Genomic DNA, 57,671 nt, shown 5'->3' with positions numbered 1-57,671 from the left:
CTTACTTTTGCGCTGGACGTCGATCCGGAGCAGGTGCGCGATGTTCTTCTGCAAGCTTACCTGGATCACCCATCGGTTCTCGATCGTCCCGCGCCATCGGTGATCTTTAGCCAGTTGACGCCTGACGGTATGACCTTGACTGTTACCGGCTATGTCGGTAGCCCGAGAATCGCCGGGGATACCAGAAGCGATCTGCTATTTGCAATCCTGAAGCGACTACGTGCTGCAGAAATACCGCTGTCGATCTCTCGAACCGTTGTGGTCCGAAGTACGAGCGATATCATCTCGAACCAGGAACCCACCGATCGCAATTCCGGTCCGGCAGAGCTCCGTGTCCTGTCTGCAATCAGCGAGAATAGATAGTCGTCGAAGTGATTTCTCGCGCTCATGGGACTGGTAAAAGCCGTTATCGGTGGCGCGCTGGCCCTCGTTACACCGGTGCTCGCAGCTCTACGCTATCGCCCACGCGGAACCGCTTTCCGCCGGGCGAATTCAGCGAAACGCGTTTCTTGGTGTAGGTTCCGTTCGCTTGCAGGCATTCCGAGTAACTGATAACTGTCATCCAGTCATAGACTTTTCCGTCCTGGGTCAGTGCAGCGATGCGCTCTGCCATGCCACGCGGCGCACGAGCAGTCTGCTGCAGTACACCGTAATAACGGCACTTGCTGTCCGCTGACCGTAGCGCGACGAAGCCGCCGACCTGATTCGTACCTGCGACGTTTTCAACCGTTGCGTTCATCGAGGAATCGCCGGCTGCATGCGAACTCGCTGCGAATGAAATCAGCAGCGCGGCAAACCACTTTTGCATTAAAGACTCCTATGGGTTAAAGGAAGAATAGCGGCTGCTTTTGCGCCGACGGCATCGGTGGCGCGACCGGGAGCGTGAGTGTCGATTGCTGCCGGACCTATACCAATCAGTGCATCAGTGTAAATAACGGAGCCGGTATCCACCGCAAAACCGAGCACATGCTGTGTCAGATGTGGGTTGCAGTATAACGACAGCGCGTCGTTATTCGACGCGCGCAATTGTGAGTTGCCATTTCATGAACATGGAGGTTGGGTGGCTCGCGAATCGTTGACCTGCCCTGTCGTTTCGCGACCGCTGCGCGCGGATAGATGCCTCTCGACGTTGCAAGCACGGAAACAATGTATTGAAGAGAGCTATTTCTAATTAAACGATAAGAAGATGACGGACCTCAACGGAACGGGCACATGGGCTTCAGGGACCTTGCCTGGTCGTTGTTTCGCTAACCCGGCGCCTGTTGTTCCTGGCGCCCGAGACTGGAAGCTTCATCATGGCTAAAGCGTTCATGCCCGTTCTCACTGTCGTGTCAGTCATCGCTCTCCCCACGGGCACCTCTGCTCAGGGCAACGGTCCTCTGACGCGTGAGCTAGTGCACGAAGAAGTCATCCGACTGCAGCTAGCGGGCTCTGACCATCCCAACGGTGACGCACACTATCCGGCGAACATCCACGCGGCTCTGGCGAGCGTGGCGGCTCAACAGCAGGCGTTCAGTGGGCACGGTGGCGTGAAATTGGGCTCCGCAGTTTCGGGGGTACCGGCAATGGCTCAGTTGGCCTCGTATCGTTCTATCTACAACGAAAGTTGATTGGACATCACGGCGGGGCAAGCCGCAGCCTTGTCTGGCTTTCCATGGCGACGTCGGCGTACCCCCTCCGGACGCGAGGTTCAGCGCAAGGCGTAGATCTCGGGAATCTGCATTCGGGGTCGGCCGGCCCCGGAATCACCAGGTTCGGCCACGCGGGATTCACTTCAACCAGCACGAACGAGATCCCTTTTTTGTCGCGCAGCGGAATTCGCCAGGTTGAACCCGTTCGGTTTTTTGCGCCATGGCCTTACCGTTTTGCGCCGGGTCGCGGCAGGCCCGCTTCATCGAATAGGAGAAAGTTTGTGAGATCCAGGATAGTTTTGCTTGCGCTGATCGCGACTACGGCCGTATGCCTGAATAGCACCGCGCAAGCGCATGTGAGAGTCGGTGTCCTTGTGGGCATCCCGCCCCCCATAATCATGGCGCCCCCCGCCGTCGTCTACGCTGCGCCCGCCCCACTCGTCGTCCAGTCGGTCCAGCCAACCCCGACCACCGTCTACGTCGAAAAAACGCAGACGAGTCCGCCGTCGGGTACCTGGTGGTATTGCCCGGTGACAAAAAAGTATTACCCGTACGTGAAGGGGTGTTCGAGCGGCTGGGTGGAAGTGCCGGTGAGGCCAACCGGGCCGAAATGACATGAGCAAAATGAATTCTCTTTCTCTGGCAATGCGAACGAAACGGGGCGTATCCGCGCTAGTCACCGCCGCGGTCAGCCTGAGCTGCATCATCGCGCTCGACGGCTGTGCAAGCATGCCGATGGGTCCCACAGTGATGGCCCTGCCCGGCACCGGCAAGTCCTTCGATCAATTCCGCGCCGACGACGCGACATGCCAGCAATTTGCTTCCCAGCAGACCGGCGGCGTGAGCACCCAACAGGCCACAGCGACGGGCGCCCTGGGCGGTATGGCCGTCGGTACCGCGCTCGGCGCGGCGGCCGGTGCGGCGTTCAACGGCCGCCGCGGCGCAGCGGTCGGCGCAGGCGCAGGTCTGCTCGGCGGCAGCATGATCGGCGCCGGCATGGCGCAAAGCTCCTCCATCAGCCTTCAACATCGCTACGATCAGGCGTACGTTCAGTGCATGTATGGCAATGGCCACCGGGTGCCTGTGCCGCGCAGCGCCGCCGATGCGTACCGGACGCACGACGAAGCGACGCCTCCACCGCCGGCCTACGATACGGCGCCTCCGCCAGGTTACTGAACCAGGCACGCCGACCACGCTCGCGTTGTCGACGGGGAGCGAGCGCTTGAGCGCTTACTCCCGTCAGCTGGCCTGTGGAAAAGCCGACAGTTGTTCTCTCATCCTGTACGACGACTCTTGCAGTACGAGCTTTCCGCTCAACCAGAGTCGGTCTGACACGGCAGAAGGGCAGGGGCGTCGTTCACGCCGCGGTCGCCTGTTGTGGTTTGAGACCGCTACCGCCATTTTGCATGGCGGGATCGCGTGAGACGAACCGGGTTGCAACGGTTCGCATAATCCTGCACTTTTCCTACCGGCCGTGGTGGCCGGTAAGGAGAAGATCATGGCGGGCTTCAGTAAAGAGGCGAGCGAGCCGTCTCGTTCTTCGCGTCGGCTCGAATCTGCATGGCCGCTCTGGCGCCGAGCTTTGAGCAGGGCGCTACATGCCTTGCCGTCAGACGGATTCCGCGGTCGTCCCCGATTGCGGTTCCGCGATGCGCGGCCGTCACTTGCCCCGCCTGCACCGCCCACGTAATGACAGTTCAATCGCGCCAATACCGACGCCAACCGTATTGGACGTTCAATGCGGTTGATACACTCTGAAAATTCCTCCACCGGGCTGCTCGCATCGCCAGGCGCTTGCATGCCCGCGCCGCAACGCTCTGGCGCGGGCAGGACCGGGAACACTGGTTGCGGCTTGATTACGATGGCCGCGGTTAGCCACGGTCACCCGCAATCTCACGTAGGAGAGCGTCATGACTTCGGACAAGAATTCGAATCGTCAGCCGTCGAATCCGGCGCAGCCCGGCCGCGACAGCGGACAGCAGCAACAGAACCAGACTCCTCCGACGCATCAGGGCGGCCAGCGGCAGCCCTGAGCGCGCTGAGTGACGGCGTGACCAGGCGTCGTCGCTCGAAAAACCGGACCCCCCGACGTAATAGCGCCGCTAACGGCGGATCGTGACTACGAAGGCGAAGTGGAAAAACTACACATCTATCTGTTCGGCGCGCACGATGCGGTTCGGCACGAGCAGGCGCTGATCCGGCTCGACAAGGCCGGCTACATGGTCACGCTCGCGCGGGTCGTGGTCGAAGATCTGCCGACCTATGCGCAGGCGCGCGACCGCCCCGAGCTGCAGAGTCTGATCCGACGAATCGCGCCGCGCGACACGCTCGTCGTGCTTGAGCTGGCCGCGCTCGGCTGCAACGCGCGCGACATCCTCGCCACCGTGATGCAGTGCCGGAAGGCCGGCGTGGCGCTGCGTTGCGTCGAAGTCGGCCATACCGATCTGGCCGGGCGCCCCGAGCCCTCGGCGGTGAAGGCATTGCGCGCGCTGGTGCGGCTCGACGCCGCGTGCCGCAGCCTGCGCAGCCGCGACAGTCTCGCGGCCGTTCGCGCGAGCGGCAAGCACACGGGCAGGCCACCGTCGCTTTCCGAGCAGCAGCGTCAACGCGTGCTGCAATCGCTCGGCAGAGGACAGTCGGTCAGCGAGGTCGCGCGGCGCTTCGGCACGTCGCGTCAGACCGTGATGCGCATTCGCGCGGACACGCCAGCCGTGTAGAAATTGCGTGCCGGAGCCGTTTGCGTCACCTTCTTACCGGATCTCTGATCGTGCAGCCCGCGCGGCGCGTTTCGCACGACTAATCGCGTGAAACGCGCCACTCCGCACTGACATGTGCGCAGATGCCCCTGTCCGTAAAATTGTTACGGTCAGGGGCATCTGCTTTGCTTTGAAAGTTCATACGTCTAACCTCAACGTACAACAACCATATCAATGCCTGAGATCCGAACCCGAGGCGCGGCGCGCTGCCGTGTGAAAGCCATGAACGTAAAACGTCTGACTGTTTTTGCAAGCACGGGATCACTACGAGTCGTCGAGGTCTGGAAAAGCCTGATCGAACATCGTGCGCAAGTGTGCGGCTGGTCCGCCCACGTGAACAACGAGGGCGGACGCGAGTCGCTGAGCGTCGATCTGGTCGATTGCCCTGCGGATCGCCTCGCGATTATCTCGGCCGCGTTGAGCTCGGGACCGATGACCGTGCTGGCGACCGACACTGAGTCGACCATCCGTTCCTCCTGAATGCGCAAGACCGCTGCGCCAGAGCTTTACCCTATGCCATAGCGCCTCGCCCTTCGCGGCACGGCTTTTGAGCGGCCTCCGTGGCACTGCTCTCTAAGCGGCCCTTGTGGCCGCTTCTTTTTTTGGTGCGCCAGGCATGGCGCGTAGCGCCGTGACTGGCGCTGTCCGACCCGCTGTGGTGGCGAGCCGGATGACTTGGGGGTGAAAGTCCTCTGCACACCCGGCAAGGGGAAGTGCTAGCTGAACGGCAAGGGTGTCCGTCGTAAGGCGGAATCTGAAGGAAGCCGCAGGCAAAATGCTGGCCTGACGAACAGGAAGCGGATATCAGGCGGTGTGGCGGGGTGAGCAGTCCAAGATCTGTAAAGCCCAATACTTGCACGGAACGCCACGACGTAGATCCGACAGGCATAAGCAGGAAGGTCGCGCGCATTACCCTGGGAGCCCCGTCAGTCTGCCTTGTGCTACTGGCATCGCAAGGTGCCGGGATGGGCTGGCGGGAGTCAGCAGAGGCCATAGTAGCGGCTCGGAACCGGAGCAGTGAAGGGCCGAACCTGACGAGAGTGGATAGTCACGCGTGCTCTCTGAGCGTTTGGGCACAAGTCTCGGCACAGCCGGGAGCCTGCGATCAAACTTGACGGCCGGAAGCCTGAGAGAGGTTGGGGTGTCCATTGAACGGCAGGCGACACGACGAACGAAACGAAGCTCGCTGGAGCAATCCAGTCGTCAGGAAACGCCGGATACGTGATCCGTACGTCCGGTGTTGTGGGAGGACGGCGGGGGCAACCCCGCCTCCTACCCGATCGCGTCACGAGATTTGCAAGGCCGCCCGCTTTCAACGGTATGGGGCGCGCCACGCCTGCTTACGCAAGCGTCGGAAACGAAATGCGTTGAAGGGTAGATGCCTTGCTCGGTCGTCGGCACCTCGATGAAGGAGAAGCCGATGTCCAAGGGGCCGCCGTGATCGCGTGAAGAACGGCGCCGCGACGTCGGCAGCGCTGCGCCGCTGGCTCAATGACGGCGAGCGGACGTGACTCCGGCGCCGTCCATGCCCGCAGACGGCGGCGTGTGCTGACTCGCCTCGATGCGCGCGCGGAAATAACGCGCGGTGCGCGGCAGCCCTTCGTCAAGCGACGTGCCCGGCTGCCAGCCGAGCAGTTTTGTCGCCAACGAGATGTCCGGCTGTCGATGCCACGGATCGTCGGCCGGCAGCGGCCGTGATTCGAGCGGCGACGCGGAGCCGGTCACCGCGACGATGCGCTGCGCGATCTCGCGCATCGACACTTCGTGCGGATTGCCCAGGTTGACCGGGCCGCCTGGATCGTCGGCGCTGTTCATCAGCAGGATGAAGGCGTCGATCATGTCGTCGACATAGCAGAACGAACGCGTCTGCGAGCCGTCGCCATAGACGGTCAGCGGCTCGCCGCGCAACGCCTGCATCATGAAGTTCGACACCACCCGGCCGTCGGCCGGATGCACGCGCGGGCCGTAGGTGTTGAAGATGCGCGCGATGCGGATCGACAGACCATGCTGACGGCGATAGTCCATGAACAGCGTTTCCGCGCAGCGCTTGCCTTCGTCGTAGCACGAGCGCGGACCGATGGGATTCACGTGGCCCCAGTAGTCTTCTTTCTGCGGATGGACGAGCGCGTCGCCATACACCTCGCTCGTCGACGCCTGGAAAATCCGCGCTTTCACGCGTTTGGCGAGCCCGAGCATATTGATCGCGCCGTGCACGCTGGTCTTCGTAGTCTGCACCGGATCGTGCTGGTAGTGGATCGGTGACGCGGGGCACGCGAGGTTATAAATTTCATCGACTTCCACATACAACGGGAACGTCACGTCGTGACGCATCAGTTCGAAGTTCGCGCAGTCGAGTAGATGCGCGATGTTGTCCTTCGTACCGGTATAGAAGTTGTCGACGCATAGCACGTCGTGTCCCTGCGCGACGAGCCGTTCGCACAGGTGCGAGCCGAGAAAGCCGGCGCCGCCGGTGACCAGAATGCGCTTGCGGGTGAGTTCTTTCATGGTGCGTGATCCTGTGGTTGGACCGCATGAACGTTGAAAATCAGCGTGGCATCACGCCGTGACGTGCAGCAGCGCGTCGTGCCAGTCCTGCGCGAAACGGTCGATATGAAAGCGTTCGAGCGCCGTGCGCCGCGCGCCGTCGCCGAGCCGCCGCGCTTCGCCGGGATCGCGCAGCAGCCCGAGCATGGCGTCGACGAGCGCGTCGACGTCGGTATGCACGAAGCCGTTTTCGCCGTTGCGGATCACGGTGGCGAGCTCGGCCGTCGCGAGACCGACGATCGGCATGCCGATCGTCATCGCCTCGACGATCGCGAGGCCGAGGCTGGTCCAGCGGATCGGATTGAAAAAGAAGCGGTAGCGCGCGCTGAACGCGGCCAGATCGAGGTTGCCGATTTCACCGATGCCGTCTAGCCGCTGTGCGTCCATCCCGACGAGATCGAGCGGCACGCGCGTGCGCGTTTCGCTGAAGACATCCGCGCCGAGCCGCCGGCCGCGCTGCGCGAGATGATTGACGACCACGATGCCGCGCTGCAGTTCGCCGCTGTAGCGCACGCCGTCGGGCACCACGACGCCATGTTCGATCACGCGCGTCGGCGTGACACCGCTGTCCCACATCAGCCGGTTGAAGTGCGTGACGTGGACCAGCAGCGTGCCGGGATCGTCGACCCAATGCCATTGCTCGAACGGGTTTTCCTGCGGCGGGTCGTGCTCGACATAGACGCGTGGCAGACGTTGCTGCGCGGCGCTCAGCACGTGCTCGCGGTCATGGTCCCAGTGGGTGCGATGCTGGTACAGCACCACGTCGAACTCGTGGTTGGGCACGTCCTCGATTGCGATCTCGTGCACGTTGTCGCCCCACGGCAATACGCCGACCTTGCCGGCATAGCCGGGCGGATGACCGGGTTTCGTCACCAGATAGAAATCGTGTGGCGTCTGGCTCAGGTAATACATGTAGTTGCCGTGCACGTGCCAGGTCAGCACGCGCAGCCGGCGGCAATTACGCAACATGGTGCAGATCCTCGAAAGACAGCGAAACGGTTCCCTCATGCAGGCTGCCCGGCGCGCCTGGTTGCGCGCCGGGCGCGCGCGCAAGCTGCTCGCGGGCGGTCTCGACCACCTGTTCGACCTGCACGTTCAGCGCGCACGGATGACCATACGGGCAGTCGCGGAACATGCACGGCCGGCACGGCGGATAGTCGGCCAGCACGCGATGCCGCGCATGATCGAGCGGCGCCCAGCGCCGCGTGTCGCTGCCGCATGCGATCACGACCGACGCGCTCGCCATCGCCGCGGCGATGTGCGAGATGCCGGTGTCGTTGCAGACCACGAGCCGCGCATGCGCGACCAGCGCGGCGAGTCCGCCGAGCGACGTCGCACCCGCCAGATGCAGCGCGGGCGCGCTCATCGCGCCGAGCACCGCGCAGGTCAGCGGCGCTTCGGCGGCCGCGCCGGTGATCGCGATCTGCCAGCCGTCGGCGGCGAGGTGGTCGGCGACGGCCGCGAAGCGCTCGGCGGCCCAGCGGCGCGACGGCAATTGCGAACCGGGGTGAACCAGCACGAGCCGCTCGTCTTCGATGCCGTGATACGTGCGCAGCGCGGTGTACTCGTCGAGGTCGAGCTCGGTGAGCGGGAACGTCAGACGCCGGTCGTGCGCCGGCGCGCCGAGCGCGCTCATCAGCGCGAGATAGCGCTCGGGCTCCGGCAGCGCATCGGGCCAATCGATGAAGCAACCCTCGCGCGGTACCTCGTCGGGCTGCACGAAGCCTGCGTCGGCACATGCGCCGAGTTGATGCAGCAGATCGTTGGCGATGCCGCCGCTGCCGTGCAGCTGGATCGCCAGATCGAAACGCCGCTCGCGCATCCGCGCAAAGAACGCGGGCAAGCCATCGTTCGTTTCGGGCTGCTCGGGAAAACCGACCGCGCCCGGAAACACGATCAGCTCGTCGACGAGCGCCGCGTAGCGCTCGACGAACGCGCGTGCCCACGGCAGTCCGATCAGCGCGATATGCGCATCCGGCGCGGCCGCGCGCAGTGCGCGCAAGGCGGGCACCGCGCACAGCATGTCGCCGAGCTGCAGCGCGCGAAATACGGCGATACGGCGCGGCGCGAGCGCCGCCAGCAGCGAGGGTGGGGTCATGGAAAGAACACCTTGAAACGGATGGCGCCATAGAGCCGCCAGTAGATCGATAGAAATGGAATGGGGATCGACGTCCAGAGCATTTCGGCGACGTGGCGCCAGCCGTGGTTGCGCCCGCGCAGCCGCCGCGCGCAGAAATAGCCGGTCAACCCGCACCACGCGATCAAACCCGCGCCCGCGAGCATCGGCTGATCCGCGAACGAACCGCCGATCGCCAGCAACGCGGCACAGAGAATCGCGTAGTACAGCAGCGGCGGCCGCGAGCGGATGCGGGTTCGAAACAGTTCGGGATGCTTGCGATAAAGCAGCGCATCGAACTGGCTCTTTTTCTGCTGCGCGATGCTGACGCCCCAGCGCGCGGGCCGCACCGGATGCACGACCACCGCGTCGCGGGCGCGCACGATCTGGCCGCCCGCGGTAAGCAGCGTGAACTGCAAGTCCGAATCCTCGCGCCACGCCGACGTGAACCGTTCGTCGAAGCCGCCGGTCGCGACGAGCGCCGCACGCGTGACGAACGCGTTCGCGGTCGCGAATTCGGCGCGCGCGAGGCCGCTCGCGTCGGCTTCGTAATCGGTCGGCAGATCGGGCGGCGAGGGCAGCGGCACGACGATCGTGCCGGCGGCCGCCGTCGCGCCTTGCGCGAGCGCCGCGACGCCAGCCGTCAGCCAGTGCGGATCGGGCAGCGTGTCGTCGTCGGTGAAGGCGATCAGCGAAGCGCGCGCATACTGCCAGCCCGCGTTGCGCGCGCCGGCCGGCCCCTGGGTGCGCGTGACCGGCAGGTAGTGCAGTTCCAGCCCGAGCGGCGCCATCTCGCGCGCGAATCGTTCGACGCAGGCGCGCGTGGCGTCGTCGGGACCGTCGTCGCAGACCACGATCTCGTAGCGGTGCGGCGCGAACTGCTGCGCGCATAGCGCGGCAAGGCAGTTCGCGAGCATCGCGGGACGGCGGTAGGTGGGCACCACCACCGACACGTCGGGCCACGACTGCGTGCGCAACGTGCGGCCGGTTTCGTCGGCATCTTCGCTGCTGTAGCGCGCGGCCACGCCGCCATGCAGGGGCGACGGACACATGACCGAGGCGTTCATGAGCGGCCCCCCGCCTTGTCGACGAGGAACGGGCCGATCACGAGCGCGTCGAGCGGCGAGGTCCAGAACGACTCGACCGCGTCGCGCGGCGAATTCACCATCGGCTCGCCGCGCGTGTTGAACGACGTATTGACGAGAATCGGCACGCCCGTGCGCTGCTTGAACGCCGCCAGCAAGTCGTAGTACAGCGGGTGCTGCGCGCGGTTGATGGTCTGCACGCGCGCGGTGCCGTCCACATGCCGCACGGCCGGAATACGCGCGGCCTTGTCGGCGCGCACGTCGAACACGAACAGCATGAACGGCGCGGTTTGGCCGTTCACGAACCATTCGTTGGCTTCCTCTTCCATCACGACCGGCGCGACCGGGCGAAAGTCCTCGCGATCCTTGATCTCGTTGAGCTTGGCCTGCATCCGCGGATCGATCGGCGACGCGAGGATCGAGCGCGCGCCGAGCGCGCGCGGCCCGAATTCGGTGCGCCCCTGATACCAGCCGATCACCTTGCCTTGCGCGAGCAGATCGGCGGTCTCGCCGGCGATATCGGCGAGTCGGCGGTACGGTACTTTCGACCAGCGCAGGAACTGCTCGATTTCCGCTTCGCTGTATGCGGGCCCGAGGTACGCGTGATCCATTCTCCAGTGACGTTCGCGGTCGCCGCGCGCGGCACGCTCGCGATAGTCGGTCCACAGTGCCGCGCCAAGCGCGGTGCCAGCATCGCCGGCCGCCGGTTGCACCCACACTTCGCTGAATGGCCCGGCGTCGCGCACCTTCGAGTTCATCACGCAGTTCAGCGCGACGCCGCCCGCCATGCAGAGCCGGCTCAAGCCGGTCTGCCGATGCAGCCAGTGCGCGAGTTCCAGCACGGTCTCCTCGAGTACGCGCTGCAACGAATTGGCGATATCGAAGTGGCGTTGTTCGAGCGGCCCGCCGCGTTCGCGCGCGGGACCGAAGCGTTCGGTCAGCCGCGGGGCGTCGACGGTATAGCTGCCGTCCTGCCGATAGCGGACGATCTCGCGGAACACCTCGACATAAGCCGGCTTGCCGTACGACGCGAGCGCCATCACCTTGTACTCGTCCGACGAGTGCAGGAAGCCGAGCCAGTCGGTGACCGCTTCGTAGAGCAGCCCGAGCGAGTGCGGCAGCTCGACCTGTTTCAGACGCTGGTACTCGCCGCCGACGAATTGCCCCATGCTGGTCGTCACGCCCTCGCCGCGGCCGTCCATCGTCAGCACGGCGGTGTCGTCGAACGGCGCGGCGAGGAACGCGCTCGCCTCGTGCGTGAGATGGTGCTCGACGAAGTGCCATGCGAAGCCGTGCTCGCGATCCACGCCCTGGAAGCGCTTGCGCAGATGATGCGGCGCGCCGTCGAGCAGCTGGCCCTTCGCGTTGGCGATATAGCTGAGGAACAGCGGATCCCACGGCGACGCGGACGGGTTGTCCGGGCGCGTGCCGGCCGGATCGAACGGCAGCTCGATCGTCGCGCCCGGCCTCTTCGGCATGCCGCCGAATAGCGTGGGGTCGTACGAGTAAGCGACGTGATCGATCGCGGCGAGCGTAATGCCGGCGGCCTTCAGGCAGTAGTCGATCGCATCGAACGGGAGCTGCCAGGTCGAGAACGGCACCGGACGTTTCGCGTGCTTGATGTGCGTGAAGCGTTCGTCTTCGGCGGCGGCGAGCACCACGCCGTCGCGCAGCAGCGCGGCGGCGCTGTCGTGATAGACCGCATTGATTCCGAGTGTGTACATGGCATTGGCAGTGGAAGTGGGTTCAGGGGACGGTTGGCTGATCGATCAGCGACGGCGTGCTCGTGTCATCGGCGCGGCCGGCGCGCTCCGATACACCACGACGCGGCGCATGCGCATGCGCTTGCCGCAATTCGAGTGCCGCGTGCACGACCTCGTCGGTCGGAACGCCGAGCAGGCAGGCGTGATGCCCGTGCGGACACACGCTGCGATAGCACCAGCGGCATTCGACGTCGCGATACAGCACGCGTTGCGGCGTTTGCCACGGCGTGTGCTGCGGGTTGGTCAGCGCGTAAAGATCGACGACCGGCGTGCCGAGCGCGGACGCGACATGCACGGGGCCGCTGTTGTTGGACACGAGCACGCTCGCGCGTTCGAGCAGCGCGGCGAGTTCGGCGAGCGTCAGCGCACCGCTCAGGTCGTATAGCTGCGCGCGCGCGCCGGGCGCGGCCGTGCGCATCACGGTCTCGACGAGCGCCCGCTCGCTCGCGCCGCCGGTCACGAGCACCGAGGCGCCGGTCTCGCGCGCGAGCTGCGTGGCGACCTCGCCGAAGCGCTCGGGCGGATAGCGGCGCGACGCAGCGGTCGCACCTGGATGCAACACGATGCACTCGGTGTGGCGGCAGATGCCGAGCGTCCTCAGTTTCGCGTCGAGCGACTGGCGCGCGGCCGGCGGCACGCGAAAGCGCATGCCGGTGTCGCCCGTCTGCGCGCCGACGTGATGCACCAGATCGAGCTGGCGTTGCACCTCGTGCCGTGTGCGCTGCTGCGGCTCCGGCTCGCGCAGCCAGTCGGTCAACAGCGCGTACGGGTTTTCACGGCAATGCGCGAGGCGGCGCGGAATCCCCGCGAGATAGCACAGCATCGCGGCCGGCAACGGGCTCTGGCTATAGACGGTGAAAATCACCGACGCGTCGAAGCCGCCGCGCCGCAGCCGCTGCTGCATGCGGTGATCGTCGAGCAGATCGCGCGTCACGGTCGACGCGGGCGCGACCCACGGCGCGTCGTATTCGATCACATCGTCGACGTCGTCGAGAAACGGCGCGAGCGCGACGCCGCTGCGCGACGCCAGCAGCGTGAGATGGCGGTCTTCGGCGGACTCGCGCAGCGCGTGCAGCGCGGGCGTGGTCATCAGCACGTCGCCGAGATTGTCGAGGCGCACGCACAGAATCCGTTTGACCTCGCCGCCCCAGCACACCGGCTGCGACGTATCGGGCGCGCGCGCGTGAGCCAGCTTGGGCGGCGCAAGTGGCAGAGGTGCGTTCACCGCGGCGCCTCCTTGCGGCGCGCCGCGGTGCCCGGCGGCAGGCCGTGCAATACGACGCGTTGCGCGGCCTCGTGCAGACCGGCGGCGCGCGCGCCCGGCGTGCGCGGCGGGCCGGTTCGCCATTCGGTTTCGTGGCCGTTGTCGAGCAGGATCGTGCGGCAGCCGGCGCGATTGCCCGCTTCGACGTCGTCGAGAATGTCGCCGATGAACCAGCTGTTGGCGAGATCGAGCTCATGCTCTTCGGCCGCGCGCAGCAGCATGCCGGGCGCGGGCTTGCGGCAGTCGCAGACGATCGCGTAACGCGCGACGCTGCCCTCGGGATGATGCGGACACCAGTACGCGCCGGCGAGCGTGGCGCCGCACTCGGCGAACATCTGCCGCAGCCGGCGTTCCACGTCGAACAGCGCTCTGTCTTCGAACTTGCCGAGCGCGATGCCGGACTGATTGCTGATCACGAACAGCTCGTACGGGTACGCGGCGAGCAGCGCGAGCGCTTCGCGCGCGCCCGGCGCGAAACGCATCAGCGCGGGATCGGCGTTGTAGGGCACGTCTTCGAGCAGCGTGCCGTCCTTGTCGATGAACACGGCGGGTAGCGTCATGATGGTTCGTGGTATGCGCGAGCTTCGGTCAAAAGTCGGAAAAAGGCGCGCCGCAGCCGCTGGACCGGCCGCGGCGTGCGCCGTCGTCAACGGGACGACGCTCCGGCTGCTGCTCGCAGCGGTAGCTGCGCCGGCTTGGACGCGGTGTCGAGCGATGTTTTGGTCGGTGCGAGCCTTGCCGCGCGTGCATAGATTTGCGCGAGCGCATCGCTGACACCGCGCCAGGTGAAGCCGGTCCGGGCCCGGTCGAGACCCGCTTCGCCCATTCGGCGCGCGAGCGCGGGGTCGCGCCGCAAGCGGTCGAGCCGCGCGGCGAGCGCGTGCGGATCGCGCGGCGGCACGAGAAAGCCGGTCACGCCATCGAGGATCGAGTAGCGGATGCCGCCGACATCGGCGCCGATCACCGGCGTCGCGCAGGCCATCGCCTCGATCGGCGTGATGCCGAACGGCTCGTACCAGGGCGTCGTCACGAACACGTCGGCGGCGCTATAGAAGTAGCGCAGCCGCGTGCGACCACGCCGGCCGACGAAGCTCGTCTGCTCCGCGACGCCGCATTCGCGGGCGATCTCGCGCAGGCGCGCGATCTCCGGCGTCGCGATTTCGTTGGGCGCGTCCGAATTGCCGCCGACTATGTACAACTGCGCCGCCGCGTTGAACGTGTGCTTCAGCACGCCGACGCCGCGCACCACGTTGTCGATGCCTTTGCGCGGCACGAGCCGGCCCAGTTGCAGCACGATGAAGTCGTGCTGGCGCCAGCCGAGCGCATCGCGGGCGGCTTCGCGCTCGACGGGCATGAACTCCTCGGCATCGAAACCGCACGGCACGATCTGGATGCGCGCCGGATCGGCGCGATAGTGTTCGAGCAGATCGGCTTGGTCCTGCGGACATTCGGCGACGAGCACGTCCGAACCTGCGACCAGTTCGTCTTCGATCGCGAAGCGCTCGTCGGGGAAGCCGTCATCCGTTCCCTGATGGATACGCCGCACGCGGCCGAGCGCGTGAAAGGTCGTGACCAGCGGCACGCCGAGCGCAGCCTTCACTTGCAGCGCGGCGAGGCCGGACATGAAGAAGTTCGCGTGCATCACGTCGTAGGACTGCGGTTCGCGGCGAAAGAACGCGCTCAGAAACGCGGCAAACTCGTCCATGAACGGCAGCAGTCGTTCCTTTGGCAATTGCCGCGGCGGTCCCGCGGGCACATGAATCACGCGCACGCCGTCCATGTCGACGCGCTCGGGCAGCAGTGCGCGATCGCGGCGCGTGAACACGTCGACCTGATGGCCCATTTCCACCAGTTGACGCGCGACGTTCGCGACGTAGATGTTCTGTCCGCCGCTGTCGACGCCACCGGCGACAGCAAGTGGCGACGCGTGTTCGCTGATCAGGGCGATCTTCATTGGCATTCCTTCCTGCGATGAGCGGCTATTGATGTTGGCTTTCGTAAGCGGCGCACAGCATGTGGTGTGCCATTCGCATCCTGCGGTGCGGACAAACGACGCAAACGTCGCGCGGAACCGTACGAAGCGCTGTAGCGTGCCCTTTCTCGTAGGAAGAGAAGCGCTGTGGCGTTCCCTGTTTCTACATACGGTCATGTAACTTCGAACCGCTTGCGCCGCGCCGGTACTAGGATGGGCGAAGGACCCCGCCCAATTAATAAGTAAGAAGTGCGCGGAAAAGGGCTGGAGCCAGCGCCTTTTTTGCTTGCGCCCGGGCGCGCCGCTTGCGCGACGCCACACTTGTGCGACGTTTCTTCCGGGTGCCCTCACCACGACCTCATGCCGAATTCCGCCCCGCCGCCTCGCTCCGAACTGACGCGCCGAATCGTCGGCGATCTCGCGCATGCGGTATGGCGTTATCGCTGGCAGACCAGCGGGGCGCTCGCGCTGATGATCGCCGCGCGGCTCGCGACCGTGCTGATGCCGCTCACGCTGAAGCACATCGTCGACGAACTGAGCCATCCGCTCGCGCAGGTGGCGTTTCCAGTGTTCCTCGTGCTCGCCTATGCGCTGCTACGATTTTTCGGCGACGCGCTGAACGAGGCGCGCGACGTCGTGTTCAGCATCGTCGTGCAACGCACGGTCGCGGCGCTGACCGAGCGGACCTTCGCGCATCTGCATCGGTTGAGCGCGCGCTTTCATGCGCGGCGCGAGACTGGCGCGATCGTGCGCGACGTGCAGAAAGGCGCCGACGGCATCGGCTTTCTGCTCGGCACGGCGCTGTTTACGATCGTGCCGACCTTCTTCGAGATCGCGGTGATCGTCGCGATCATGGTGCATAGCTACGCGCGCGAATTCATGCTCGCGATCGTCGTGACCTTCGTGCTGTATGCGGGCTATACGTTCGTGTTCACGCGGCGGCGCGTCGCATTCCAGCGCGCGGTCAATCTGCTCGAAGCGCAATCGGACGGGCGGCTCGTCGACAGTCTGCTGAACTACGACACGGTCAAATACTTCGCGACCGAAGAGAGCGAGACGCAACGGCTCGGCAACGTGCTGGAGAAGTGGGTGCACGCGCGCATCGCTAACCAGAACGCGTTGACCGCCTTGCACGTGGGACAGAGCGCGGTGATCGCGCTCGGGGTAGCGGCGGTCATGCTGCTCGCCGCGCAGCACGTGGTGGCCGGCAGCATGAGCGTCGGCGATCTGATTCTGGTGAACGCCTACCTGATCCAGATCTGCATGCCGCTGAACACGCTCGGCTTCGTGTTTCGAGAGACCAACGACGCGCTCGTCAACGTCGAGCGCATGTTCGTGATTCTGGCGGCGCGCGGCCGCGTCGGCGAGGATATCGATGCGCGCGACGCGCAGCCGCTGAAGGTCGGCGCGGGGCTGATCGAGTTCGAACACGTCGATTTCGGCTACGACACGGCGCGGCAGGTGCTGCGCGATGTCGACTTTCACGCGTATCCGGGCAAGACGCTCGCGGTGGTCGGCGGCAGCGGCTCGGGCAAATCGACGCTCGTGAAGCTGCTGTTTCGCCTCTATCGGCCCGAGCGCGGCATGATCCGCATCGACGGGCAAGACATCAGCATGCTCACGCAGCGCAGTCTGCGCGAGGCCATCGGCATCGTGCCGCAGGACACCGTGCTGTTCAATGAAACGATCGCCTACAACATTGCCTATGGACGTCCGTCGGCGACGCGCGCGGACGTCGTGCGGGCGGCGCGGGCCGCGCAGCTCGACGAGTTCATCGAGCGCTTGCCCGACCATTACGACACGCGCGTCGGCGAGCGGGGCGTGCGGCTATCGGGCGGCGAGCGGCAGCGCATCGCGATTGCGCGCGCGATTCTGAAGGACCCGCGCATCATCGTGTTCGACGAGGCGACCTCGGCGCTCGACACGCGCTCCGAGCGCGCGATCCAGACCGAGCTGACGCGCCTCGCGCAAGGCCGCACGTCGATCGTGATCGCGCATCGACTTTCTACCGTCGTCGACGCGGACTGGATTCTGGTGATGGAGCACGGCCAGGTGGTCGAGCAGGGCACGCATCGGGAACTGCTCGCGCGCGAGGGCGTGTACGCGAAGATGTGGTCGCTGCAATGGCAGCAGGGTGAACTCGAACACGCGCAGCGCCGGCTGACCGCGCGATCGGTCAGCGTCAGCGCATTGACGGCGGGTGTGATCGATGCCTTGCACGACGAGATCGCCGGGCAGCGCGTCGTCGTCTACGCGGAGCCGTCCGACCACGAGCTGCGGGTGACCGGCGATCCGAGCGTGCTGCAACCGTTGATCGCCGAGTTGTGCCGCAATGAGATCGCGCAGGCGAGCCCGGGGCAGCGCATCGCGTTGCGCGCGCAGCGGCACGGCAATCATGTGTGGTTCAGCGTGCTCGGCATGGGCGACAAGCCGGCCGAGCTATCGCAGGCGGCGGCGCGGCAGATGGAAAGCGCGCTGGCGGCCGCGGGCGGCAGCTTCACGCTGACGCCGCTGAACGGGCGGCTTGCCTATGTGGCGATGCTGCCGCTGCGGCCGGTCGCGGATGCGCAACCGCCACTGGCGTCGGCGCCCACGGCGCCGGATTCGGCGGAGCCCGCTCCGCTCGATGGCCTGTTCGTGCTCGCGATCGACGACCAGGAAGAAGCGCGCGACGCGCTCGAAGCGGTGCTGAGCACGAGCGGCGCACGCGTACGGCTATGTGCAGCGGGCACCGAAGCGCTGGACTGGCTGCGCGCGACGGACCCGGCGCAATGGCCGCACGTGCTGCTCTGCGATCTGATGCTGGCCGGCGAAGATGGCTATGACGTGCTGAGCCGCTTGCGCGCACTAGAAGGCGGGCGGCCGTCGATACGGGGCGGGCCACTGCCCGCGATCGCGCTGACCGGTTACGCGGACGCGCTCGACGAACAGCGTGCGCGGACCGCGGGTTTCGACGCGCACTTGCACAAGCCCGTGGCGCCCGCAGAACTGATCGCCGCGATCCGGCGGCTCGCGCAGGCGCCGTCGCGCGCGGACACGGCGTTGCCGCGATAATGATGCGCGCGATTCAGGTCTGAGCGAGGTCTCAGATCGACGCGTCGAACTTGCCACCAACAGTCGTCGTTGCGGACGCGTCGAGATTGCGCTCGGCCGCGCGCACGCGGTCGCGCATCGCGAGGATCGACCGGGGGACCACCCGGCGTTCTCGCACGGTCCACGCGAGCCCGGCCAGTAATTCGGTGCCGTCGCGCATCAGCGTGCCTTCCCACGCGAATACGTCGAGGGCGCGCACAGTCGCGCTCAACGCTTCGCCCAACGGCAGACGCAGCCACGCGACCCACGCGGCGTTGCGCGCGAGCATGCGACGGCGCAACGCGCTGTCGCGCACCGGCGACGGATGGTGATGGAGCGTCAACTGCTCGCAGTAGACGATCGCATGTCCCGACGCGAGCACGTCGAGCGAAACGAGTGCTTCCTCACCGCCGATGAAAAGACGCGGCTCATAGCCGCCGATCTCGCGATACAGCGCCGCGCGAAACACGCATGCGCCCGCCATCAAGCCGATCAAGGAGGGCCCCGGCAGACCGACACGGCCGAGCGGGCTTGCGCGCATCAACGCACAGGTCGGATCCGTCGTGTTGTCCGCGCCGACCGCGACACGCGCGTTCAGCACACCGACGCGCGGCCATGCATCGAGCAATTGCACCGCGCGTTCGAGCGAGCCCGGGCCCCACCAGGTGTCGTCATCGCAGAACGCGACATAGTCGGTCTCGACGCACGCGACCGCGTGGTTGCGCCCTGCCGCGCCGAGATTGCCGTTGCATTCGACGACGCGAACGCTCGGATAGCGCGCTTCGACGAGTGCGACCGTGGTGTCGGTGGAACCGTTGTCGGCGACGATGATCGGCGGGTTTTCGGGCAACGCGAGCAGACGTTCCAGGGTAGTGAGCAATTCGCCCGCACGGTTATACGTGAGAACGACGACCGAAATACGCGGGTGGGGGGCTTTGGTTTGCATGCTGTGCAATCGTTCAACGTTGGACTGCGACGACGCAGCAAACCTCGTGCCGTACGTCACGCGTTTTGCGTAGTTGGAGCCGATTCGTCGCAGCCAAGCTGCCAACAGCGTTCAGGCGAAAAGAGGTTCGCCTGTCCTTCGGGACCGAATGCGCGCAGTTGGCTGCGGTAGGCGTCGATTGCCGCGCGCTTCATGCGCTCGTGTTGCATGGTGCCGGGCGCATCGAACGCGTGCGGTGGCTGGGCGGCGTAGCCGCGTTTCGCGAGGTCGCACAGGCGCGCTTGCACGACGCCGGACATGCGCCGGTAGGGCACGTCTTCATACGCGACGAACTGCGTGGCTGGCTGACGCCGCATCAGGGCGAGACAGGCATTGGACACGAGAACGTGATCCGAATGGAACAGGCCCAACGGCATCACGATCAGCGTGGGTTTTGTTTCGGAAACAGCGTGGTTCAACGCGGTGATCAGCTCGTCCGCATCAGGCGATGCGTGGTATTGCGCGTCGCGAAACAGCAGATGCACGGGAATCGCCGACAACAACCCCAGCGCCTCCCGGTCTTCCGCCTGACGCGCCCGCATCGCTTCGAACGCGTCGGCGAAACCGGCCGCGCGGTCCCAATCGGTCGTCATGTTCTCGGCGGGCGGCGCGGTGAAAACCGTGCAGACGACCGTGCGGGGATGCGCGGCGATCAGAAGTCCGCAGCTGAGGACCGCATCGTCGAGATGCGGTGAGATGACGAGCAAGCGCTGGCCCGATTCCATACCGGCGAGTAGCAAGCTGCATTCCGCCGGCGCGGTGCGCGAAGGGTCGCACTTAAGAAGGGCGAAGCATGACGAACGACGAAGTGGCGAGCCCGCGCACGCAACGGCGGCGGCTTGGAGGATGGCTGCCGCGCGAGGAAGCGCATCTCGCGCGCTAACGGACCATGCTGGTCGCCAAGCGCGCGAACGTGCGCGCACGGCGCCACGCACGCGCGCCGTCGAAGAACTCGCGGCGCTGATCGAAGGCGATCCGGTGCTGCGCATGGATATGACGCGGGCCATCATTCAGGCGCAAGAGGCGGGCTACGTGCTCGGCTATGCATCGATCGACGAACTGATGACGATCGTCGACTACCTGATGACCTACGCACCGCCGTTCAGCAAATCCGATCTGATTCACTGTCCGCTGAACGCGGTGCTCGACTGGCCGATGTGCATGCCGTCCGGCTACGCGCTGTTTCGCGACCCGGCGCTCAACGCGCAACTCAAGCACGTGCTGAACTGCTGGTATGGCTTCCTGAGCGGCCCGCATTCACGCGCGCATTTAAATACGTCGTCGCCCGACGGCTGGTTCAGCCCTGAGGCCGACAAACGGATCGGCCTCGCGCAACGCGTCGTCGTCGCAAAGCAACGGATAGATGCGTTGCGCCCCGTCAAGCCGCTAGTTCAGCCGCGCAGCCGCGCGAAAATGCTCAGCAGGTCTTCGAGAACCACCGGCTTTTTCAGGTGCGCGTCGAAGCCCGCGTGTTCGGCCGCACTGACGTCCGCCTGCTGTCCAAAGCCGCTGACCGCGACGCAGATCACGGACTTCATCGTCGGCATGCCGCGCAGCTTGCCGATGAACTCCATACCGTTCATGCCCGGCATGCCGATGTCGGACAGGATGATATCGGGCGCGTTGCCGTTGATCATCGTCAACGCTTCCTCGCCGCTCGTCGCGGTCCGCACTTCGGCGCCCTCGCTTTCCAGCAGCAGCTTGAAGGTTTCGACGGTCGCGGCGTCGTCGTCGACCATCAGGATGCGCGTGCCTTTCAACGGCTCGGCGGTGACTTCGATATCCGCGCTCGTGCGGGTGGCGAGCCGGTGGGTGGGCAGGGTCACCGTGAAAGTCGCGCCGCGGCCGACGCCGTCCGACTCCGCACGCACTGCGCCGCCGTGCAGGTTGACCAGATCACGCACCAGCGCGAGGCCGATGCCGAGGCCCCCGCGGCGCAAGCCCGGATCGCGGCTCTGCTGGAACATCTCGAAGATATGCGGCAGCAGCGACGCCTCGATGCCGATGCCGGTATCGCTGACGCGCAGCACGGCCTCGGCGTGATCGTTGACCTGCAACGACACCTGAATCGAACCGCGCTGCGTGAACTTCAGTGCATTGCTGATCAGATTCCACACGATCTGCTCGATCCGCGTGAGGTCCGCGTGAATGATCACGGGCGCATCGGTGATGTCGACGCTCAACGCGACGCCGCGCTGCGCCGTATCGTCCTGCACCGCGCTGCACACGCGCTGCACGATCTCGCGCATGTCGACCACGGTGCGCACGACCGACAGCTTGCCCGTGCGCACGCGCGAAATGTCGAGCAGATCGTCGATGATTTGCGCCTGGCCCATCACGGTGCGGCGGATCGTATCGGTCGCGCGCGACACGTTCAGGTTCTGCCGCGTTTCCGGCGCGCGCGCGATCAGCTCGGCGCTGGCCGAAATCAGGTTCAGCGGATGCTTGAGCTCGTGCGACACGACCGCGAGAAATTCGTCGCGGCGCCGCTGTGCGTCGCGCTCGCTTGCCGCGCGCAGCGATTCGACATGGGTGCCGCGTCCCGAGGTCGGTTCGTTCACATATTCGCCGAGATCGCGCGTGATCTGCGCAAAGCCGCTGATGCCCGGTTCGTCGAGACGGGACAGCACGCCGCTCGCGAAAAAGCGCGTGCCGTCCTTGCGCAAATGCCAGCGCTCCTCTTCGGCGCGGCCATTCAGACGCGCTTCGGCGAACTCGCGTTGCGCGACGTTGTCGGCGCGGTCCTCTTCGGTGTACAGGATGTCGGCGGACTGGCCGATCATATCGGCTTCCGTATAGCCGAAAATCCGTTCCGCGCCCGCGTTCCAGCTGTTGATCACGCCGTTGTCGTCGAAGGTGATGATCGCGTAGTCGCGCGTGCTTTCCGCGACGATGCGCATGCGGCGCTCGCCTTCGCGCAGCCGGTCTTCCGCCTGACGCCGCCCGGTGATGTCGATGAACGACAGCACCGCGCCGTCGATGCGGTCTTCGGTCGTGCGGTAAGGCACGAAGCGCGCGAGATACCAGCGCCCGTCGTTGCTCTTCAGCTCGCGTTCGATCAGGCGCAACGAGTCGAATGCCTCGGCCGCGTCGTCGGCGAGCTTGTCGTATTCGAGGCGGTGTGTGATGTCGAGCAGCGAGCGGCCGATGTCCGACGGAATGATGCTGAAGACGTCGGTTGCGCGCGGCGTATAGCGCTTGATGCAGATGTTGCGGTCGACGAAGATGGTGCCGATGTCGTTCGCGGCGATCAGGTTGTGCAAGTCGTCGTTGATCTTGCCGGTTTCCTCGACCTTCGACTTCAGCTCCGCGTTGACCGTGGTCAACTCCTCGTTGATCGATTGCAGCTCTTCCTTGCTGGTTTCGAGTTCCTCGGTCGCCGAGCGCAGTTCCTCGTTGATCGCCTGCAATTCCTCGTTCGATGCCTTCAGCTCCTCGGTTGAGGTTTCCGACTGCTCGATCGTGGACTGCAACTGTTCCTTCGTGCGTTGCAGTTCCCGTTCGAGCTGAGTGATGATCGGGTCTTTCTGCACGTCGGCCGGCGCCGTTTCGGCGTTCGCCACGCTGTCCTCGACCTCGTCGAACAGCACCAGCACGAAGTCCGCGTTCGCTTCCGGATCGTGCACGGGCCGCGCGGTCATGTTGACGAAGTACGATCGGCCATCGCGCTCGATGCGCACGCGGCGCGCTTCGACGCTGCGGTTCGTGTGCAAGGCCTGATAGATCGCGGTGCGCAGTTCCAGCCGCAGTTCCGGACGCACGACGGCTACGATGTTGTGCGAGGGCTCGCCGCCGGAATACTGCAGAAAACGCCCGGCGCGATCGGACAGATGAACGATTTCGGATTCGCGGCTCACCAGCACGCTGGGCGGCGCATATTGCTCGACGAGCCGCTGATGCAGATCGCCGAACGAAAAGCGCCGGCGCCCCGGCGGCTGCACCGTGGTCACGACAGGCCGCGAGCTCATGGTGCCGGAAATCGCGATCGGCAGCGGCGTGTCACTGCGTACCGCCATGTTCGCGCGATAGATGCGGTTGCGCTTGTCGACCACGGTGAACATCGAGCTCACGCCGTCGGCCGACTCCGAGCTGCCGAGGAACAGCATGCCGCCGGGCCGCAGCGCGAAGTGGAACATCTTCAGGATTTCGATCTGCGCTTCGCGGTCGAGGTAGATCAGCAGGTTGCGGCAGCAGATCATGTCGAGCCGCGAGAACGGCGGGTCGCTCAGCACGTTGTGGTGGGCGAACAGCATGTGCTCGCGCAGCTCTTTCTTGATCCGGAAATGCGCGGCGTCCCTCGTGAAGAACTGGCGGATGCGCGCCGGCGTCAGGTCGGCGGAGATCGAGTCCGGGTACACACCGGCGCGCGCGAGGGAAATGGCGCGCTCGTCGATGTCGGTCGCGAATACCTGAAAAGACACGCCCTCGGGCGACTTCAGCGAGCGTTCCTGCAGCAGCATCGCCAGCGAATAGGCTTCTTCGCCCGTCGCGCAGCCCACCGACCACACGCGGATGCGGTCCTGTTCGCCGCGGTTTTCGAACAGGGGCGGCAATACTTCACGTTCGAGCACGTCGAACGCTTCCTTGTCGCGGAAGAAATTGGTGACGCTGATCAGCATGTCCTGCAACAGCGCCTGGGTTTCTTCAGGGTGCAGATGCAGATAATCGCGATACACCTGCAGGTCGGTAATGCCGTTGACTTGCAGCCGGCGTTCGATACGCCGCAGAACCGTAGCCCGTTTGTAATGTCGGAAATCGTGTGCGGTGCGGGTGCGCAGAATCACCATGATTTCGCGCAGCGCGCGCTCGGCCGACTCGTTGACCGTGTCTTCCTCGGGCTCGTCCGCCTCCGCGGCCGGCAGATGGATTTCCCGCGCGGTGGACCACAGATCGAGCAGCCGTTGCGGCATCTCGGCCGCGGTCATCACGAAGTCGGCCATGCCGGTCGCGATTGCGCTGCGCGGCATGCTGTCGTATTCGGCCTCGGAAGGGTCCTGCACGAGCGTGATGCCGCCCATTTCCTTGATGCGCGACAAGCCGACCGAGCCGTCCGAGCCCGCTCCCGACATCACGATCCCTATCGCGCGTTCGCGGTGCGCCTCGGCGAGCGTGCGGAAAAACAGATCGATGCTCGCGCGGCGTCCTTCCTCGGGCAGCTTGCGCGTGACGCGCAGGTAGCCGTCGACCATGATCATCTCGAACGAGGGCGCGACCAGATAGACGTGGTCCGATTCGATCGGCGTGGGGCCGGTGACCTGCTGCACGGACATGCTGGTGACTTTCTGCAGCAGTGAGGCCAGATTGCTTTCGTGATCCGGCAACAGGTGAACGACCACGACGAAGGCCATCGACGTGCGCGCGGGCAGCGCCTCGAAGAACTCCGTCAGCGCGTTAAGCCCCCCCGCCGATGCGCCGATACCGACGATCGGATAGAGTGCCTGGCTAGGCAGAGTTTGCCCTCGCTTCTTTGACATGGCTGCGTGTCCCTTCTTGGAAAGGATAGTGTTCAGCGGTGGATTTTTATAGGGCGACGAGCCCATTTCCTGCTGGCTCGGACGGTTATTATCCCGCATTGCACTCATTTTTCCATCAGCATCGACTGCAGCAGTTCGGCCGCGTGCCTCGCGCGCAGCACATTATCCTCCTCGCGCTGTTGGGCGGCGGTATCTCCGGTTTTGGCGAAATGGTCGCGCAACTCGCGGCTAAACATTTCGCGCTCGCGCAGCGCGCGCAGCGCTTTGCGCAATGAGTCCTCGGCATCCGTCATGCGGCCGTCGCCGAGCGACGCGGCCGAATACGCATGACCGGTATGACAGCGATAACGCATCACCCGCGATCCGGTCATGCGCCACAGCGTGCCGTTGCATTCGGGGCATGTGAAAGTCGAGGGCGTCGCGAGTCCCCTGATTGCTTCGAATGCCGTGGTGCCGGCCAGCCACGCGTCTTGTTCGAGAACGATGCGATCGGTCGCCTCGCGCCGCGCACGGCCGTTTTTTCCCGGCGCGCTGGCGTTGCCGCCGGTCAGTTTTACCAAACATTGCCCCATTTGATCGAGCGGCAGCACGTGGTCGGCAAACGGCGATGCATGTCGCGGCATCTCGCTCGCGAACGCGTCGGCCGGGTCCTGGACGAGCGTCGCGCCGCCGCACGCCTGGATTGCTTCGAGGCCCGCGGTGCCATCGTCGAGCAGGCCGGTCAGGATCACGCCGATCGCGCGTGGCCCTATCTGCGTGGCCGCAGTGCGAAAGAGGGGGTCGATCGCCGGGCGCGCGAAGTTCTCTTTCGCGCCGTGCAGAAGCCGCAGTAGCCCATCCTCGACGACGAGGTGCCGATCGGGCGGCGCCACGTAAATTCTGCCGGGCGCGTAATGTTCGCCATCCTGTGCGTGCTTGGCGGGTAGCGGTCCGGCCTGGTTCAGAAGCGCGGGCAGCATGCTGCCATGCGCGCCGATATGCAGCACGACGGCGATGCTGGCGGGCATATCGACGGGAAGCTGCGAGGCAAGCGAACGCAGCGCATCGACCCCTCCCGAGGACGTGCCGATTACGATGAAGTCGCGGTGGGTCAAGTGGGCTCCGGGACGTAAAAGCGGGCGTGAAAGCGGACCTTTCCTGTTAGTCAAACAAACGAGCAAGCCATATGCCGTCGCTGCATTTTTTGGGGCGTTGCCGGTAAAAACGTTCTTTTGGCGACGGCGGTTTTCAGCCTCCGCCACAATCCAGTCACGCGGGCCGCAAGCGCCGCGCGAAGCTCGCACAATGCATATGACGAATGTCGTGCAACATCACACTGCCGCAGCGACCCTCGCGGTGATGCAAAGCCGGACGCCCCGCGAAGCCGAGGTGCGCCGCGCGGGCGGTCCGGTTAACGCAATTACACCGGCGCGGGCTGACTGCCCGTTGCTCGCGGGCGGCCGCTCGTGTCGTGCGCGAGCAGCGCGTCGTAGATCGTCAGATAGTCGTCGGTCATGCGCGCGGCCGTGAAGCGGCGCTCGAACGCGCGGCGGCACGCGCCGCGCTCGATGCTGTCGATGCGCGCAACCGCTTGCACGGCCTCGTCCACGTTATCGACGATCAGGCCGCTCACGCCGTCTTCGATCAATTCGGGCACCGCGCCGCGGCGAAACGCGATCGCCGGCGTGCCGCATGCCATCGCCTCGATCATGACCATGCCGAATGGCTCGTCCCATTCGATCGGCAGCAGCAACGCACGCGCGTTCTCGATCAATTGCCGGCGCGCGCCGCCGCCGACTTCGCCAAGGTATTCGGTGAACGCGCCGGAGCGGCGCAACAGCGGATCGATGCGTTCGCGGAAATAGTCGCGTTCGCCGGGATGAATCTTCGCGGCGATCTTCAATGGCAAGCCGCTGCGCCGGGCGATTTCGATCGCGAGATCGGGACGTTTCTCCGGCATCATGCGGCCGAGAAAAAGCAGATAGGAACCGGCCATCGGTTGAAATTCGAACTGGTCGAGCGGCAGTCCGTGATGGACCGTGCCCTGCCAGTTCGCCCACGACACGGGCCGGCGCTGACTCGCGGAAATCGACACCACCGGCACGCGCGCGAATTCGCGAAACAGCGGGCCATGATCGTTCAGCAGCAGACGGCCGTGCAGCGTCGTCAGCGTACGGCATGGCAGGCGCTCGGCCCACGCGAAATGCAGCGGCTCGCCGTGAAAATGGACGACGTCGAAGCGGTCCGCGTCGCGAATCACGCGCGCGAGCTGCCTGACGTGATGGGTTTGCGTGTCCCACACGTTCGCGTCGCGCCAAAGACCGCGCGGGCAGATCGGCACGAGCCGCGCGGCGCTCGTCGAATCGGCGCTCGCATAGAGCGTCACGTCGTGGCCGCGCGCGACCAGCTCTTCGGTCAGATACGACACGACGCGTTCGGTGGCGCCGTACGCGTACGGCGGCACGCTTTCGTAAAGCGGAGCGATCTGGGCGATTCTCATCAGTCGTTGAAAAGAGGAAGGAGAGGTTAGCGCGCGACATGCCGCGCCGGACCACCAGCAGCAAGTGACGTACCGCCGCGGGACCGTTGGTGCGGTATGGCGTTTGCTCGATGCGGGCACTTGACCGATTGAAGGAGCCGCCATGAACCGCGCAACGCGATCCGCTACCGACGACACGCAGCCCACCGCTCGACGCGAAACCGCGAGCACGCCCGATGCGCTCGCGCTGCTCGAGGCCGATCACCGCGCCGTGGAAAAACTGTTCGACGCCTTCGGCAAATCGCGCGGCGACGAGCGCGACACGCTCGAAGCCAAAGCCGCGCTGACGCAGCGCGCGTGCGAAGAGCTGACGATGCACACGATCATCGAGGAAGAGCTGTTGTATCCGGCCGCGCAACGGGCGCTGCCCGACGACGACAAGCTCGATGTCGATGAAGCCTACGTCGAGCATTTTCTGGTGACAACGCTGATCGCGAAGTTCGAGACGCTGAAGCCGGGCGACAAAGGCTTCGACGCGACGTTCAAGGTCATGTCCGAGCTCGTGCGGCATCACGTCGAGGAGGAGGAACGCGAACTCTTTCCGGCCTTGCGGCGCACCGGCTGCGATCTCGCCGCGCTCGGTGAAAAGATCGCGGCGCGCAAGCGCACGCTGCAGGCCAGGCTGGATCAGGCGGGCAGTCGCGCGGTCGGCGACAAGACCTGATGGGCGCAAGCGCCATCGAACATCGGAGGTGCATGATGGCAGTTGCAGCAGCCGACCGACGCGCTCGTGCGGCTCACGTCGAGCGCGATTTGCGGCACGGAGGGCCTACCGCGAGTTCGACCGGCGCGAGCCGGGTGGATCAAGGTAAAGCTGGAGCCTTGAAATGCGCGCGCCAGTCACGCTGATCCGTTTGAAGCGTCGCCACGACAGGGAAGTCCATAAGTCGACGCTTATGGAAGAACGCGCCCTTTTACACCTCCATTAACATCGGTTGCAGAAGGGGCATGACAGGATCGCCTAATGCAGCAGGGAGTGACATGTCCAGGAGAAAGCTGAAACTGATCCAATACTCGCCGGCCGCGATCCTGTCGCGCGACGACTTTTCGATCTTCGTCACCGCGCGACGCAGCGCCGATGGACGATTCTATGCCGACCTGCTGGTCAGCCGTAAGGTGGACGGCCGCCGACTGTTCCCTTTCGATGGCGCACCCGCTGTCGGTCCGTTCGACAGTATCGAGGAAGCGCGGCTCGCCGCCGAGGAATACGGCGCGCGGATCGTCGCGGCCGACCTTGCCTGTCCCGAGATGTAAGCGCGCGGCCCGTGCCGCGCTCAGCGATCCGGCCGCGATGGTGACCGGATCGCGTCGATCGTCGACGACACGCCGGCATCGGCGCGCGTGGCGCTATCGCCTGGCGACTGCATCCCCAATTGACGCGTGTGCCAGTCCGCGACCGGCACACCGCGGACCTGCGTGTCCGCCGTATTCCTTCTGACGTCGTCATCGCGGCTCCCCTCGAATGTCCAGAGATGCCAGGATTGGCCACCGGTCGAGCATCGGCCGTCGCTTTGCAGCTGTCGTCGTTGGAACGGCGCTTGCTGTGGTGCACGCGAACCACTGGCTTACCTGCCTTCAACGTCGCGCAATGATCAATCTCGCTGGACCAATCGGACCTACGGCTTCTCATCGCATTTCGCTCCTCGCGCGGCGCGGCGTGCGGATACTGCTCGCCTGCGTGGCACGCGGCGCTTGCGCACAGCAACCGCCGCAGGATGCGCTGCATCCGGCCGGCGTGCAGGCCGCGCACATTCTGCGGCTGTGGCACCTGTCGTTGATCGTGTGCGGCGCGGTGTTCGCGGCAGTGCTGTTCGCGACACTGATTGCGCTGGTTCGCCGCACCGATAGGAGCGGCAATACTGGCGACGATGCGCAAAGTGTCGAGCACGCGTCACTCGCGCAGCCGCACGAACGCGGAACGCAGCGCGCGGTCGCCGTCGTCAGCGTCGCGTCGGTCGCGCTGCTGTTGGGGCTGATCGTTGCCGACGTATTGACGGATCGCGTGCTGTCACGCTTGCCGGTCGACGACGCGTTGCATCTCGAAGTCACCGGCGAGCAGTGGTGGTGGAAAGTCGACTATCCTGGCGATGCGCAACAGCCGGGCTTCTCGACCGCGAATGAATTTCACGTGCCCGCGGGGCGGCCAGTCGTCATCGCGCTGAAGGCGAGCGATGTGATCCACAGCTTCTGGATGCCCAATCTGCACGGCAAGAAGGACATGCTGCCGGGCATCGATTCGACGATCGAATTCCGTGTCGACAAACCCGGCGTCTATCGCGGCCAGTGCGCCGAATATTGCGGTGCCGAGCACGCATGGATGGCGATGTTCGTGACCGCCGACACGCCCGAACATTACGCGCACTGGCGTATGCAGCAGGCCACGCCCGCCGTGACGGCGGCGCTCAGTCCGACCGACGTGGTCGCTCGACGCGGCCTGCAGATCTTCGAGCAGTCGAGCTGCGCAAACTGCCACACCGTGCGCGGCACGTCGGCGCAGGGCACGCTCGGCCCAGACCTCACGCACCTGATGAGCCGGCAGACGATCGCCGCGGGCGTGCTGCCGAACACGCAGCAGAACCTCGCGGCGTGGATCCGCGATCCGAACGCGCTGAAGCCGGGCACGACGATGCCGACCGTGCCGCTCCCCGCATCCGACCGGCAAGCGCTGGTCGCCTGGCTCGGAACCCTACGATGAGCACGCTCGAACGCCCGCCTGCCTTGCACGTCGACCTCGCGATCAAGGACGGCCCCCACGCGCCCGCCGATACGCGCGCGCTGCTCGCCGACACGTGGCGCGATCCGCCGGGCGTGATTGGCTGGTTGTCCGCAATCAACCACAAGACGATCGCGCGGCGCTTCATCGTCACGACGTTCGTATTCTTCCTGCTCGCGGGGTTGCTCGCGCTCGCGATGCGCACGCAGCTCGCGCGGCCGAACAACCACGTGGTCGGTCCCGACTTCTACGACCAGCTGTTCACGATGCACGGCACGACGATGATGTTCCTGTTCGCCGTGCCGGTGATGCAGGCGGTCGCCGGTTACCTGATTCCGTTAATGATCGGCGCGCGCAGCGTCGCGTTTGCGCGCATGAATGCGTACGCGTACGGGGTGTTCCTGTTCGGCGGACTGACGCTCTACATTGCGTTCGCGATGGGCGCGGGGCCGCGCTCGGGCTGGTTCAGCTACGTGCCGCTGGCCGGCCCGGACTATGCGACGGGCAAAGGCTCCGATATCTGGGCGCAGATGATCACGTTCACCGAGCTGTCCGCGCTGCTCGAAGCGATCGTGCTGATCACGACCATTCTGAAAATGCGCGCGCCCGGCATGTCGCTGAACCGGCTGCCGCTGTTCGCATGGGCGACGCTCGTCACGCAGTTCATGGTGCTGTTCGCGATGCCCGCGGTCATGCTCGCGAGTACCGCGCTGATTCTGGACCGGTTGGTCAGCACGCAGTTTTACAACCCGTCGCTCGGCGGCGACGTGCTGCTGTGGCAACACCTGTTCTGGTTCTTCGGACACCCGGAGGTCTATTTGATCTTCATCCCGGCACTCGGCTTCATGTCGTCGATCATCGAGACCTTTTCGCGCCGGCCGGTGGTCGGCTATCCGGCGATGGTGCTCGCGCTGATCGCGACCGCGTTCCTTGCGTTCGGACTCTGGGTGCATCACATGTTCGCGACCACGGTGCCCGAACTGGGCAAGAGCTTCTTCACGGCGGCAAGCGTGCTGATCGCGGTACCGTCGGCCATTCAGATCTATTGCTGGCTCGCGACGCTGCTGACCGGCAAGCTCAGGCTCCGGACGCCGCTGCTGTTCATGCTCGCGTTCTTCTTCATCCTGGTGCTGGGCGGCATGACCGGCATCATGCTCGGCTCGGTCGCGCTGGATCTCCAGGTGCATGACACCTACTTCGTGGTCGCGCATCTGCACTACGTGCTGATAGGCGGCGCGGTGTTTCCGCTGTTCGGCGCGTTCTACTACTGGTTTCCGAAGATCACCGGACGCATGCTCGGCGAGCGCCTCGGGCGCTGGCATTTCTGGCTGTTCTTCATCGGCTTCAACGTGACGTTCTTCCCGATGCACTGGCTCGGCCTGCATGGCATGACGCGGCGCATCTGGACTTATCCCGCCGGGCTCGGCTGGGGGCCGCTGAATTTGAGTGCGACACTCGGCGCGTATCTGATGGGCATCGGCGTGTTGCTGTTCCTCGTCAATGTGGCGCGCAGCCGCCGGCGGGGCGCTGCTGCGTCGGCCGATCCGTGGGGCGGCGGCACGCTCGAATGGAGCATGCCGAGCCCGCCGCCGCCGCACAATTTCGACGTGCTGCCGATCGTGCATGGCCGCCATCCGCTGTGGCAGCCGTCGCGGCAGCCGGCGTCGGTGTCGGGTCTCACGGCCGGCGCGCGCGAGGTGCTGACGACGAGCGCGCTCGATGCGATCGCCGAAACCCGCCCGCTGTTTCCGACGCCGTCGTATATCCGCAGCGCCTGGGGCAACAACGCGCAGTCCGTCACCGCCAACGACGTCGCGACGCTGCGAAACGAGCTGCACAAATAGCAGCACACGCCGCGCGGAACAACGCTTGCTCGCCTGTCGCTCGCCGTCATTCGGGCACGGCGCGCATGGCGCCGTATTGCATCGCTCACGTTCACGGAGAGACACATGGACAAGGAACTCGAAGCCCGCATTCGCACGCGGGCGTATCAAATCTGGGAAAACGATCCGTCGCCGGAAGGCAGGGCCGACGACCATTGGGAAGAAGCGCGCCGGCAGATCGAGGCGGAAGGCGCGATCGATGGGGCTGCCGCGCCGCAGGAGCCGACCGATCAGTCCGCCGATCGCGACCGCGGCTCGCGCATCGCGCCCGAACAGCAACTGCAGGAAATGCCCGGCGAGGACATCGAACAGCCGAAGCGCGCCCAACGTCCGCGCGCCGGATAAGCGGGCGCCGCGCTGTCAGACCGACGCCGACGATGGCGTCGGAGCGACCGGCAGCGCGCGCTTGTGGCGCGTCGCCATGTAAAAGCGGCGGATCGTGATCAAGACTTCTTCACTGACGGGCTTGCCTTCGAGGAAGTCGTCGATGTCCTGGTAGCTGATGCCGTAGCTGTCCTCGTCCGGCTTCTGCGGCGTCAGCGATTCGAGGTCCGCGGTCGGCACCTTGTTGACGAGCCGCTCCGATGCGCCGAGCGCATGCGCGAGCGCGCGCACGCGGCGCTTCGTCAGACCGGCGAGCGGCAGGATATCGGCGCCGCCGTCGCCGAACTTCGTGAAGAAGCCCATCAGCGATTCGGCCGCGTGGTCGGTGCCTATCACCACGCCGACGCGCGCGCCCGCAATCGCGTACTGCGCGATCATGCGTTGCCGCGCCTTGATGTTGCCGAGCACGAAGTCTTCCTGAAAGTCGTCGACGTACTGCACGTTGCCGCGTTTGAGCGAAGACAGCATCGCGTCGGCGGGCTCCTTGATATTGACCGTCAGCGTTTCGTCCGGACGGATGAACGCGAGTGCGGCCGCGGCGTCCTCTTCGTCGCGCTGGCTGCCGAACGGCAGACGCACCGCGACGAAACGGGCTTCATAGCCGCTGGCGCGCAGACGTTCGACGGCAAGCTGCGCGAGGCGCCCCGCGGTCGACGAATCGACGCCGCCGCTAATGCCCAGCACGTAGGTGCGCAGGCCTTGCGACGCCAGGTAGTCGCCGAGGAACGCGACACGCCGCTCGCGTTCGCGGGCCACGTCGAAATCACGCTCGACGCCGAGTTCGTCAATCACTGCCTGTTGCCAGGCGTTGGCGTCGAAGGAGGATTGCAGATTCATCGTTCGGTCTCTCTTCAGTGGTCCCGCTGGATGCGCGGGAGTTGATCGAAGTAATGCTCGACGCGCGACAGCGCATACAGCGCGGCGGCCGAACGCACGTCGTTGCGGTCGCCCGAAAAGCGCCGCGTCTCGGCGAACGTGACGAACTGATCGCCCGGCCGCCGGAACGCCCACGCGAAGCATTGCGTGCCCTGTGGCGGATCGTCATCCGAGCCGCCATGCGCGCCGCCATCGGCGAGCCCCGTGTTCGATACCGCGATGTCCGCGCAGCAGCCTTCCTGGCGCAACGCGCCCTCGGCCATTTCGCGCGCGACCGCTTCGCTGGTGAGTCCGTATTGCTTCATCGTGCTTTGCCGCACACCGAGAAACCCTGCTTTGCCCGATGGCGAGTAGCTGACGAAGCCGACGTCGAGACATGCGCCGCTGCCCGGCACGCTCGCGAGATAGGACGCGATCTGGCCGCCGGTGCAGGATTCGGCGGTCGCGAGCTTCAGACCTCGCGAGCTGAGGAAGGATACGACCTGCATGGGAATGCTCATGATTTTCGCCCTTGTCGTGCGACGCAATCGGACCGGCGTTTTGTTCGTTCAAGCGCTCGCGCCGGAACCGCAGCAAATATCGGTCCGCGCTCGCGGACCGCGGGCGCGTGACGGCGGCTTCACGTTTCGCGCATCGCCACCGGTCCCCGCTGGCGGTATGCTCGTTGCTGAAGCGTGGAACAGCAGTGCGCTCGCGCGCGGCCCCGTGGCAAGTGCGGAGCGCGCGCAGCGCTGCGCATTCGCGAGGAGGCGGCGATGAGCGATTTCGACGAAGCGCGCGCATGGATGGTCGAACGGCAGATCGTGCAACGCGGCGTGCGCGACGACTACGTGATCGAAGCGATGCGGCGCGTGCCGCGCGAGGCGTTCGTGCCCTCCGATCTGCGCGAATTCGCGTATGACGATACGCCGCTGCCGATCGGCGGCGAGCAGTCGATCTCGCAGCCGTACATCGTCGCGAAGATGCTCGCGGCCGCCGAGTTGCAGCCCGGCGATCGCGTGCTCGACATCGGCACGGGCTCCGGCTATGCGGCCGCGATCGCCGCGGAGATTGCGGGCCGGGTGGATTCCATAGAACGCGACGCGAGCCTCGCCGAGGGCGCGCGCGAGCGCTTGCAGCGGCTCGGCTACGAGAACGTCGAAGTGCATGTCGGCGACGGCACCGCAGGTCTTGCCGCGCATGCGCCCTATAACGCGATCATCGCGGCGGCGGGCGGACCGCGTGTGCCGCGAGCGCTGCGCATGCAACTCGCCGTGGGCGGACGGCTCGTGATGCCGGTCGGCAGCAGTCAGAGCCGTCAGCGGCTCGTGAAGATCGTGCGGCGCGACGAACACGACTACGACGAAGATGCGTTCGGCGACGTGCGCTTCGTGCCGCTCGTCGGCGACGATGGCTGGCCGGAGCCAGGCGGCGCGGCGCGCGCGGATTTGCGGCCTGCATCCACGTCCACGCCCATCCCGCTCACGTCTACGCCGGCCGCGCCTACGCCGGCCGCACCTATGCCGGCCGCGCCTAGGCCGGCCGCGCTCGAACTCGCGATTCGCGACGCGGCCGAACCGTTGCCCGACATCGATTCCGCGGAATTCGCGGCATTTTTCGACCGCTTCGCCGGGCATCGCGTCGTGCTGCTCGGCGAGGCCAGTCACGGCACGTCGGAGTTCTACCGTGCGCGCGCGGCGATCACGCGGCGCCTCGTCGAGCAGCACGGCTTTTCGATGATCGCGGTCGAGGCCGACTGGCCCGACGCCGCGATCGTCGACCGGCATGTGCGCGCTCGGCCGATGCCCGGCGGGCGGTCCCGACCGTTTCGCCGCTTTCCGACCTGGATGTGGCGCAACACCGACTTCATGGGCTTGATCGCGTGGCTGCGCTCGCACAACGCCGCGCACCCCGAGCGCGAAACGCGCTTTTACGGGCTCGATATCTACAGCCTTTCCGAATCGATCGACGCGGTATTGCGCTATCTCGACAGCGTCGACCCTGCCGCGGCGCGCATCGCTCGCGAGCGTTATGGGTGCCTCAGTCCGTGGCAGAAAGATCCGGCCGTATATGGACGCGCCGCGTTGAGCGGCGGCTACGCGCAGTGCGAAGAACACGTGGTCGCGCAACTCGGCGATCTGCTGAAAAGCCGGCTCGACTATGCGCGCGAAGACGGCGAGCGCTTCCTCGACGCGGCGCAGAACGCGCGGCTCGTGGCGGTCGCCGAGCACTACTATCGCGCGATGTACTACGGCGGGCCGCAAAGCTGGAATCTGCGCGACACGCATATGTTCGACACGCTGCGTCATACGCTCGACAGCCGCGGGCCGCAGGCGCGTCTGGTCGTGTGGGCGCACAACTCGCATATCGGCGACGCGAGCGCCACGCAGATGGGCCGCATGCAGGACGAGATCAATCTCGGCCAGCTGTGCCGCGCGCAGTTCGGCGACGCGGCGGCGCTGATCGGGTTTGGCACGCACAGCGGCACGGTCGCCGCGGCGAGCGATTGGGGCGGACCGATGGAGGTCAAAACCGTGCAGCCCTCGCTCGAGGGCAGCGTCGAATTCAGCATGCACGGCACGGGTCTCCCGCGCTTCCTGCTCGACCTGCGGCCCGGCATGCACGACACGCTGCGCGAACGGCTGCGCGCGCCGCTATTGGAGCGCTTCATCGGCGTCATCTACCGTCCCGGGACCGAGCGGTATAGCCATTACGCGCAAGCGTCGCTCGCCGAGCAGTTCGATGCGTTCGTGTGGTTCGATCGCACGAGCGCGGTGAGCGCGCTGCCCGTTTCCGCCGACGAAAAGAACCACGCGGCGGAGACTTTTCCATTCGGTGTGTGAGGGCGATCGGCACGCTCACGCCTCAGGCGAGGAACGCGGCTTGCAACGGAACGGACAGTGCATTCCAGCTGGTCCGAACCGAGGGGTCGCTCATGAACAAGGTTGTACAGCGCCTTGCCATCGCCGCGATGTCGGGTGTTGCCAGTGGCGTCGTCTGCGCGCAAGGCGCCCGGCGAGCTGAGCCGCGACCAGGCGAACCGTGAACATGCGGGGCGCGCGAACCAGGCCGCGGTTCAGCACGGACAGCGCCGCCGGCATGGCGCGAGCAGTGCGCGCTAGCGGCGACGCGGCCCGGCTGCCGCCACCGCCGCGCGTGCTCGCGATTCCGCCATGAAGGACGAACCGGTCTGGTTCCTGCTGATCGGCGCGCTGCTCACGTTCATGGCCGTCGCGCGCGGGCCGATCCGCCGCTTGCCGCTGACCGGCGCGATGATCTATCTGCTGGTCGGCGTGGCGGTCGGGCCGGCCGTGTCCGGGCTCGTCGGGGTCGATCTGCTCCGCAATACCGCGTTGCTCGCGATGCTGGCTGAAGTCGGGCTCGTCGTGTCGTTGTTTTCGATCGGCATGCATCTGCGCGTGCGGCTGCGCAATCCGCTGTGGTTGTTGCCGCTGCGGCTCGGCGGCCCGGCGATGCTCTTCACCGTCGCCTTGATGTTCGGCTTCACCGCTTTGGTGACCGGACGCGCGGACGGCGCGGCGTTGTTCCTCGCGGCCGCGCTCGCACCGACCGACCCGGTGCTCGCCAACGAGCTGCGCGTGACGCAAGCTGGCGACGACGAGCCCGTGCGGTTCGCGTTGTCGGGTGAAGGCGGCCTGAACGACGGTGCCGCCTATCCGTTTGCGGTGCTGGGACTGACGCTTGCCGGCGCGAGACTGTTCGGCTCGGGCAGTGGCGTGCATTTCGTCGGCTCGGTGCTGTGGGGGATCGTCAGTGCGCTCGTGATCGGTTGCGTGTTTGCGATCGTGTTCGCGCGCGCGATCTTTTTTCTGCGCACCCGCTACGGCGAAGCGATCGGTCTCGACGGGTTTCTCGCGCTAGGCCTGATGTCGACGTCGTACGGCGCGTCGCTGCTGCTGCACGCGTATGCGTTCGTCGCGGTGTTCGTGGCGGGCGTCGCCGTCCGTCACGAGGAACTGCGCGCGACGGGCGACAAGAATCCCTCGGAAGTGCTCGACGAGGTGCAGCACGGCGAACAGGTCGATGTCGCCCGGGATCCAGAAATGGCGCATGCGGTCCTCGCCGAATCGATGATGGGCTTCATGCGCGAAATGGAGCGACTCGCGGAGTTGTCGCTGATGCTGATCATCGGCTGCGTCGTGTCCGCGCACTGGCGCGAGATGTTCGATCTGCGCGCCGTGTTGCCCGCGGTGTTTCTGTTTTTCGTCGCGCGGCCGCTGTCCGTCGTCGTCGCGATGATGGGTGCGCGCATCGACAATAGCCAGCGGCATCTGATGGCGTGGATGGGGATTCGCGGCGTCGGCGCGTTTTACTACCTGATGTTCGGCCTCGAATACGTGCGTGGCGCGATGACGCCGCTGCTGCCCGCCGTGCTCGATGCGATCGTGTTATCGGTGCTGCTGCATGGCTCGACCGCGAACTATCTGTTGCGGCGGTATTTCGACCGGCGTCGCTGAATGAAGCGACGGGCGCGATGGCGCGCGTGAGTTGTCGCGCCGCGCTCCGCCCGGCTCCCGTTTGCCGCTCCTTGTATCGCAATGTATCCGCGCTGCCCGGGGATACGTGCGCTTACCAAACCCGCTGATCCAGACACATGCGAGATACGTCGGCGCGTTCAAATATGTGCACCGCAAGTTCGAGCCCGGATTTGCAGACCTGAATATCACTGGATCAACAGGAGTAAGCCACCATGACCCGCATCGAAGAAGTGCTGTACACCGGCAAAACCCATACGACCGGCGGCCGCGAAGGCGCCGCGCGCAGCTCGGACGGCCGTCTCGACATCAAGCTGTCGCCGCCCGGCACCTCGGGGGGTGGAACGAATCCCGAGCAGTTGCTCGGCGCGGGCTGGTCGGCGTGTTTCATCGGCGCACTCGGGCTGGCGGCGCGCGCGTTGCACCTGTCGTTGCCGGCCGATACCAGCGTCGATGCGGAGATCGATCTCGGCACCACCGATGGCGCTTATTTCCTTCAGGCGCGTCTGTTCGTCAGTCTTCCCGGTGTCGAGCGTGACGTGGCGCACGGGTTGATCGAGCGAGCGCATCTGACCTGCCCGTATTCGAAGGCGTTGCGCGGTAATGTGGATGTGCAGACTACGCTCGTTTGAGCGTCGCTGAAGGTGGTGGCGGGGCCGCGCCGAAGCATCGCGCGGCCTCGCGTATCTGCTATGCCAGCAGCTTCGAAAGCTACGCGGTGTCGGGTTCGTGCGGCCCGCTACGCCGCAGGCGCAACCGACGCTCCCGCGATCTTGTGCCGCGCGAGCGATTGCGCCACCAAGCCCGAGGCCTTCACCTCTTCGACAAACGAACGCAGCGCGTGAGCCGCCGCTTCGCCGCGGCTCTTCGGCACACCCATCGCCTGCCGGATCACCATGAAGCGCTCGTCTAGCAACCGCAGACCGGGAGTTAGCTTCGCATCGGCCTCGAGTTGCTGCTTCACGCCTGCCGCCACTTCCAGATGCTGCTCGATAAACGTCGGCACAACGCTCGGCGAGCTCGGCGCGCGCACGATTTGCGCGGATTTCAGCTCGCGCGTCAGAAACAGATCGTATGCACTGCCTGTGCCGACGACGACCCGGTTGTGCGCCTGATCCACATCCTGATTCGAGCGTACCGGCGAGTCGTCGCGCACCAGGTAGAAGCCTTCGATCAACACATACGGCGCTGTGAACGCGATCGTCTCGCCGCGCAACGGATCGATCGCGAAGAAGCCGAAATCCGCGCGCTCCTCGCCGACGGCCTGCACCGATTTGCCGGCCGTATCGAAGACGACCAGCTCCAGTTCGACGCCCAGTTTCGCGGCGAACGCGCGCGCGAGATCGATCGATACGCCGAACGGCTCGCCGGAGTCGGCGTGACGATTGGCGAGGATTGGGTTGCCGAGATTGATCGACGCGCGCAGCTTGCCCGTGGGCGTGAATGCGGCGACGACGGAGGGATCGATGGTCATAACGGCTCTCGTGGCGATGGCGTTGGGGCGAGCGAAGTCTCAGGGTCCAAGGATTTCGCTGATGCGGGATAGCGCGTTGAGAGTATGCAACAGATGCTCGCCCGTTGCTTCTGACACTTCTTCGTTGCGCTCGCGCTCCAAAAGTTCAGCAGGAAGCATCATTGCAAGGGCGGGGGACGCCAGTTATCCGTGCCACGTCCCCTCGCCCTTTCACCCGCCAGCGTTACCTCAATCGCGCAACTTGACCGTCGTCATCCGCGGCATCAACAGATGAATGATGCCCAGCGCAACCAGATACGCCGACGCGCCGACCGTAAAGAGCGCCCAATACTGCCCGGTGCGCTGCAAGGTCTCGCCGATCACGCCGGAAAAGAAGAACGAACCGACCATCCCCGCCACGCCGCCGATACCGACCACCGTGCCGACCAGCCGCTTCGGAAACACGTCGCCGACGGTCGTGACGAGGTTCGCCGACCAGCCCTGGTGCGCCGCTGCCGCGAGACCAACGGCGAAGACCGCCCACCACAGGCTCTGGAAATACGACAACGTTGCGATCGGCACCACGCACAATGCACAAATGAGCATCGTGAGCTTGCGCGCGAAATTCGGCCTGTTGGTGCGGGCCATCAAACGCGACGACAGCCAGCCACCCGCCACGCTGCCGACCGATGACATCGTATAGATAGCGATCAGCGGCAGGCCCATGTTGCCGATGTCGATATGGCGCGACTCATTGAGCCACTTGGGCAGCCAGAACAGATAGAACCACCACACCGGATCGGTCAGCAGCTTGCCGAAGACGAACGCCCACGTTTCGCGGTACTTGAGCACCGACAACCAGCCGACTTTCTGCTCGACGACTTCCTCGCGATCCGCATTGATGTAGTCGAGTTCTTCCTTCGACACCGACGGATGCTCCGAAGGCTGCCGATAAACGAGCATCCACACCGCCAGCCAGATGAAACCGGTCGCGCCGCCCGCGATGAACGTCGCGCGCCAGCCCCACATCACGGCAGCGATCGGCACGAAGGCCGGCGCCACGATGCCGCCGATCGTCGCGCCCATGTTCCAGAAGCCCGTCGCTAGCGCGCGTTCCTTCTTCGGAAACCACGTGGCGGTAGTGCGGATCGCAACCGGAAAATTGGCCGCCTCGCTGAAGCCGAGCAGACCGCGCACGGCCGCGAAGCCCGGCACGGTCGATGCCACCGCGTGGAGCATCGCCGCGAGACTCCACAGCGCCATCGCGCTGCCGTAGACCTTCTTCGTGCTGACGCGATCCGCGATGCGGCCGAAGATCGCGAGACCCACCGCATAGGCGACCGTAAACACCATCACGGTCTGCGCGTACTGCACCTGGCTCCAGCCGATATCCTTTTGCAGCAGCGGCGCGAGCAGCCCGAGCATCTGACGATCCATGTAGTTGATCGTCGTCGCGGCGAAGATCATCGCGCAGATGGTCCATCGGTATCGTCCGACGGCCGTGCGTGCGGCGGCCGTCGTGGCTTCTATCGTTTTCATCGTGTCTCCTCAAGGTTTCTGCAAATGGTGTCTATACGGTTGTTCGATGCAGTCAATGCGCGGAGGCGGGCACTCCTTCGCGCGGGCTCATGCGGGAGAAGAACACGACCCCGGCGGCCACCACCGACATCACCGCGAGTCCGATGAGGCCGCCCTCGATCGAGCCGGTCTTCTGTTCGAGGAAGCCGAAGGCCGCTGGCGCGACGAAGCCGCCGAGGTTGCCGATCGAGTTGATCAGCGCCAGCACCGCGGCGGAAATCCGCGCGTCGAGATAGCCCTGCGGGATCACCCAGAACAGTGACGAGGCGGCCTTGAAGCCGATCGCCGCAAAGCAGATCGCGACGAACGAAAACGCCGGGCCGCCCTGGCCGGCCGCATACATGCCGAGCGCGGCGATCAGCAGCACGCACGCGACCCACGCCTGCTGGAACTTGAAGCGCGCCGCGAGCATCGCGAACAGATACATCGCCGCGATCGAGATCAGCCACGGAATCGAGTTGTACAGGCCGACCTGGAAATCGTTGAAATGGCCCATCTTGCGGATGATGCTGGGCAGCCAGAAGGTCGCGCCGTAGATGGTCAGCGATACCGCGAAGTAGATCAGGCAAAAGATCAGGATTTGCGGATCGCGCAGCAACGCGCCTATCGATGGCTTGACCGGGTGCGCGGCGGCGCGCTGGCGTTGCTCTTCGTCGACCGCATCGAGCAAGGCGTCCTGCTCGGCGCGGGTGAGCCAGGCGGCGTCGCGCGGCTTCGAGTCGAGCCACAGCAGGATGAAGCCCGCGAGCACGACCGAGAACATGCCTTCGATGATGAACATCCACTGCCAGCCGCGCAGCCCCGCGCCTTCGATCAGCATCAGCCCGCCGGAGATCGGCCCGGACAGCACCGACGCGAGCGCCGAGCCGCTCAGGAAGATCGCCATCGCCTTGCCGCGCTCGTTGCTCGGCAGCCATTGCGTGAAGTAGTAGATGACGCCGGGAAAGAAGCCCGCTTCGGCCGCGCCGAGCAGGAGCCGCATCGCGTAGAACGACGTCTCGCCGCGCACGAACGCCATGCCGGCCGCGGCCAGCCCCCACGTGAGCATGATGCGCGCGAGCCACAGCTTCGCGCCGTAGCGCTGCAGCAGGATGTTCGACGGCACTTCGAAGATCGCGTAGCTGATGAAGAAGAGCCCCGCGCCGAGCCCATAGGCCGCCGCCCCGATGCCCAGATCGGCGCTCAGATGCTGGCGCACGAAGCCGATGTTCACGCGATCGATGTAGTTGACGATGAACATCACGACGAACAGCGGCAGCACGCGCCATTTGATCTTGCGCACCGCGCTCGCCAGCGCGCCGGCGCGCTCGGGCCGCGCCGTGTCGGCAATCGGGCTACTCATGGGGTTGTCTCCTTCGATGGCGACGCGCGTTGCGCGTCGCAGGGCTCGTAGGCGCGGATTGGAAGCGGGAGTTAAAAGCGCGGATTCTTGCCGGTGAAGCCCGGCTCGTACTTGCGCATCTGCGAGAGGTCATCGCGATTGCGCACGCCGCACGACAGATACTGCGCATGCAGTTCGGCGAGCCGCTTGCGGTCGAGCTCGACGCCGAGGCCCGGCGTGGTGGGCACGCGCACCGAGCCGTCGTCGAACGTCACGCGGCCGCCCTTGATGACTTCTTCCTCCTGCCACGGGTAATGCGTGTCGCACGCATAGGTCAGGTTGGGGATGCTTGCCGCGACGTGCGTCATCGCCATCAGGCTGATGCCGAGGTGCGAGTTCGAGTGCATCGACATGCCGAGATCCCACAGCTTGCACATGCGCGCGAGCGTCTGCGTCGCGCGCAGGCCGCCCCAGTAGTGGTGATCCGACAGCAGGACCTTGACCGAACCCATCTCGGCGCCGCGCCGGAAATCTTCCATCGTCGTGATGACCATGTTGGTCGCGAGCGGCAGGCGCGTGTGCTTCGCCAGTTCGGCCATTCCTTCGAGACCCGGGCACGGGTCTTCGTAGTACTCGAGCAGCTCGTCGAGTTCCGGTGCCGCCGCGATGCTCGTTTCGAGCGTCCAGTTGGCGTTCGGGTCGAGGCGCAGCGGCACGCCGGGGAACGCCTGATGCAGCGCGCGCATGCACGCGATTTCGTGTGCCGGTTCGAACACGCCGCCCTTCAGCTTGATGCTCTGGAAGCCATACAGCTCGATCATTCGACGCGCCTGCGCGACGATCTGCTCGGGGCTCAGGCCTTCGCCCCAGGCATCGGGCGCATAGGGCTTGTCGACGTGCTCGGCGTATTTGAAGAACAGATAGGCGCTGTAGGGCACGGCGTCGCGCACCTTGCCGCCGAGCAGGTCGACGACCGGCGCGCCGACGATCTGCCCTTGCAGATCGAGCATCGCGACTTCGAGCGTGCTGATGACTTTCGGCGCGTTCTTCGCCGAGTGCGAGCCGGGCGCGAGTTCGAATTCGACCGCGCCCGGGCTCGCCTTGATCGACGCTCGCACGCGCTCTTCCATGCGATTGAGGTCGAACGGCGACAGGCCGGTCACCAGCGACTTCGCCTGTTCGAGCACGCGCAGCATCGGTTCGTCGCCATAAGTCTCGGAGATGCCGACGCGGCCGTCGCTCGTCTCCAGCTCGACGATGGCGCGCAGCGCCCAAGGTTCGTGGATTCCGGCGGCGTTGAGCAGCGGGCCGTCGCGGAAGGCGATCGGGGTGATGCGCACCTGCGTGATGGTGATGTCGCGAGTCATGATGGCATTCGGCATAAGAAGAGTTTGATGGGACGGATGGTAAAGCACTAATGTATTAGTGCGTTACTGGGGTAAATACCCATCTGCACTTCTCGCGGAATTCCGCTCGCAAGCCCGCTGGAAGGGGCGCGCGTCGGCTATAGTACTAGTGCCTCAGCGGACCGCCATGCCGGGTCACGCCTGCTTCCATGCTTCAGTTTCTGCCATGAAAAACCACGCTCATTCGTCGACGGTAACCCGGCTCGACCGCTCCCGCCACGCCGCGCCGCAAGTATTCGAACGACTGCGCGAAATGATCCTTTCCCTCGAACTCACGCCGGGTACGGTGCTGTCGCGCACCGAGCTGGCGAACCGCTACGGGCTCAGCCAGACGCCCGTGCGCGACGCGCTGATGAAGCTCGGCGAGGAAGGTCTCGTCGACATCTATCCGCAGCACGCGACGGTCGTCAGTCAGATCAACGTGACGTCCGCGCTGCAGGCGCATTTCCTGCGCCGCTCGATTGAACTCGAAGTGGTGCGCACGCTCGCGGAGCAGCACGACGCCACGCTGATCGCTGAACTGCGCCTGACGATCGCGCGGCAAACGGAAGTGCTCGACCTGAAGAACTACGAGCAGTTCTCGCTGCTCGATCAGGCGTTTCATCGGCAGATGTACGAGGCGGCCGGCGTGCCGCAGCTATGGGATCTGGTGCGTAGGTTGAGCGGCCATATCGACCGGCTGCGGCGCCTGAATCTGCCGGTGGAGGGCAAGACGATAGCGGTCGTGCGCGATCACACCGAGATCGTCGATGCGATCGACAAAGGCGATGTCGAGGCGGCGCAGGCAGCGCTACGCAAGCATCTGTCGGGGACGCTGAGTCAGATCGATCAGATCCGCACAAGTCATCCGAATTTTTTGGCGGACGAGTGAGCGTTCGCTGATTCGCTGGCTACGGCTGGTTCACGGTCATTCTGAATGGACCGCCGTTCGCCGCCGCGTGGGGTACCGCTTCGTTGAGCGGATCGCAACATCCTCGTTTTCATGTTCATCGAACCGGAAGCGCGGCGGCTGGTGGATCGCGCACGACGCGACGGCCCTAGGACCTTGGTCCGATTGACGCGACTGCCACGCGTGGCACCCTCGTACAAAGCCGGAATACTCATATTCAACCTGTCAGGGAGGTCGCCATGTTTTCATGGAGCCGGGAGTTCTCGGTCGCGGTCATGGCTGTGTCCGTGATGGCTTGCGCGGGAAGCTCCTGGGCAACCGAACAGGCTCAGCAGCGTCGCGCCGGACGTGACGTTCGCCAGGAGACACGCCAGGGTTCCCGCCACACGAAGCAGGAGTGTCGGGCCACGGACCAGAAGAGCAATTCGCAGTGCCGGCAGGACAAGCGGCAAACCAAGCAGAACGGCCGTGAGGCGGCCAGGAATATCAAGTATTGAGCGTTTGCGTTTGCGTTCGCGTTCGCCAGCTGGGCACTGAACCAGCGACAGCAGGGGATGGCAGACACCACGTCCACCAGATCAAGCGGGGAAGCTGATGCGAGCCTGCCGATATGTAGCGCTTTGCACCTTGCCGTTCATGATCGTCGGCTGTAACACGCCTCCGATCGCACCGGGCAAGCCGGTCGATATCCCGACTGCCCTCGAGCAGGTTCTCCAGGGGCTGTGCAATTTCCGCAAAGATCAGGCCAGCCGGAAGCAGGATCTGGGCGCTGCAATCGACTCTATCACCGTGGAACTCGACCTGACCGTCGACGGAGCGAGAAATCCCCCGGTGGCGGTGGCACCGGATATCCAGTTCATTCCCACGGTTAGCTATGGTCAGATCATGACGGCAAACAGAGGTAGCAGACTCGTGCTTACGCTGAAAAACACCGGCAGCGGTGCCCACGGCGGCGACTGCGATGTCACCGCGCCGGCCAGGTAGGGACCACTTTCGCTCGCCATAGTCTATGGCTTTGCGAATGCGGACAACTGGGCACTTGCCGCGCGTTGAACAGCGCGGCTCGCGCCAGCGTTGCACTTCAACCTTGGGCGATGCTCTCCCACGCGCCCGATTGAGCCGAGCGGAACACGGCATCGATCACCCGCATATTCGCGCGCGCATCTTCTAGCGAAATAGCCTGCGGGCCCCCACTCAGGATCGCCTCCGCGAACGTGGCGGCGGCTACGCCATATTGATCGCACACCGCAAGCTCCAGCCAGCGATCAGTCGCGACACCGTCGCTATTGTGCTCACTGATTAGCAGGCGCGTCGGTCGATCGTTTGGTGCATTGAATGGAATTTCGACTTCGATTCGCCCCTTGGTACCGTGAAATTGCATCCGCTGGTACGGATAGGTCTGAGTCGAGTAAAAGAAACTCGCCTGCACGCCATCGAAGTCCATCAGCACGGAGCCGAGCCGGTCCACTTTGAAGGTCGGATCCCGCTCCACCAGCGCAACTACGCGCCGTGGCTCACGCCCGATAGTGAAGCGCGACGTCGTGATCGGATAACAACCAATATCGAGCAGACCGCCGCCACCTAGCTCGCTCTTGTTGCGGATATTGTGTTCGTTCGTGTTGTGATAGGTGAAACCGCCGGTCACTGCCCGCAATTCGCCGATCGCGCCTTCGTCGATCAAGGTCCGCACCTTCAACCATTGCGGATGCGTGCGAACCATGAACGCTTCCTGGATGTATCGGCCGTTCTTGTCGCGCGCGGCGATCAGCCGTTCAACCTGTTGAGCGTCCAGGCTGATCGGCTTCTCACACAGGACGTGCTTGCCCGCCTCGACCGATTTGATCGTCCATTCCACGTGGAGATGATTGGGTAATGGAATATAGACCGCGTCGATTTCCGGGTCCGCGAGGAGCGCCTCGTAACTATCGTATGCGACAGCCAGACCATACCTGGCCGCGGCTTCCCGCGCCTTCTCCCGAGAGCGTGACGCGATGCCTTTCACCCGACACTTCGGCGCGTTGTGCATGGGCACGACCACCTTGTCGTTGATCTTTGCGGCGCCCAAAATTCCCCAGACTATTTCATCCTTTGCCATGACATCCCTTTATTCGATTGCGTATCCGATGAATCGAGCAGGCTGAACATTCGCGTGAGTCGACAAGTCGCGTGAGTCCGCGAACGACCAGAAGCACGCGATCGTATCAGTTTAACCGTGTCGACCCGCGATACGCGGCGAACACTGCAGGCCCTGGAAGTCGCCGGCGCCGTCGCCATTCGCATCCATGAAGGTGCCTACCGAGAGGCAATAAATGATCGCGCCAACTTGCTTGCCGCCAGCGAGGCGGTCATCGTGATTCTTACGCGAAGCTTGTCCGATGCCGTGCGGCCAATTAACCGGCCGAACGATGCAGTTCGGTAGTCGTCCCCAAGGTGCTTCAACCTCATTGGTTTCCACGAGCAATTGCGGAGTCGCCTGAGTGCGATCCGGCGGCCGCGCTCGCGCTCGAGCGTCAAAGCCGATCACGCAGCGGTCAAAGGCGCGGCGCTGGCACTCTCATCCATCGATGAAACGGTACTGCGGATGCGCGTGGCGATTCGCGCGTCGAGCGGCGTGTACACGAGCATGCTCAGGTCTGGCCGACCATCGACGGCGAACAGCGAATACTCCATTTCGATGGTCCCGAACGCAGGATGCAGCAGGCGCTTAACGTGCTGTCCTTCGCTGTGGCCGAATACCTGGTTTTCGCGCCACATGCGTTCGAAGTCCGGGCTCGCGCGACACAGATCGTCGACCAGATCGCCCACCTCGGAAGCGAGCCCCGCGCGGGCAACGTCCGCTCGGAACGTCCCCACGACGAAGCGCGCGACACTCTCCCAGTCGTGCTGTTTTGCCCGGACGGCCGGATCGCCGAACAGGAAACGCAGGATGTTGCGCTGGCCCGGCGGCAGCGCGCTGTAGTCGGTCAGCACGACGGCTGCGGCGCGATTCCACGCGACGACGTCCCACGTCGCGGTCTTGATGATCGACGGGCTGGCATCGAGTGAATCGAGCACGCGCTGTAAGCGCGGGTCCACTGCGTCGATGGACCGGTAGCGCACTTCCGGGGGGCGTCCGAGGCCCAGCATGAAAAGATGTTCGCGCTCGGTATTCGTCAGCATCAGCGCCGCGCAGATGCGCTCAAGCACCGCGGCGGACGGCGCGCCGCCGCGGCCCTGCTCGAGCCACGTGTACCAGGTCGAGCTGATATTCGCGCGCTGCGCCACTTCTTCCCGGCGCAATCCGGGCGTGCGCCTGCGGCCCGAGAAGCCGAAGCTGGCCGGATCGAGCCGCGTGCGGCGACTACGCAGAAAGTCCCCGAGGGTTTGGGCGGTGTTCACTGGGATGATTAACCTGTTAGTTGCTTTACCGGGATAAGCTCACTACTTCAATAGCATAGTGAATGATCGCATAGTGCGTCGGTGGCTATTCTGGAGACTTGACCATGCGAATCTTTCTGACGGGCGCAACCGGGTTTATCGGCTCGGCTTTGGTGCCCGAACTTATCGAAGCCGGGCATCAGGTTGTCGGCATGACCCGGTCCGACCAGGGCGCGCAGGCTCTCAGCGCGGCCGGTGCGGAGGTCCATCGCGGCACGCTCGAAGACACCGACAGCCTGCGCAGCGGCGCCGCGAAGGCGGACGCCGTCATACACCTTGCGTTCGATCACGATTTCTCGCACTTCGTGGAGAACTGCGAGAAGGACAAGCGTGCTATCGCTGCACTGGGCTCGGCGCTGGCCGGCTCGGATCGGCCGCTTCTGATCACGTCGGGCACGGGCGTCGGCAGCCGCGATAACGGGCAGCCGGCCACCGAAGACGTGTTCAACACCAGTCACCCGAACCCGCGCATCGGCTCGGAGCTGGCCGGCAACGTGCAGCTGGAGGCGGGCGTCAACGTGTCGGTGATGCGCTTGCCGCAAGTGCATAACCCGTACCGGCAAGGCCTCATCACGCCGCTCATCCAGATCGCGCGGGACAAAGGCGTGTGCGCCTATGTGGAGGAGGGACGCAACCGCTGGCCGGCGGGGCATCTGTCGGATGTCGTGCGGCTGTACCGGCTCGCGATCGAGAAGGGCGAACGCGGTGCGCGCTATCACGCGGTCGGCGAAGAAGGCGTTAGCGCCCGCGAGATCGCCGAGGCGCTCGGACACGGCCTGAAGTTGCCGGTCGTCTCGATCGCGCGCGAGGAGGCGCAGGCGTACTTCGGATGGGTGGCGATGTTCGCCGCGCTCGATATGCCGGCATCGAGCGCGCAGACGCAGGCGCGTTTGGGCTGGCGACCGACAGGTCCGACGCTTCTCGCGGATCTGAACGAAGCGCGCTACGTTCAGGTGTCCACGTAGCTTTCGCTGTCGCTGTCAGCCGCCGTCGCACGAGAACAAACCTGGAGCAACCATCGCCGCCATCATAGGTGTTTCATTACGCCACTCGCCGGCTTGCGCAATTCGTCGAGCTGCGTGACGAGCTGGAGGCACAGAATAAAGGCCAGCGTCGCTGCGGGCGCCGGGTGGCGTTCGGTCCATCGCAGCACCGGCGTCGCGTAGCGTACGCGGATCGTATCCCGCGTCATCACCAATGTAATCACGATTCCCACCACGGCGCCCACCAGCAAATCGGTCGGATAGTGAAAGCCGGGATAGGCGCGCGGAAGGCAAATGAACAGCGCAGTATAGAGAAGCACCAGCACGCCGACGCGCCGCGACGTGAGGAAGATGCCGGTGGCGACCGCCATCCATAGCATCGCGAACTCACCGAGGTGTATGTTGGACAGATATGTTTCGATGGATAAATCGAAGCTATTCGTTGTTTTCTAAAGAAATTGAGCCGGTCGCGGATGAGGGGGATGCGGCGATACACTGTAGTCGGATCTTTCAAGGAGGCCGTCATGAAACTGGTCGACTGGAACATTCAGTGGGGATGCGGCGTCGACGGCCGCGTCGACCTCGGACGGATCGTGCGGGAAGCACGCGCGTTGTGCGACTTCGACGTCCTGTGTCTGCAGGAAGTCACGCGCGGCTTCGACGAAGAACCGGCGGCCGGCGGACTGAAAGGCGCGCCATCGTCCGATCAGTTCGCCGAACTTGCCGCTCTGCTGCCGGAGATGACCGTGCTCGATGCGATCGGCTCCGATCTGCCCTCGTTGGGCGCGAGCCGTCATCGGCGGCAGTTCGGCAATGCCATCGTGACCCGTTTGCCGGTTCGTCAGGTGCTGCGCCATTCTCTGCCGTGGCCCGCGGACCCCGCCAAGCCGTCGATGCTGCGCGTCGCGCTCGAAGCGGTGCTCGAAGCCGACGTCGGTCCGCTTCGTGTCATCACCACACACCTCGAGTTCTATTCGGAGAAACAGCGGCTTGCACAAGTGGCGAGACTGCGCGAGTTGCATCAGGAGGCGTGCGCTCACGCGCGCGCCCCCGCGCGTGGCGAGAAGCCGGACAGTCCGTTTGCCGATACGGCGCGCCCGGTCAGCGCGATTTTGTGCGGAGACTTCAACAGCGCATTCGAAGACACCGCCTTTTGCCGAATGCTCGAACCGATCACCGACGCTCCGGCGTTCGTCGATGCGTGGGCCCGCGCGCACCCCGGCGAGCCCCGTGCCGCGACGGTCGGCCTATACGATCACGAGCAATGGCCCGACGGAGCATTCGCGTGCGATTTCGTTTTCGTCACGGCAGACCTGAGCGCACGCATTGCATCGTGCGATGTCGATCAGCACAGCCGCTCGTCCGATCATCAGCCGATGTGGCTGGAACTGCGTTGAAGGGACTCGGGGTTACCGCCCCGTTATTGGCGCAGGAAAATCTGACCGCGTGATTCGGTGGGATGCTTAAGGTGCTGTTAAGCGTTGCTCTGCGATGGTTGAGCCTATGTTCAAGCCATGAGAATAGTGAGCACGTCACATGAATAGCAACCCGTCGCAAACTCGCGCGCATGCACTCAGTAAAGTCCCGCAGATCACGCTGGGCTTCTGGATCATCAAAATCGCCGCCACGACGCTTGGCGAAACGGGCGGCGATTGGGTGACCATGTCGCTCAAATTGGGTTATCTGATCGGCACCGCGATTTTTGCGGTTATTTTTATTGGGCTGGTCGCAGGGCAGATCAGGGCAGAGCGGTTCAATGCCTCGCTCTATTGGGCGACCATCGTTGCAACGACCACGCTCGGTACCACGCTGGCCGACTTCTTCGATCGTTCGGTGGGAGTCGGCTATCCGGGCGGTGTAGTCATCGTCTTCGCGCTTCTGCTTGCGAGCCTGGGCGTCTGGTACAAATCGGAAGGTACGGTGGCGGTGCAGAGCGTAACCACGCCGAAGGCCGAGTGGTTCTATTGGGTGACGATCCTCTTTTCGCAGACACTGGGTACGGCCTTGGGCGATTGGGTGGCGGGATCGGACGAAGGCGGTCTGGGGCTTGGCTATGAGTACGGCGCTTTGATCTTCGGTGGGGGGCTGCTGATCGTCGGTGCGCTTTATTACTGGTCGCGGCTGTCACGGACCGCTATATTCTGGGCGGCGTTCATCCTGACGCGTCCGCTCGGCGCGACCTTGGCGGACCTGCTCGATAAACCCATTTCTCAAGGTGGGCTCGAGATCAACCGACTCTATGCGTCGGTGATTCTGGTTTCGTTCATGGCGCTCTGCGTGATTTTCTTACCGCAACGTCCTGCTGCGCGAGCAATGCGGTAGATGGCGCGAAGAGGCTACGAATATTCGGGAATAGCCATTGCGTGCCCGCTTTTCGGGTGGCGCCGCGTTGTTTGCCGTGTCTGCTCCTTCGATTACGGCAGCGACGAGTTTGACGCAACGCATTGGCACAGTGCCAGTTCATCCTCGCGAAGCTCGGCCTCGGGAATTTCGCTGCGCCCTCAAACTGGATGCGGTCCTGTCAACCCGGCCAAAACGGAAAAAAAGGAGCGCGATAGTCGCGCTCCGTTCATTCATGGGTTACAGCAGGCAGGCTTACTTGATCGCAGTCAGGTAAGAGCCGGACAGGAAGCGTTGCGAACGCGGAATGGTCGCCGTGTAGGCCTGAATCGCGGCTGCCAGCTGCGGACGAATCAGGTTACGGTTGTAGTCGTAGATCGAATAGCCGTCGCCTTCGCCATTGCTCGGATCGCCGTTGCGCACGACATACCAGAACGCCTTTGCCACCGAACCGTTGTTCATCAGAACCTTCAACTGGTTGAATGCGGCCGTTTGTCCGGCGTCCGTACCGTTGGTGCCATTGTTGGTCTCGGTCAGCCAGATCGGCTTCGTGCCACTGCTGACGAGGTTCGACACCGTGGTCATGAATGCCTGCACCATCATGTCGTATTCGGCGCTGCCGAAGTAGGGGTGAACGTCGACGACATCGATCGTGGTGTTCAACGGGCTGGAAGCACTCTTCGTGTTGTTACCCATTGCCTTGATGTAGTCGGTCGCCTGGATCAGCTCGCTGCCCGCGGGCGGTTTCCAGCCGTTATTCGGGTACGCCGAGTTGTAGAAGTACGAGATGCCCTGAGTGTGCAGAACCGTTTTGTAGCCCGACTGGCTTTTCGTGTTCAGGATCTGCCTGGCTTCCGAATAGAGCGTCTTGCTGCGATTCAGAATGTATCCGGAGATACCGTTCGGATCGCCGTAAGACGGGTCCGAAGCGGAGAACGACCAGTTGGTCTCATTGAACAGTTCGATGTCAGCCGTAAAGGGCAGAACGACGTCCATGAGCGAGCCGAGATACTTCGTGAACGTCGCGTCGCAGAAGTCGAGTCGCGGTGACGATGCGCTCGGCGGATTCTTGGTGGCCGGGCATTGGTATGCGCTAGACGGCGCGTACATGCCCACCTGGAAAAGAATCTTCATGCCGCGCGTGCGTGCGGCGTTCAGAAGCGACTTCAGAAAGGCCACTTTGTTGGGATCCAGCGTGCTGCCGTCGGCCAGCGTCATGAAGTCCCACGAAACGCCGAGGCGAACCGTACCCACGCCCAATCCGGCAATCAGATCCAGGTCCTTTGAGCATTCGTTCAGCGCCGTCTGATCTGCACTCCAGAGATTGCAGTTCACGTCCATTGCAAAACGGTCGTTTCCGCTTCCGGTGGGCGGCGGCTGCAGCGCCGCGAGTTGCTGGGCGGTGGCGGCGGTCGAAGTCGTCTGGGAGAACGCTGGCATCGATTGCCCGCACAACAGGGCTAAAACGGCGAATAGTGAGTAGAGTCTGAGTTTCATGGCTTAGCTATAAATTGCTACTGACCGGGGATGGGCCGAGAACGTTGGAATTACGTTTGCCGATGACCATCAGTTCCTGAAGCGATGGCATACGTAACGCAAACACGTCAAACGCGTGAGTCAACGGTCGCTGACATCACGATTGAAAATGCTCTTGCACGGGATATGCGGGTTTCGTATCGATCGTCGCGAAACGGTTCAATCGCCTTGTCCCGCCCGTTGCACCAGGGCGCGGTTATAAGGCTGACCGTTCGCCTGAACCGGCGGAGAGCCATTGTCGGGGGGCACTACGCCGTTGCTGTACGGATCTGTAGCCGCGTTCGCGACTGTGTCGGCAGGGAGGGAGTTGGCGGTCACGGACGCGGTGCTGCCATCATCGCCTGTTTCACCTCCACAACCTGCAAGGCTTAGTACGCCTGCGATGAATGCAAGCGCCGAAGCAGTTTTTGCGATCTGGGGAAGCCGACGAAATGACGGTTTCAGTCTTGGAGAGAGTCTGCTGGAAAAGGACATCTGTCTATCAAGGCCGATGGAACCTTGCCGCTAAAACGAACAACGTTCGCGTGATAAGGACGTCGCCACGAAAAAATACGCAACAACACGAAGTACAACTGAATAATGACCGGCTTTTGTCAAGCGCCGCCCGCTGCCGCACTCGCGTGGGGCACTAATCGCGTTTTAATCTTCAGATTTAATGCGACCTACTGAAAACCCGCTTTCATCATTTTCAATCGGAAGATTCGGTAATTCGTCGCAAATTGCGAAGTTTCTCCAATCGAATCAAAATCGACAAGGTTTTCCCTGAGTAATCTGATGAATACGAATGATACAGAAATGGAACAAATCTCGCGCCATCGGGCGTAACTAAGCGTAACAACGAAATTTGTGCTATGTGAGGCCATCGGCAACGTGTCCCTCCTCGCTTCCCACGCTTATCCAGAGGCGTTCTCGCGCCCGAGTTCGAGATTCACAAAGCAACAAAAAAACCGTTACAAAATTGTTACTTGTCGCTTTTAGACAGTCGGGGCACTTTAATTTCCGCCAATGTATGGTTCTTATCGGGATGGCTCGGGACCTAATTAAATGCTAATTAAATGTCTCGGTATGGTTTTAGAAAGAAAATAATGCTGCCGAGGCATTTATATGGGCCGTACCGGTCGCATCAAATAAATCGCGGAATGCGAATTTTGCCACGGTTTGACTTTGTGCTTTGGAACAAGGAGACGGCCGGGAGCCAACGGCGCGGAACCTGCATATCATCGCCAGCGAAACACGCGCAATGGCTCGCCGTGGTCGCGGCGAAACTCGAAGCCGCCGGACACCGGCGCTGCTTGCTATTCGCCATCGCGGACTTGCCATCGCGCCGATGCTGAGGCCTTGTTGGGCAACGCCTTCGTTGTAGGAGCAGGGCTTGACAGTTCGGTAACGGTCAGCCGAGTCTCTTCGGCCGGGCCGACCTGGTCCGCTTGCCTGACGCGTCTTGCCGCCACGTTTGAGCGCGCAATCCATTTTCGCGACTTCGCCATTTCCGCCGCCTCACGACGAATCTCAGGACGACATAGGGTTTTGCTCGGGCTCTCTAAAACAACCAGTCTTTGAAGTTTCATTGTTATGTGGCCGACCTCACAAAGCGGAGCAAGTCGCGGGCCGGACGCTGTCATTTTCCGGAAGGTTCTCTGCTACGCTCCCGAATGCCGTTGATTCGCAATTAGAAAGCGAACGTAGCCGTCGCGCGACTCGTGCGCATTATCGCGCGGGTAACACGCAATAAAAGATGGCGACGAATGGTTCTGCGAGCCGTTACCCGTTGCGGGAGATCATAGTCATGTTCCATCAACATGCGCCGACTCGCGCGGCGTTGCGTGCGTGCGCGCCGGTCCGAAGTCCGAGGCGCCGCGCGCTGCTGCGTGGCATATCGGCCGCGGCGTTAGCCGGCGTTTCTTTTCCGCTATACGCGCAGCACGCAAGCATAGGACTCGTCACACCGCCCATTCGTCTCGACGACTTCTGGGTGGTCGATCAAAGCGGCGAGAAACGGTTGCTAACCGACCTGTTGCGTCAGAAAGTGACTGCGTTGCAGACGATTTACACAGGATGCACTTCAGTTTGTCCTTTGCAGGGTGCGCTGTTCAGCACCGTTCAGCAACGGATATCGCAGTTACAGCACCGCTACCCCGTTCAGTTGGTGTCGATCGGAATCGATCCGCTTTCCGACACGCCGCCCGCGCTGCACGCATGGCTCATGCGCTTCCAGGCCGGACCCGAATGGCGGGCGGCCACGCCGACGTTGCAGGACGTCGACCGGATGCGCAGAGCGCTTTCGGGCAGCACCCTGCCACTCGGCAACATTGCCGATCACTCGACCCAAATCTACTGCTTCGATGCGAACGCAATGTTGCGCTGGCGAAGTGACGACCTGCCTCGCGCGGATCAAATTTGCGATGTACTGGGCGCATTAGGGCGTGTGTAACCTACTGGACTGAGGCTATGTCACAAAACCGATCGTTTAGGATCCTCTCGCAATCGTTCGACGGGTGCGTGAAAGCGTTGCTGCTGATCACATTCATGGCGACGCTTTCGATGTTCTCCACAGCTGCCGACGCGCAGACATCGAGCACGCTCACCGTCAACGGCACGACCTTGTGCGCCGACGTGAACGCCGAATCGAAGACGCCTGGCGCCTCGGTTATCGAGTGGACGTGCAATGGCGGGAATAACCAGCACTGGACACTGACGCAGAACAACGGGCTTTATCAGTTCGTCAACGTCAACAGCAACCTTTGCCTCGACATCTACGGTGTCAGCATGGATGCCGGCGCTGGGGCGGACCAGTGGACCTGCAATGGCCAGGCGAATCAAAGCTTTCAGCTGATCCCGCAAGGTGGCGGCTTTGCAATCGTCGCGTCGCAGAGTCATCTGTGTCTGGCTGCTGCCAGCCTCACGGCGCAGGGCTCGCAGATCACGCAGCAGTCTTGCAGCGGAACCGCTCTGCAGACGTGGCAGATCAGCGGCATGACCGCGAAAACATTGCCGGCAAAGTGGACTACACCCTATAACCTGTCGATCGTGCCGGCAGCTGCGGCGAATCTGCCCGATGGCACCGTGGTAGTGTGGTCCGCCGACCAGAAGCTGGACTTTACGGCTGGCGAAGTCACCCCCGGCAACACATACACCGCAATCTTTAACCCGACTACCGGCACGAGCAAACAGGTTCTCGTGTCGAATACCGGCCACGATATGTTCTGCCCGGGAATCGTCAATCTTCCGGATGGCCGCATTTACGTCACTGGTGGCTCGAGCAGCGACGCGACGAGTTTCTACACGCCTTCGACTGGAAAATGGTCGTCAGGTCCTCTAATGAATATTCCGCGCGCCTACCACGGCAGCGTAACGTTGAGCAATGGCAACGTATTCCTGGTGGGCGGCTCGTGGAACGGAGGCGAGGGCGGCAAGACCGGCGAAACCTGGTCACCGAGTACGGGTTGGCAGGTCAATAGCGCCATTCTCGCCGACTACATCCTCACGAATGACGCGGCTGGCATTTTCCGCTCCGACAATCATGCATGGTTGTTTGCGGTGGCAAATGGGCGAGTCTTCCACGCCGGTCCGAGCGTTGCCATGCACTGGTTCGATACCGCCGGCGCGGGCAACGTGACGCCTGCCGGCAACCGGGGCAGCGATACCGATGCGATGAACGGCAACGCCGTTATGTACGATATCGGCAAGATCCTGGCTGTAGGCGGTGCGCCGAGCTACGAGTATGCCGACGCGACTGCGGACGCCACGCTAATCGACATCAGCAGCGGCACCGCGGTGACGCAAACGCTTACGCCGATGAATTACCGCCGCGCCTTCAACACCAGCGTGGTCTTGCCGAACGGTCAGGTGGTAGTCCTTGGTGGAGAGGCGTACCCGATAACGTTTTCGGACGACACCGCCGTGCTGGCGCCAGAGTTGTGGGACCCTACCACCAAGACTTTCTCGGTGCTCCCGCCGCAAGCCGTGCCGCGTAACTATCACAGCATCGCACTGCTGTTGTCGGACGGTCGCGTACTGAGTGGTGGCGGTGGACTGTGCGGAACCTGCTCGACAAACCATACGAACCTCGAAATACTGACGCCGCCGTACCTGCTCAACGCGGACGGCTCGGCGGCAACACGACCGACCCTCACAGCCGCGCCCACTACGGCACAGCTCGGGACATCGATAGCCGTAACGGGCAGCAGTGGCATCACGGCCTTTGCGTTGATGCGCATGTCTTCGTCGACCCACGCGGTCAACAACGAGCAGCGGCGGGTACCCGTGACCTTCACGGTAGGAACGGCGGGCGAATATCTGATCAATATTCCTTCTGACCCGGGTGTCGTCGTGCCTGGCTACTACATGCTGTTCGGCCTGAACGCGAAGGGCGTGCCGAGCGTTTCGCGCACGGTGCAGATCCAGTGATGGCGGTACGGTCACGGCGAACCGCGGCGCGTGCGCTGGCGCTGGCGCTGGCGAACATCACGTATGTCGCGCATGGCGCGCCGCTTTGTGCGTCGAACGATCTCGGGTGTTCGATCTTCAACGGGCAGCATTCGGTTGAGGCGCAATTGCGCGACGACGATCGTCTGTTGCCCGGCTCGACCACGCGTTGTGCGAACTGCCATTCGCAAACCGGCTCGAGCGACGCATTCGCACCACCCTTGACCGCCGGTAACCTGTTTCCTGCGAAGAGTCGAAGGGACGGTCCGGCGAGCAGTTACGATCAGGCAACGTTCTGCAGGGCGCTGAGGGAAGGCATCGACCCGGTCAACGTGATGTTGCGCAAAGCCATGCCTCACTACCGGATATCCGAGACCGAGTGTGCGGCGCTCTGGCATTTCGTGACGAAGCGCTAGCACCTTTGCGCGCGGTTGCGCGAATTCGCCGCCGTTTGCTCCACCAGCTTTTGTCGGTGTTTTCACGCTATACCGGCGCTTGTTCGAAATGATCGAAATAGCAACATCGCAATTTCGCACGACCCCGTTGGTGCGAAAAACGCGAATGTGCGGCAGCGTACGGAGGTGCGGCAAGCCGTCAGATAGGCTGCGATGACTTCTGCTATGAATAACTCGATTTCTGTTTGCTGGCGCAATATATCGGATGCGGAAAAATTAGAAATCTGCGCCAGATCTGGCGGAAGTCTCTTTTAGACCATAAGACGATTCATTTCGAGCACGCTTGCGAGCAGGACTGACGTACTCGGCCTGTGCGTCCGATTTCAGCCGTCCCGTGACAAAAAGCGAGATCTGGCA

General features: G+C 64.1%; 47 protein-coding genes and 2 pseudogenes (1 of these 49 only partly in view). 25 read left to right on the top strand and 24 right to left on the bottom strand.

What is annotated here, in order from left to right; all coding sequences use genetic code 11:
- Nucleotides 1-363, top strand: partial view of a DUF3772 domain-containing protein gene (locus HWY30_RS19920; RefSeq protein ID WP_167368807.1) — the 3' portion only. Its footprint begins 2,190 nt before the window's first position; the window shows 363 of its 2,553 coding nt (coding positions 2,191-2,553); the start codon falls outside the window, past its left edge; its stop codon occupies nt 361-363.
- 67 nt (nt 364-430) lie between these two features.
- Here HWY30_RS19920 and HWY30_RS19915 read toward each other — a convergent pair whose 3' ends face one another.
- Nucleotides 431-808: a hypothetical protein gene (locus tag HWY30_RS19915; RefSeq protein WP_090811754.1), complete on the bottom strand. Its 378-nt coding sequence runs from the start codon at nt 806-808 to the stop codon at nt 431-433.
- A 487-nt stretch (nt 809-1,295) separates the two neighbouring features.
- On the opposite strand from HWY30_RS19915, the gene HWY30_RS19910 reads away from it, so the two are divergent.
- From HWY30_RS19910 to HWY30_RS19895, 5 genes are all read left to right on the top strand, one after another.
- On the top strand, nt 1,296-1,610 hold the full coding sequence (locus tag HWY30_RS19910; RefSeq protein ID WP_143037312.1) for a DUF4148 domain-containing protein: 315 nt from the start codon (nt 1,296-1,298) through the stop codon (nt 1,608-1,610).
- A 636-nt stretch (nt 1,611-2,246) separates the two neighbouring features.
- Nucleotides 2,247-2,807 carry a YMGG-like glycine zipper-containing protein gene (locus HWY30_RS19905; protein ID WP_167368784.1) on the top strand — a complete coding sequence of 187 codons (561 nt, stop codon included), beginning with the start codon at nt 2,247-2,249 and terminating at the stop codon, nt 2,805-2,807.
- A 734-nt stretch (nt 2,808-3,541) separates the two neighbouring features.
- Nucleotides 3,542-3,664 carry a hypothetical protein gene (locus tag HWY30_RS42495; protein ID WP_013094087.1) on the top strand — a complete coding sequence of 41 codons (123 nt, stop codon included), beginning with the start codon at nt 3,542-3,544 and terminating at the stop codon, nt 3,662-3,664.
- Nucleotides 3,665-3,763: 99 nt separating this feature from the next.
- Entirely contained in the window at nt 3,764-4,348 is a 585-nt protein-coding gene (locus HWY30_RS19900) for a recombinase family protein (protein ID WP_176078918.1), read from the top strand.
- Between the two features lie 261 nt (nt 4,349-4,609).
- Entirely contained in the window at nt 4,610-4,867 is a 258-nt protein-coding gene (locus HWY30_RS19895) for a hypothetical protein (RefSeq protein WP_090811961.1), read from the top strand.
- Nucleotides 4,868-5,875: 1,008 nt separating this feature from the next.
- On the opposite strand, the gene HWY30_RS19890 is transcribed toward HWY30_RS19895, so the two are convergent.
- The 8 genes from HWY30_RS19890 to HWY30_RS19855 form a co-directional block, all read right to left on the bottom strand.
- Nucleotides 5,876-6,892, bottom strand: a complete 1,017-nt coding sequence (locus tag HWY30_RS19890; protein ID WP_090811749.1) for a UDP-glucuronic acid decarboxylase family protein — start codon at nt 6,890-6,892, stop codon at nt 5,876-5,878.
- 51 nt (nt 6,893-6,943) lie between these two features.
- The gene (locus HWY30_RS19885; protein ID WP_090811747.1) at nt 6,944-7,900 is read right to left on the bottom strand and encodes a glycosyltransferase family 4 protein; all 957 of its coding nucleotides are present in this window, start codon (nt 7,898-7,900) and stop codon (nt 6,944-6,946) included.
- The gene (locus HWY30_RS19880) at nt 7,890-9,029 is read right to left on the bottom strand and encodes a glycosyltransferase family 9 protein (protein WP_090811745.1); all 1,140 of its coding nucleotides are present in this window, start codon (nt 9,027-9,029) and stop codon (nt 7,890-7,892) included. The genes HWY30_RS19885 and HWY30_RS19880 overlap by 11 nt, the downstream gene beginning before the upstream one ends.
- A complete protein-coding gene (locus tag HWY30_RS19875; protein ID WP_090811743.1) occupies nt 9,026-10,114 on the bottom strand; it encodes a glycosyltransferase family 2 protein in 1,089 nt (362 codons plus the stop codon). The genes HWY30_RS19880 and HWY30_RS19875 overlap by 4 nt, the downstream gene beginning before the upstream one ends.
- A complete protein-coding gene (locus tag HWY30_RS19870; RefSeq protein ID WP_090811741.1) occupies nt 10,111-11,856 on the bottom strand; it encodes a carbamoyltransferase family protein in 1,746 nt (581 codons plus the stop codon). Before HWY30_RS19870 ends, HWY30_RS19875 begins: the two co-directional genes overlap by 4 nt.
- A gap of 22 nt (nt 11,857-11,878) precedes the next feature.
- Nucleotides 11,879-13,120: a lipopolysaccharide heptosyltransferase II gene (gene waaF, locus HWY30_RS19865; protein ID WP_090811739.1), complete on the bottom strand. Its 1,242-nt coding sequence runs from the start codon at nt 13,118-13,120 to the stop codon at nt 11,879-11,881.
- On the bottom strand, nt 13,117-13,719 hold the full coding sequence (locus tag HWY30_RS19860) for a D-glycero-alpha-D-manno-heptose-1,7-bisphosphate 7-phosphatase (RefSeq protein ID WP_090811737.1): 603 nt from the start codon (nt 13,717-13,719) through the stop codon (nt 13,117-13,119). The genes waaF and HWY30_RS19860 overlap by 4 nt, the downstream gene beginning before the upstream one ends.
- A gap of 86 nt (nt 13,720-13,805) precedes the next feature.
- Complete coding sequence (locus tag HWY30_RS19855) at nt 13,806-15,113, bottom strand: glycosyltransferase family 4 protein (RefSeq protein WP_090811735.1); 1,308 nt, start codon at nt 15,111-15,113, stop codon at nt 13,806-13,808.
- A 378-nt stretch (nt 15,114-15,491) separates the two neighbouring features.
- Between HWY30_RS19855 and HWY30_RS19850 the strand changes: the two genes are divergently transcribed.
- On the top strand, nt 15,492-18,185 hold the full coding sequence (locus HWY30_RS19850; RefSeq protein ID WP_090811733.1) for an ATP-binding cassette domain-containing protein: 2,694 nt from the start codon (nt 15,492-15,494) through the stop codon (nt 18,183-18,185).
- A 31-nt stretch (nt 18,186-18,216) separates the two neighbouring features.
- On the opposite strand, the gene HWY30_RS19845 is transcribed toward HWY30_RS19850, so the two are convergent.
- Both HWY30_RS19845 and HWY30_RS19840 read right to left on the bottom strand, forming a co-directional pair.
- The gene (locus HWY30_RS19845) at nt 18,217-19,149 is read right to left on the bottom strand and encodes a glycosyltransferase family 2 protein (protein ID WP_090811959.1); all 933 of its coding nucleotides are present in this window, start codon (nt 19,147-19,149) and stop codon (nt 18,217-18,219) included.
- 56 nt (nt 19,150-19,205) lie between these two features.
- Nucleotides 19,206-19,913: a PIG-L deacetylase family protein gene (locus HWY30_RS19840; protein WP_090811731.1), complete on the bottom strand. Its 708-nt coding sequence runs from the start codon at nt 19,911-19,913 to the stop codon at nt 19,206-19,208.
- Nucleotides 19,914-19,981: 68 nt separating this feature from the next.
- Between HWY30_RS19840 and HWY30_RS19835 the strand changes: the two are divergent.
- Nucleotides 19,982-20,523: pseudogene (locus HWY30_RS19835) on the top strand (phophatidylserine decarboxylase associated domain-containing protein); the annotation flags it as partial.
- Between the two features lie 56 nt (nt 20,524-20,579).
- Here the strand turns inward: HWY30_RS19835 and HWY30_RS19830 are convergent.
- From HWY30_RS19830 to HWY30_RS19820, 3 genes are all read right to left on the bottom strand, one after another.
- On the bottom strand, nt 20,580-24,662 hold the full coding sequence (locus HWY30_RS19830; protein WP_176078917.1) for a CheR family methyltransferase: 4,083 nt from the start codon (nt 24,660-24,662) through the stop codon (nt 20,580-20,582).
- Nucleotides 24,663-24,766: 104 nt separating this feature from the next.
- Entirely contained in the window at nt 24,767-25,756 is a 990-nt protein-coding gene (locus tag HWY30_RS19825) for a chemotaxis protein CheB (RefSeq protein WP_090811729.1), read from the bottom strand.
- Nucleotides 25,757-26,061: 305 nt separating this feature from the next.
- The gene (locus HWY30_RS19820; protein WP_090811728.1) at nt 26,062-27,141 is read right to left on the bottom strand and encodes a glycosyltransferase family 4 protein; all 1,080 of its coding nucleotides are present in this window, start codon (nt 27,139-27,141) and stop codon (nt 26,062-26,064) included.
- Between the two features lie 142 nt (nt 27,142-27,283).
- On the opposite strand from HWY30_RS19820, the gene HWY30_RS19815 reads away from it, so the two are divergent.
- The 5 genes from HWY30_RS19815 to HWY30_RS19795 all read left to right on the top strand — a co-directional run bounded on the left by HWY30_RS19815 (nt 27,284) and on the right by HWY30_RS19795 (nt 32,121).
- On the top strand, nt 27,284-27,844 hold the full coding sequence (locus tag HWY30_RS19815) for a hemerythrin domain-containing protein (RefSeq protein ID WP_090811726.1): 561 nt from the start codon (nt 27,284-27,286) through the stop codon (nt 27,842-27,844).
- 317 nt (nt 27,845-28,161) lie between these two features.
- The gene (locus HWY30_RS19810) at nt 28,162-28,434 is read left to right on the top strand and encodes a DUF6723 family protein (RefSeq protein WP_090811724.1); all 273 of its coding nucleotides are present in this window, start codon (nt 28,162-28,164) and stop codon (nt 28,432-28,434) included.
- 334 nt (nt 28,435-28,768) lie between these two features.
- Nucleotides 28,769-29,875, top strand: a complete 1,107-nt coding sequence (gene coxB / locus HWY30_RS19805; RefSeq protein ID WP_090811722.1) for a cytochrome c oxidase subunit II — start codon at nt 28,769-28,771, stop codon at nt 29,873-29,875.
- Entirely contained in the window at nt 29,872-31,737 is a 1,866-nt protein-coding gene (ctaD, locus tag HWY30_RS19800; protein ID WP_167368806.1) for a cytochrome c oxidase subunit I, read from the top strand. The genes coxB and ctaD overlap by 4 nt, the downstream gene beginning before the upstream one ends.
- A 105-nt stretch (nt 31,738-31,842) precedes the next feature.
- The gene (locus HWY30_RS19795; protein WP_090811720.1) at nt 31,843-32,121 is read left to right on the top strand and encodes a DUF2934 domain-containing protein; all 279 of its coding nucleotides are present in this window, start codon (nt 31,843-31,845) and stop codon (nt 32,119-32,121) included.
- Nucleotides 32,122-32,136: 15 nt separating this feature from the next.
- Here the strand turns inward: HWY30_RS19795 and nadE are convergent, their stop codons facing one another.
- Together nadE and HWY30_RS19785 are read right to left on the bottom strand one after the other, a co-directional pair.
- Nucleotides 32,137-32,997 (bottom strand): ammonia-dependent NAD(+) synthetase, encoded by an 861-nt coding sequence (nadE, locus tag HWY30_RS19790; RefSeq protein WP_090811718.1) that lies wholly within the window; start codon nt 32,995-32,997, stop codon nt 32,137-32,139.
- Nucleotides 32,998-33,011: 14 nt separating this feature from the next.
- Nucleotides 33,012-33,536, bottom strand: coding sequence for a CinA family protein (locus HWY30_RS19785; RefSeq protein WP_090811716.1), 525 nt, complete (start codon nt 33,534-33,536; stop codon nt 33,012-33,014).
- A 255-nt stretch (nt 33,537-33,791) separates the two neighbouring features.
- On the opposite strand from HWY30_RS19785, the gene HWY30_RS19780 reads away from it, so the two are divergent.
- The 3 genes from HWY30_RS19780 to HWY30_RS19770 all read left to right on the top strand — a co-directional run bounded on the left by HWY30_RS19780 (nt 33,792) and on the right by HWY30_RS19770 (nt 38,143).
- Complete coding sequence (locus HWY30_RS19780) at nt 33,792-35,858, top strand: protein-L-isoaspartate(D-aspartate) O-methyltransferase (RefSeq protein WP_090811713.1); 2,067 nt, start codon at nt 33,792-33,794, stop codon at nt 35,856-35,858.
- A 330-nt stretch (nt 35,859-36,188) separates the two neighbouring features.
- Nucleotides 36,189-37,493 (top strand): cation:proton antiporter domain-containing protein, encoded by a 1,305-nt coding sequence (locus HWY30_RS19775; protein ID WP_090811712.1) that lies wholly within the window; start codon nt 36,189-36,191, stop codon nt 37,491-37,493.
- A 233-nt stretch (nt 37,494-37,726) separates the two neighbouring features.
- Nucleotides 37,727-38,143: an organic hydroperoxide resistance protein gene (locus HWY30_RS19770; protein ID WP_090811710.1), complete on the top strand. Its 417-nt coding sequence runs from the start codon at nt 37,727-37,729 to the stop codon at nt 38,141-38,143.
- Nucleotides 38,144-38,250: 107 nt separating this feature from the next.
- Here HWY30_RS19770 and HWY30_RS19765 read toward each other — a convergent pair whose 3' ends face one another.
- The 4 genes from HWY30_RS19765 to HWY30_RS19750 all read right to left on the bottom strand — a co-directional run bounded on the left by HWY30_RS19765 (nt 38,251) and on the right by HWY30_RS19750 (nt 43,230).
- Entirely contained in the window at nt 38,251-38,985 is a 735-nt protein-coding gene (locus tag HWY30_RS19765; RefSeq protein ID WP_090811709.1) for an ABC transporter substrate-binding protein, read from the bottom strand.
- A 228-nt stretch (nt 38,986-39,213) separates the two neighbouring features.
- A complete protein-coding gene (locus tag HWY30_RS19760) occupies nt 39,214-40,503 on the bottom strand; it encodes an MFS transporter (RefSeq protein WP_090811707.1) in 1,290 nt (429 codons plus the stop codon).
- 52 nt (nt 40,504-40,555) lie between these two features.
- Entirely contained in the window at nt 40,556-41,884 is a 1,329-nt protein-coding gene (locus tag HWY30_RS19755; protein WP_090811705.1) for an MFS transporter, read from the bottom strand.
- A gap of 71 nt (nt 41,885-41,955) precedes the next feature.
- On the bottom strand, nt 41,956-43,230 hold the full coding sequence (locus HWY30_RS19750; RefSeq protein ID WP_176078916.1) for a glucarate dehydratase family protein: 1,275 nt from the start codon (nt 43,228-43,230) through the stop codon (nt 41,956-41,958).
- A gap of 205 nt (nt 43,231-43,435) precedes the next feature.
- Here HWY30_RS19750 and HWY30_RS19745 point away from each other — a divergent pair, with 205 nt between their 5' ends.
- From HWY30_RS19745 to HWY30_RS19740, 3 genes are all read left to right on the top strand, one after another.
- A complete protein-coding gene (locus HWY30_RS19745; RefSeq protein WP_090811701.1) occupies nt 43,436-44,140 on the top strand; it encodes a GntR family transcriptional regulator in 705 nt (234 codons plus the stop codon).
- 257 nt (nt 44,141-44,397) lie between these two features.
- A complete protein-coding gene (locus HWY30_RS41725; protein WP_090811699.1) occupies nt 44,398-44,655 on the top strand; it encodes a hypothetical protein in 258 nt (85 codons plus the stop codon).
- Between the two features lie 139 nt (nt 44,656-44,794).
- Nucleotides 44,795-45,142, top strand: coding sequence for a hypothetical protein (locus HWY30_RS19740; RefSeq protein WP_090811698.1), 348 nt, complete (start codon nt 44,795-44,797; stop codon nt 45,140-45,142).
- Nucleotides 45,143-45,239: 97 nt separating this feature from the next.
- On the opposite strand, the gene HWY30_RS19735 is transcribed toward HWY30_RS19740, so the two are convergent.
- On the bottom strand, nt 45,240-46,253 hold the full coding sequence (locus HWY30_RS19735) for a Gfo/Idh/MocA family protein (RefSeq protein WP_090811696.1): 1,014 nt from the start codon (nt 46,251-46,253) through the stop codon (nt 45,240-45,242).
- A 425-nt stretch (nt 46,254-46,678) separates the two neighbouring features.
- Nucleotides 46,679-47,536, bottom strand: a complete 858-nt coding sequence (locus HWY30_RS19730) for a helix-turn-helix transcriptional regulator (RefSeq protein ID WP_090811693.1) — start codon at nt 47,534-47,536, stop codon at nt 46,679-46,681.
- A 104-nt stretch (nt 47,537-47,640) separates the two neighbouring features.
- On the opposite strand from HWY30_RS19730, the gene HWY30_RS19725 reads away from it, so the two are divergent.
- Nucleotides 47,641-48,540 (top strand): SDR family oxidoreductase, encoded by a 900-nt coding sequence (locus HWY30_RS19725; protein ID WP_090811691.1) that lies wholly within the window; start codon nt 47,641-47,643, stop codon nt 48,538-48,540.
- Nucleotides 48,541-48,602: 62 nt separating this feature from the next.
- Here the strand turns inward: HWY30_RS19725 and HWY30_RS19720 are convergent.
- Nucleotides 48,603-48,947, bottom strand: a pseudogene (locus HWY30_RS19720) (phosphatase PAP2 family protein); the annotation flags it as partial.
- A 135-nt stretch (nt 48,948-49,082) separates the two neighbouring features.
- Here HWY30_RS19720 and HWY30_RS19715 point away from each other — a divergent pair.
- Nucleotides 49,083-49,955, top strand: coding sequence for an endonuclease/exonuclease/phosphatase family protein (locus tag HWY30_RS19715; protein ID WP_090811688.1), 873 nt, complete (start codon nt 49,083-49,085; stop codon nt 49,953-49,955).
- A 139-nt stretch (nt 49,956-50,094) separates the two neighbouring features.
- The gene (locus HWY30_RS19710; RefSeq protein ID WP_090811686.1) at nt 50,095-50,880 is read left to right on the top strand and encodes a COG4705 family protein; all 786 of its coding nucleotides are present in this window, start codon (nt 50,095-50,097) and stop codon (nt 50,878-50,880) included.
- Between the two features lie 273 nt (nt 50,881-51,153).
- Here HWY30_RS19710 and HWY30_RS19705 read toward each other — a convergent pair whose 3' ends face one another.
- Nucleotides 51,154-52,338, bottom strand: coding sequence for a glycosyl hydrolase (locus HWY30_RS19705; RefSeq protein ID WP_244144948.1), 1,185 nt, complete (start codon nt 52,336-52,338; stop codon nt 51,154-51,156).
- 1,882 nt (nt 52,339-54,220) lie between these two features.
- On the opposite strand from HWY30_RS19705, the gene HWY30_RS19700 reads away from it, so the two are divergent.
- The 3 genes from HWY30_RS19700 to HWY30_RS19690 are packed head-to-tail and all read left to right on the top strand — an operon-like array spanning nt 54,221 to nt 57,275.
- Nucleotides 54,221-54,865: an SCO family protein gene (locus HWY30_RS19700; RefSeq protein WP_090811955.1), complete on the top strand. Its 645-nt coding sequence runs from the start codon at nt 54,221-54,223 to the stop codon at nt 54,863-54,865.
- Nucleotides 54,866-54,882: 17 nt separating this feature from the next.
- Nucleotides 54,883-56,841 (top strand): RICIN domain-containing protein, encoded by a 1,959-nt coding sequence (locus tag HWY30_RS19695; RefSeq protein WP_090811684.1) that lies wholly within the window; start codon nt 54,883-54,885, stop codon nt 56,839-56,841.
- Nucleotides 56,841-57,275, top strand: coding sequence for a hypothetical protein (locus tag HWY30_RS19690; RefSeq protein ID WP_090811682.1), 435 nt, complete (start codon nt 56,841-56,843; stop codon nt 57,273-57,275). Before HWY30_RS19695 ends, HWY30_RS19690 begins: the two co-directional genes overlap by 1 nt.
- The last annotated feature ends 396 nt before the right edge of the window (nt 57,276-57,671 follow it).

Source organism: Paraburkholderia tuberum STM678 (assembly GCF_902833905.1).
Lineage (GTDB): Bacteria > Pseudomonadota > Gammaproteobacteria > Burkholderiales > Burkholderiaceae > Paraburkholderia > Paraburkholderia tuberum.
This window is presented reverse-complemented; position numbering and strand designations above follow the sequence as displayed.

Coding starts and splice junctions, on each gene's coding strand:
- HWY30_RS19855 (WP_090811735.1), bottom strand. CDS start 15,113: ATGAAGATCGCCCTGATCAGCGAACACGCGTCGCCACTTGCTGTCGCC.
- HWY30_RS19690 (WP_090811682.1), top strand. CDS start 56,841: ATGGCGGTACGGTCACGGCGAACCGCGGCGCGTGCGCTGGCGCTGGCG.
- HWY30_RS19710 (WP_090811686.1), top strand. CDS start 50,095: ATGAATAGCAACCCGTCGCAAACTCGCGCGCATGCACTCAGTAAAGTC.
- HWY30_RS19815 (WP_090811726.1), top strand. CDS start 27,284: ATGAACCGCGCAACGCGATCCGCTACCGACGACACGCAGCCCACCGCT.
- HWY30_RS19880 (WP_090811745.1), bottom strand. CDS start 9,029: ATGACCCCACCCTCGCTGCTGGCGGCGCTCGCGCCGCGCCGTATCGCC.
- HWY30_RS19770 (WP_090811710.1), top strand. CDS start 37,727: ATGACCCGCATCGAAGAAGTGCTGTACACCGGCAAAACCCATACGACC.
- HWY30_RS19910 (WP_143037312.1), top strand. CDS start 1,296: ATGGCTAAAGCGTTCATGCCCGTTCTCACTGTCGTGTCAGTCATCGCT.
- HWY30_RS19830 (WP_176078917.1), bottom strand. CDS start 24,662: ATGTCAAAGAAGCGAGGGCAAACTCTGCCTAGCCAGGCACTCTATCCG.
- HWY30_RS19755 (WP_090811705.1), bottom strand. CDS start 41,884: ATGAGTAGCCCGATTGCCGACACGGCGCGGCCCGAGCGCGCCGGCGCG.
- HWY30_RS19890 (WP_090811749.1), bottom strand. CDS start 6,892: ATGAAAGAACTCACCCGCAAGCGCATTCTGGTCACCGGCGGCGCCGGC.
- HWY30_RS19780 (WP_090811713.1), top strand. CDS start 33,792: ATGAGCGATTTCGACGAAGCGCGCGCATGGATGGTCGAACGGCAGATC.
- HWY30_RS19820 (WP_090811728.1), bottom strand. CDS start 27,141: ATGAGAATCGCCCAGATCGCTCCGCTTTACGAAAGCGTGCCGCCGTAC.
- HWY30_RS19850 (WP_090811733.1), top strand. CDS start 15,492: ATGCCGAATTCCGCCCCGCCGCCTCGCTCCGAACTGACGCGCCGAATC.
- HWY30_RS41725 (WP_090811699.1), top strand. CDS start 44,398: ATGTTTTCATGGAGCCGGGAGTTCTCGGTCGCGGTCATGGCTGTGTCC.
- HWY30_RS19705 (WP_244144948.1), bottom strand. CDS start 52,338: ATGCCAGCGTTCTCCCAGACGACTTCGACCGCCGCCACCGCCCAGCAA.
- HWY30_RS19840 (WP_090811731.1), bottom strand. CDS start 19,913: ATGGAATCGGGCCAGCGCTTGCTCGTCATCTCACCGCATCTCGACGAT.
- HWY30_RS19750 (WP_176078916.1), bottom strand. CDS start 43,230: ATGACTCGCGACATCACCATCACGCAGGTGCGCATCACCCCGATCGCC.
- HWY30_RS19760 (WP_090811707.1), bottom strand. CDS start 40,503: ATGAAAACGATAGAAGCCACGACGGCCGCCGCACGCACGGCCGTCGGA.
- HWY30_RS19735 (WP_090811696.1), bottom strand. CDS start 46,253: ATGGCAAAGGATGAAATAGTCTGGGGAATTTTGGGCGCCGCAAAGATC.
- HWY30_RS19695 (WP_090811684.1), top strand. CDS start 54,883: ATGTCACAAAACCGATCGTTTAGGATCCTCTCGCAATCGTTCGACGGG.
- HWY30_RS19885 (WP_090811747.1), bottom strand. CDS start 7,900: ATGTTGCGTAATTGCCGCCGGCTGCGCGTGCTGACCTGGCACGTGCAC.
- HWY30_RS19795 (WP_090811720.1), top strand. CDS start 31,843: ATGGACAAGGAACTCGAAGCCCGCATTCGCACGCGGGCGTATCAAATC.
- ctaD (WP_167368806.1), top strand. CDS start 29,872: ATGAGCACGCTCGAACGCCCGCCTGCCTTGCACGTCGACCTCGCGATC.
- HWY30_RS19875 (WP_090811743.1), bottom strand. CDS start 10,114: ATGAACGCCTCGGTCATGTGTCCGTCGCCCCTGCATGGCGGCGTGGCC.
- coxB (WP_090811722.1), top strand. CDS start 28,769: ATGATCAATCTCGCTGGACCAATCGGACCTACGGCTTCTCATCGCATT.
- HWY30_RS19870 (WP_090811741.1), bottom strand. CDS start 11,856: ATGTACACACTCGGAATCAATGCGGTCTATCACGACAGCGCCGCCGCG.
- HWY30_RS19915 (WP_090811754.1), bottom strand. CDS start 808: ATGCAAAAGTGGTTTGCCGCGCTGCTGATTTCATTCGCAGCGAGTTCG.
- HWY30_RS19765 (WP_090811709.1), bottom strand. CDS start 38,985: ATGACCATCGATCCCTCCGTCGTCGCCGCATTCACGCCCACGGGCAAG.
- HWY30_RS42495 (WP_013094087.1), top strand. CDS start 3,542: ATGACTTCGGACAAGAATTCGAATCGTCAGCCGTCGAATCCGGCGCAG.
- HWY30_RS19745 (WP_090811701.1), top strand. CDS start 43,436: ATGAAAAACCACGCTCATTCGTCGACGGTAACCCGGCTCGACCGCTCC.
- HWY30_RS19785 (WP_090811716.1), bottom strand. CDS start 33,536: ATGAGCATTCCCATGCAGGTCGTATCCTTCCTCAGCTCGCGAGGTCTG.
- nadE (WP_090811718.1), bottom strand. CDS start 32,997: ATGAATCTGCAATCCTCCTTCGACGCCAACGCCTGGCAACAGGCAGTG.
- HWY30_RS19905 (WP_167368784.1), top strand. CDS start 2,247: ATGAGCAAAATGAATTCTCTTTCTCTGGCAATGCGAACGAAACGGGGC.
- HWY30_RS19715 (WP_090811688.1), top strand. CDS start 49,083: ATGAAACTGGTCGACTGGAACATTCAGTGGGGATGCGGCGTCGACGGC.
- HWY30_RS19725 (WP_090811691.1), top strand. CDS start 47,641: ATGCGAATCTTTCTGACGGGCGCAACCGGGTTTATCGGCTCGGCTTTG.
- HWY30_RS19845 (WP_090811959.1), bottom strand. CDS start 19,149: ATGCAAACCAAAGCCCCCCACCCGCGTATTTCGGTCGTCGTTCTCACG.
- HWY30_RS19860 (WP_090811737.1), bottom strand. CDS start 13,719: ATGACGCTACCCGCCGTGTTCATCGACAAGGACGGCACGCTGCTCGAA.
- HWY30_RS19740 (WP_090811698.1), top strand. CDS start 44,795: ATGATCGTCGGCTGTAACACGCCTCCGATCGCACCGGGCAAGCCGGTC.
- HWY30_RS19895 (WP_090811961.1), top strand. CDS start 4,610: ATGAACGTAAAACGTCTGACTGTTTTTGCAAGCACGGGATCACTACGA.
- HWY30_RS19775 (WP_090811712.1), top strand. CDS start 36,189: ATGAAGGACGAACCGGTCTGGTTCCTGCTGATCGGCGCGCTGCTCACG.
- HWY30_RS19810 (WP_090811724.1), top strand. CDS start 28,162: ATGTCCAGGAGAAAGCTGAAACTGATCCAATACTCGCCGGCCGCGATC.
- HWY30_RS19700 (WP_090811955.1), top strand. CDS start 54,221: ATGTTCCATCAACATGCGCCGACTCGCGCGGCGTTGCGTGCGTGCGCG.